This is a genomic window from Rhodococcoides fascians A44A (assembly GCF_000760735.1).
Lineage (GTDB): Bacteria > Actinomycetota > Actinomycetes > Mycobacteriales > Mycobacteriaceae > Rhodococcoides > Rhodococcoides fascians_E.
Genome location: NZ_JMEX01000008.1, coordinates 2,993,828 through 3,051,498, shown reverse-complemented (window position 1 = coordinate 3,051,498; position 57,671 = coordinate 2,993,828). Strand labels below are relative to the sequence as shown.

Sequence of the window (57,671 nt, the reverse complement as noted above, 5' to 3'; positions counted from 1 at the left end):
GGCGGGTTGTACTGACCCGTCGGTGCAGACTGCTGCGACGGCGGCTGACCGTACGACGGTGGCTGCGTTCCGTAGGACGGCTGAGTGCCGTACGACTGGCTGGGCGTCGGGTAACCGCCGTAATTACCCGGAGTCGGCTCGGCCGACCGAGCACCCTCCGGTGATTGACTGCCATAACCGCCGGGACCGGGCCCCTGCGGACGCTGGCCTTCTGCTGGATACGTCATGGCACTCTCCTCGATAGAAAAAATGAGTACGGGTCCGTAGACCAAGCTAGTCTACGGACCCGACTCGACTGCCCCGCTCGCCGCGAGGCTCCCTTCTCACCCTGCGTCGACGAGCGCCTGGGACGACTCCAGTTCACGCACGAGCGGTAGGACCTTCGCCCCGAAGTACTCGATCTCTTCCTGGAAGTGCAGGAAGCCGCCGAGGATCAAGTCGACCCCTCGCTTGCGGTATTCGACGATGCGATGTGCCACCTGTTCGGGAGTTCCGATCAGCTGGCTCTTGAAACCGTCGTTGTACTGCACGAGATCCTCGAACGTCGAGTCCGCCCACATGCCCTTGCCGTCCTTCGTCGACGAACCGGCCTGCTGCACAGCACCCTTGAAACCTTCGACGGCGGGCTTGTTGGCCTTCTCGATGATCTCGCGGAGCGTGTCCTTGGCTTCCTTCTCCGTGTCGCGCGCGATGATGAACCCGTTGAGACCGAACTTGACCTCACGATCGTTCGCCTGAGCGACGCGACGAATGTTGTCGAGTTGCTCGGTGACTCCGTCGTAATCCTTGCCGTTGCTGAAGTACCAATCCGAGTATCGACCGGCGTTCTCCTGCGCAGCCGACGAGTTACCGCCCTGGAACAGTTCCGGGTTGGGTCGTTCCGGAGTGTTCAACGGCTTCGGTTTCAACGTGAAATCGTGGATTCGGTAGAAATCACCACGGAAGTCGACGTCGTCCTCGGTCCAGATCTTGCGGAGAACCTGAAGAAATTCGGCACTGCGACGGTATCTTTCGTCGTGTTCGAGCCACGGCTCACCCAGGTGCGTGAACTCGTCCTTGAACCAGCCGCTGACGACGTTGACCGCGAAACGGCCGTTCGACAGATGGTCCGCCGTAGCGCCGAGCTTCGCCAGAACCGCCGGCTGCCACAAGCCGGGGTGAACGGCCGCAATGACTTTCAGTCGTTCCGTGGCAAGCAGCAGCGCGAGGGAGAAGCTCGTCGACTCGTGTTGGAACTCGGCGCCGTAACTGGCCTCGTAGCGAACCTGACTGAGCGCGTATTCGAAGCCGTTGTTCTCCGCGGTCTGCGCCAGCTTCTTGTTGTACTCGTAGTCCCAGCTGGTGCGCTGTTCGATGTCGCTGGTCACCAATCCGCCACTGACATTGGGCACCCAGTAGGCGAATTTGATGGCGTCGGAAATTCTTTCGGTACTCATCGTTCTCCTTCGGTGATGCTCACGAGTACCAGGTCGGCTGCGGCAACTCGCCGGTCAGAACCCATCGACCGACCTCGCGGCGCTTGTATGCGACCGGATCGTGCAGCGTGTGGGTGCGAACGTTGCGCCAGAAGCGATCGAAACCGTATTTGCTCGCCGTCGCTCGGGCACCGAGAGCCTCGAACACCGTCGACGTGATCTCGAGCGACACCTCGGTGGCACGCGCCTTCACCGCAGCGACGCGAACCTCGTGATCACCGCGCTCTTCCGCCGTCACGTCCCACGCGTTGTCGTGGATCTTCTGCGCTTCCAACGCAACTGCGTCGGCCAGCGCTTCCACGGCCCACAGCTTGGACGTCAGGTCACCGTAGATGTCGATGATGTACGGCTCGTCGATCGCCTTGTCGACGGTGCTGTGCAGCCACGCACGCGTCTTGTCCTTGGTGTACGACGCCGCTTCCTCCAAGGCGCCGCGAGCGATGCCGAGGTAGAAGTTGACGAACACCAGCTGAATCGTCGGCACGTTCAACGTGTTGTAGACCCGTGGCTGGAACTGCTTGTCCACGAATCCCGCCGCACTCGCCCAGTCGACCCGCACCTTGTCGATGGTGACGCTGCCGCTCTCGGTCTGGCGTTGGCCGATGTTGTCCCAGTCGTCGTGAAACGTCAAACCCTCGATGTTCGACGGCACAATAGCGAAAACGTGTGCATCGCTGCCGGTCAAAGCGCCTTCGAGCACGGTCACGTCGGAGACGCGACTGCCCGTCGAGAAGGACTTCGCGCCCTCGAAGACGATGGTGTCGCCCTCGTCGGTGACGGCGACGTCGTTGTCACGCGGATTGACGGCGCCACCGAAGAACCACTTGTTCTTCGTCGCATCGGCCTCGACTGCCTCGATCTGCTCCTTCGTGCCGACCAGCCGCGCAGCCCAGAACCACAGCAGGTGGTAGCCGAGAAGCTGGCCGATCGACCCGTCGGCCGCCGCGACACGACGAATCACCTGATACGCCGTCGGCCAATCCTGACCGCCGCCCCCGTGCTCGACCGGCCCCAGCAACGTGACGAGCCCAGCATCCTTCAGAAGCTGCACCTCGTCGCGCGGAGCCTGATGGCCCTTGTCACGAGCAACGGCATCGACGGCAAGCAGCTGCGCCACCTCCCCCGCCCGAGCAATCCAGCCCTCGGCGGACGTCGGCGCATCAGGCCAGTCCTTGGTCAGTGCACTGCGATTTTCCGTGGTTGTCATGTGGGCAAGTGAAACTGTTACGCGGAGTAATGAACACATTTCGCATCACGATGATTCTGAGAACTTCACATCCGAAACAGAACGAAAAAGCCCGCCGGCACTGGCTCCCGGCGGGCTTCGTTCGAGCTGGAACTTACTTCACGGAGAGCGATTCCAGGATTTCGCGTGCGAGAGCAGCGGTTTCGGACGGCGTCTTGCCGACCTTGACGCCTGCGGCCTCGAGTGCGTCCTTCTTCGCCTGTGCCGTGCCCGAGGAGCCGGAGACGATGGCGCCTGCGTGGCCCATGGTCTTGCCTTCGGGAGCGGTGAAGCCGGCGACGTAGCCGACGACCGGCTTGGTGACGTTGGCCTTGATGTAATCGGCTGCGCGCTCTTCGGCGTCGCCACCGATTTCACCGATCATGACGATGAGCTTGGTCTCGGGGTCCGCTTCGAATGCCTCGATGGCGTCGATGTGCGTGGTGCCGATGACCGGGTCTCCGCCGATGCCGATGGCCGTCGAGAAGCCGAAGTCGCGGAGCTCGAACATCATCTGGTAGGTCAGTGTGCCGGACTTCGAGACCAGGCCGATCGGGCCGGTGCCGGAGATGTTGGCAGGCGTGATGCCGACGAGAGCTTCACCGGGGGTGATGATTCCGGGGCAGTTCGGGCCGATGATGCGGGTCTTCTTGCCCTTCTCCACGTTGTAGGCCCACGCGTATGCGGAGTCCTGCACGGGGATGCCTTCGGTGATGACGACGAGCAGCGGGATCTCCGCGTCGATCGCTTCGACGATGGCGTCCTTGGAGAATGCGGGCGGAACGAACGCGATGGACACGTCGGCGCCGGTCTTCTCGATTGCCTCGGCAACCGAACCGAAGACGGGGAGCTCGATGTCGTTGCCCTGGGCGTCGACGTGCTTGACCGTGGTGCCGGCCTTGCGTGCGTTGACACCGCCGACGACGTTGGTGCCTGCCTTGAGCATCAGGGCGGTGTGCTTGGTGCCTTCGCCGCCGGTGATGCCCTGGACGATGACCTTGTTGTCCTTGTTCAGAAAGATAGACATGGTTTCCTCTACTTCGCTGCCAGCTCGGCGGCCTTGTCGGCGCCTTCATCCATGGTTCCGGCGAGCGTCACCAGCGGGTGCGCGGCGTCGGCGAGAATCTTGCGTCCCTCTTCGACCTTGTTGCCGTCGAGACGAACCACGAGCGGCTTGTTGGCGTCGTCGCCCAGCTTCTTCAGTGCGCCGACGATGCCGTTGGCCACTGCGTCGCAGGCGGTGATTCCGCCGAAGACGTTGACGAACACGCTCTTGACCTGCTCGTCGCCGAGGATGACGTCGAGGCCTGCGGCCATGACCTCTGCCGAGGCGCCGCCACCGATGTCGAGGAAGTTGGCGGGCTTGACGCCACCGTGTGCCTCGCCTGCGTATGCGACGACGTCGAGGGTCGACATGACGAGTCCGGCACCGTTACCGATGATGCCGACCTGTCCGTCGAGCTTGACGTAGTTGAGGTCGTTCTCCTTGGCCTTGGCCTCGAGAGGATCGGCAGCGTCCTTGTCCTCGAAGTCGGCGTGGCCGGCCTGACGGAAGTCTGCGTTGGCGTCGAGCGTCACCTTGCCGTCGAGGGCGAGGATCTGGTCGTCCGGGGTGCGAACCAGCGGGTTGACCTCGACCAGGAGAGCGTCTTCCTTGATGAAGACCTCCCACAGCTTCTGGATGGTCACCGCAGCGGCGTCGAGCACCTCGGCGGGCAGCTTGCCCTTCTCGGCGATGTCACGAGCAAAAGCAAGGTCGACGCCCTTGACGGCATCGACCGGGATACGTGCGAGTGCGTCGGGGTTCTCCTCCGCCGTCACCTCGATTTCGACTCCACCTTCGACCGAACACATCGCGAGGTAGGTGCGGTTGGTGCGGTCGAGCAGGAAGGAGATGTAGTACTCCTCGGCGATGTCGGAGGCTTCTGCAACGAGAAGCTTCTTGACGACGTGGCCCTTGATGTCGAGGCCGAGAATCGACTCTGCGTTCTCGGTAGCTGCTGCAACGTCCTTGGAGTACTTGACGCCGCCGGCCTTGCCTCGGCCGCCGACCTTGACCTGCGCCTTGACCATTACTGGCTTGCCGATTTCTTCGGCAATTTCTGTTGCTCCTGCGACCGTGTCCGTGACACGACCGGCGGAGGTGGGTACGCCATGCTTGGCGAACAATTCCTTCGCCTGGTATTCGAAGAGATCCATCAGCTCACCGTCTCGTCTACGTTGACTGCCCGCTCCAGGGGTGTGAGCGGGTCCGATCACCGACTTTATCCACGTGCTCCGACGCCGTTACGCCCGGCCAGATGGTATGTGGTCTATCTCACCGACGAGGTAGGTGTGTCCTACGCCTCACTTGCGAGCGCTGTTAGCCGAAAGTAGTGCTGCCACAGCAAGTATGACCGCGCCGAGGACTCCTACCAGCAGGCCGGCCCCCACCGAGGCGTCCACCGATCGCCCGATCGTCAGCGGCCAACCGAGCAGATGCACGATTGTCGCGATCACGCAGCCCACGAGCAGTGCGGCCCCGCGGGCCGGGCGCGACCTGGACGCCACGAGGGCGGCAAGAAGAATCGTCGACGCCGACGCGGCCTGCCCCCACGCGTCCCATCCCCACCCTTCGGCACCCCAGGGAACGCCGAGGAGCGACGGCGCGGAGACATCGGTTCCGGTGTAGAGCGGGAGTGCGAAGGAGAGGGCTGTGACGACGCCGCCGACGAGGGCCACCGCGCCGACGGTTCTGTTGGAGCGCACGTCGGAGGTGTCGACGTCGTCGCGCTCGGCGCTGCCCGCCAACAGCACGGCACCGGCGCACGCCATGGCGAGAACGGCTCCGACGGCCGCGGCGGCGCCGCCCACACCGAGTCCGACGCCGTCGATGTCCGTGGCGAGAACCACCGCCTGCAGCACTCCTGCCGACGCGGAGACTGCGGCAACGGCCAGCACGCCGACAGCTGGCCTGACGACCGCCGCGAACAGCGAGAAGAACAGTGGGATGGACACGACGACCAGGACGAACCCAGCGACGAGGGCAACGCGAGTGGCAAGTACGTCGGGTTCCGACAACCCGGCGGGTACGTCCAGGACCGGCAGGAACGCGCTTGCGCCGACGAGAACCCCCGCCAGGACACCCGTTGTCCCTGCCAGGGCGTGCCACCGCATGAAGTGCGCCGAGCCGTCCAGCTCGCCCCTCGTGACGGGACCGCCTGCCGAGGCCCGATCCCGTATCGCCGACGCCGGCAGCGCCACGAGTGCGACCACGATCAGCGCGACACCGGCCACGGCGCCGATCCAGCTCCCCGCGGAGACCCCGATGTTCGGGCCCGAGCTCTCGCCGGCGATCACGCGAGCACCGAACACTCCGGCGATGCCGAGGCCTGCACCGAGCAGGCTGCCTGCAGCAACCGTCGGCGAGATCGACGCGAGTGCCGCCGACACGACGATCACCGCCGCGCACGCGAGAACACCCGACCCGACAGCGGTCGTCCACGGAGATTCGACGACCGCGCGGATCAGCACGATGGAGTCGGTCGAGACGTAGGGAACCGCGAACATGGCGGCCGCGGCAGCGATCGCGGCGAGCACAGCCACCACGGACAGTGCGCCCCCGATGCGGACCGCCGACGCACGACCCGTGAAATCGGTCCGCGACGAGATGCCGTAGCCGTCGTCGTACGACGCCCTGCTGATCGCGACGAGGCCGAACACTCCCGCGAGAGCGGCGAGGGCGTGCGCAGCGAGAACGACATACGCGCCGAGACCAGGCGTGAGGGCCTCCGCAGTGGTCGGTCGCAGCAGCTCGAGTCTGTTCGCGTCGATCGGCGACGCCAGCAGTCCCGCGTCGAGAACCGCGAGGCCTGCCGAGATCGCCCCGAACCCGGCCGTGAGCGCGCCCGCCGACGCGGGCCGTGCGAGCACTGTGAGGATCGCGAGGACGGCCACGACGAACACCGGGGCAACGGCCAGCACTTCCGCCGCGAACACGCCGGCGCCAGGCCCGTCCGAGGTCGACGAGGCGGCCTCCATCGCCATCGAGGCCAGCCCGAGCAGGGCCGCGATCGAGACGAGCCCGGTTGCAGCGAGAGCCGCACCGCGGGCCGACGGTCCGGCCTGCGAGCGTGCGGAGATCACTTGCGGTGACGCGTGCGGAGAAGTAGCCACGCCTGACGACGCTATCGGTCGGTGGACGATGGACGGCAGAGCACGCGCCGTAGGATTTCGGTGGATGCGTTTCGGTAACGGCGTCGTGGGTATTGCAGCGCTGTCCGGGATCACAGGCGATCTCGGCAAAACCCCTGCTCGGCTTGTGAGCCATCTCACATATGCCCGCCGAGAAGCCGATTAACTTGCGCGCCCTGCAATCGTTTCGTTACCGTCTGCCGAGTCTTAAGTCACGAGCAGATCACGGAACGGAGGTCGCAGGGTCTTGTCGCAACACCGCGCGTCCTTCACCACCAGTCGGTTCGTCAAACCGGCCGCGGCTGTTGAAACCGCACCCACGGTGTACTCGACCCAGACCAGCTGGGAAGCCGACAGATACCAATCGTCGGACCTCCAGACCGCGTCGGACCTCCAGGCCGCGTCGGATCTCCAGGCCGCGTCGGATCTCCAGGCCAACGGATACGACTACTTCGCCAGCAATTACGGCTCTGCCGAGAGCTACCACGACAACGAGTTGCACAGCACTCCCGATGTCGAGGTCCCGGCGGAGCCTTCCGTCGTTTCCGGGCCCTCCTCGGATGTCATCGCAGCGAACGAGATCGCCGTGTCTCGTCGGCGCGGAGCTCACCGCATCCCGACGCCTCCCACCGCGCTGAAGGGACGTGCAGCGGTTCTCGCTGTCGCCGCCGGCGCCGTGGTCGCAGCAGGTCAAGCAGTCATCGATCACGGTCCTGCGACACCGACCACTTCCGAGGAAGTAGCACTTGCTGCCGGCGCCGCACCCGCGGCCCCCGGAATCGCCGCAACTGCCGTCCCCCAGGCCGCCGGTTTCGCCGCTGACACCACGACGGATGTCGCTCCCTCCTCGGCCCCGCAGATCCTGAACGTGGCCAACCCGGTGGATCTGAGCCAGTTCAACGATCTGCTCGCCAAGGGTCAGCGCTTCAGCGAAGAGCGCGCCGCACGCGAGGCCGCTGCGCGCCGGCCCCTGTTCGTGCTCCCGGCAGTCGGCACGTACACCTCGAACTTCGGGCAGCGCTGGGGCGTCCTGCACGCAGGCGTCGACATCGCGAACGCCATCGGTACCCCGATTCTCGCTGTCGCCGACGGCAAGGTCATCGACGCAGGACCCGCGTCCGGCTTCGGCATGTGGGTTCGCCTGCAGCACGCAGACGGCACCATCACCGTCTACGGACACATCGACAGCGCCACCGTCAGCGTCGGCCAGGAAGTCATGGCAGGCGACCAGATCGCCCGCATGGGCAACCGCGGCTTCTCCACCGGCCCTCACCTGCACTTCGAGGTTCACCTCCCCGGCGAGAACAAGATCGATCCTCTCCCCTGGCTCGCGTCCCGAGGCATCGGCCTCGGACCCGAGATGGACTGAGAACTCCCACTCTCTCTTCCCGGCCTACCGGACCGGCGAAACGTACAGCCGCACACCGATTCCTCGGTGCGCGGCTGTTCTGCTTCTCAGAGCTTGGTCATCGGAACGCCGCCGATGAGCATCATCTTCACTCGCCCCGACGTACCGAAATCCACCAGAACCATGGCCGAGGTGCCCGAGCCCGTGGATTCGAGAACCGTTCCGAGACCGTACTTGTCGTGATTGACCCGGTCTCCCACCGCGAGCACGAGAGTGTTGTTGCGTGCGCGTGCGGCACCGAAACTCGGCGACGACTGCTGCCCGCGTCGGTCTCCGAATCCCCCGCCGCCGCCGAAGCCACCACCACCGAAACCGCCGCCCCCGAAGCCACCCGGCCGGGCGCGGCCGCCGCCGATCGACCGTCCGCCGACGCCGGGGTCTTCCCGCTTCCAGTCGATGAGGGACTGCGGAATCTCCTGGAGGAATCGTGATTCCGGGTTGTTGATCGGCTGCCCCCAGGCGGACCGCATGATGGCGCGAGTGACGTACAGACGGTGACGCGCACGCGTGATGCCCACGTAGGCGAGGCGTCGTTCCTCGGACAACTCCGCTGGGTCGCCGAGGGCACGCATGTGCGGGAACTGGCCGTCCTCCCAGCCGGTCACGAAGACCACCGGGAATTCGAGGCCCTTGGCCGTGTGCAGCGTCATCAAGGTGACGACGCCGGTGCCGGAATCGGGGATCTGATCGGTGTCCGCGACGAGCGAGACCCGCTCGAGAAACGCCGCGAGGGAACCAGGCTCGGGGGTGCCTTCCTCGACTTCGACCTCGTCGTCGGAGACTGCTTCGGTTTCTGCTTCGGCTTCTGCTTCGAGAGCGGCGAGGTTACGTGCCTCGGACGTGAATTCCCTTGCCACGCTGACGAGCTCGTTGAGGTTGTCCAGGCGGGCACCGTCCTGAGGATCACTGCTGGCCTCCAACTCGGCGCGGTATCCCGTGCGGTCCAGGACGGCCTCGACGACGTCACCGATATCGGCGATGTCGTTGCCGTCGTCGTCGGTGGTGTTGAGAACCTCCCGGAGTTCGTCCAGCAGATCCAGGAACTGGCCGATGAGCTTCTGCGAGCGAGAGTTGAGCAACGCAACCTTGCCGTCGGCGGCGTCGTGCAGAGCTTTGGAGAAACTGATGTCTCGCTGCTCGGCGTGAACGGCTACGCAGGCCTCGGCGCGGTCCCCGATCCCCCGGCGCGGGGTGTTGAGGATGCGTCGCATGCTGACCGTGTCGTCCTCGTTGGACAGCACGCGCAGGTACGCGACCATGTCGCGGACTTCCTTGCGCTCGTAGAAGCGGACACCGCCCACCACCTTGTACGGCAGGCCGAGCCTGATGAAGATCTCCTCCAACGCACGTGACGAGTTGTTGGTGCGATAGAAAACCGCCACCTCGTCGTAACGGACATCGTGGTTGTCCACCAGACGGTCGATCTCCGACGCCACGAACGACGCCTCGTCGTGCTCGTTGTCCGCGACGTACCCGACGATGAGCTCACCTTCGCCGGAGTCGGTCCACAGCTTCTTGTCCCGCCTGCCGGTATTGCGCGAGATGACCGAGTTGGCGGCCGACAGAATGTTCTGCGTCGACCGGTAGTTCTGCTCGAGCAGGATGGTGGTGGCGTCGGGGTAGTCGCGCTCGAACTCCTCGATGTTGCGGATGGTCGCGCCACGGAACGCGTAGATCGACTGATCCGCGTCACCGACCACACAGAGCTCACCGGGAGCGACCGTGCCCTCCAGGGCGCCGTCGGAGTCCTCCCGGCCGACCAGTTCCCGTACGAGCATGTACTGCGCGTGGTTGGTGTCCTGGTACTCGTCGACCAGGACGTGCCGGAACCGTCGACGGTAGTACTCCGCGACCTGAGGGAAAGCCTGCAGCAAACCGACGGTTTCACCGATGAGGTCGTCGAAGTCCATGGCGTTGGCCGCGCGGAGTCGCTGTTGATAGATGCCGTAGACCTGCGCGACGAGCTTCGGAAGCTCCACCATCTGCTTGTCCGCGTCCGCAGCAGCGTCCTCGGGCCCGATGAGTTCGTTCTTGAGATTGGAGATCGCCGTCGAGAGCAATCTCGCCGAGAACTTCTTGGTGTCGATCTGCAGATCCTTCGAGATCATCGTCAGCAGGCGACGAGAGTCGTCGGCGTCGTAGATCGAGAAGTTCGAGTTGAGACCGGGCAGCAGCGACGCCTGGTTGCGCAGGATCCGCACACAGCTCGAGTGGAACGTCGAAACCCACATGCTGTTGGCGCGCGGACCGACGAGGCCAGCGACACGCTCACGCATCTCGGCGGCGGCCTTGTTGGTGAAGGTGATGGCCAGAACCTGGCCGGGACCCACGCCTCGCTCGGCAAGCAGATACGCGATACGACGAGTGAGCACCGCGGTCTTCCCCGACCCGGCGCCTGCGACGATCAACAGCGGAGACCCCGAATGCACGACGGCCTGACGCTGCTGCGGATTGAGACCCTCCAACAGCGTTTCGGACCTGGATTTTCCGGGGGCTGGTACCGCAGTGAGGTTCGTGTTCATCGCCTGCCCAGGTTACCGGCGGGCTCCGACAGTCCTTTACCCGAACCTGCCAGGTGCCGCCAGCCCAGTTCTGCCGACCGCCCGCAATGCGGACATTCGGCCCGTCGACCGACTTTTCAGGACTGCACAGAGGTGGCACACTGGATCGGTGATCGAAATAGCCGTTCGTCGCCACCCCCTCTGTGCAGCCTGTTCTTCGGCTCTCGGTAGCGGAGGCTGTCCATAAGAAGGTGCGCCCGGAAGTCCAGACATGTGGCTTCCCCGGGCCATTCGATGTGACTCATACCACATCAGCCCGTCTCTGGAGCGTCCACGAATCACCTCAGGACGTAACGGTGACGAGCAGGGCAACGATCCACACTTGTGACACGAGGAGAAAAAATGGCATCCACGACCAAGATCGAGACCGAGAGCGCAGTGCCGACGTCCGAGGCTGAGATCGATTCCTTGCGTCAGGAGATCGACCGCCTCGATTCCGAAATTCTTGCGGCAATCCAGCGTCGCAGCGAAGTTTCCCAGCTCATCGGCCGCACCCGTATGGCGTCGGGTGGACCGCGCATGGTGCACAGCCGCGAAATGAAGGTGCTCGACCGCTTCAGCAGCCTCGGCCAGGAAGGCCACACCCTCGCCATGCTGCTGCTCCGTCTCGGCCGCGGGCGTCTCGGCCGCTGACCTGTCGCCAGCTGACTTTTCGGGAGCGAATGTACCGTTCGGTCACTTGGAGTGACCGAACGGTACATTCGGTTCCACCGGGGCTCCGGCCCGACTGTCTAGGTCAGGGCGATGTACTTGGTTTCCAGGTACTCCTCGATGCCTTCGCTTCCGCCTTCGCGGCCGAAGCCTGAATCCTTCACTCCACCGAACGGTGCGGCCGCGTCCGAGATGACTCCGCGGTTGACGCCCACCATTCCGCTGTCGATGGCGTCGGCGACTCGTAGTGCGCGATCGAGGCCGCGGGTGTAGATGTACGACGCCAATCCGAATTCGGTGTCGTTGGCCGCGTCGATTCCTTCTTTCTCGGTGTCGAATCCGACGATGGGGGCGACCGGACCGAAGACTTCTTCCTTCAGGATCCTGGCGTTCGCCGGGACGTCGGTCAGCACCGTTGCCGGGTAGAAGTAGCCGTCGCCTCCTGGTGCTTTGCCGCCGAGGGCAACTGTCGCACCTGCTTCGACTGCGTCGTCGACGAGTTCCTGCACCTTGCTCAGCTGGTCTGCGTTGATCAGGGGTCCGAGCTTGGTGTCCGGGTCGAGGCCCGCACCGAGCGTCATTTCCTTCATCTTGGCGACGAATTTGGTGGTGAATTCCTCGCGCACGCTGTTGGCCACGTGGAGCCGGTTGGCGGCGGTGCATGCCTCGCCGCCGTTGCGCATCTTGGCCAGCATGGCGCCGTCGACGGCCGCGTCGATGTCGGCGTCGTCGAAGACGACGAACGGTGCGTTACCACCCAGCTCCATCGACGTGCGCAGCAGTCCGCCTGCGGACTGTTCGACGAGCTTTCGGCCCACTTCGGTCGATCCGGTGAAGGTGAGTTTGCGCAGTCTCGGGTCTTCGAGGATGGGAGCGCTGACCGCACTGGATTTCGACGAGGTGATGACCGAGAGAACCCCGTCGGGCAGTCCCACCTCGGCGAGGAGCTGAGCGAGGAACAGCATCGTCAACGGCGTCTCGCCTGCGGGCTTGACGATGATGGTGCACCCGGCTGCGAGCGCCGGCCCGATCTTGCGCGTGCCCATGGCCAGCGGAAAATTCCACGGCGTGATGGCCAGGACCGGCCCGACGGGCACCTTGGTGACCAGGATGCGGCCGTTGCCTGCCGGTGCGGGTGTGAATCGGCCTTCGATGCGCACCGCTTCCTCGGCGAACCACCGGAAGAACTCGGCACCGTACTTGACCTCGGCCTTGGACTCGGCGAGCGCCTTGCCCATTTCCTTGGTCATGATCGCCGCGACGTCGTCCGCTCGTTCGGTGATCTTCTCGAAGGCTGCGCGTAGGAGCTCGGCGCGTTCACGCGCGGGGGTCTTCGCCCAGGACTTCTGCGCCGATGCAGCGGCGTCGATTGCCTTCTTCGCGTCGGCCGGACTTGCGTCGGCGACCTTCGCGAAGGGTGTGCCGGTGGCGGGGTCGACGACGTCGAACGTTGCGCCGTTCTCCGCGTCGACCGGCCTGCCGCCGATCCACAGTTTCGGTGAAATGGATTCGATGAGTGCGTTGATCTCCATGCTCCGAGTGTGCCCGAGCCGGGGCCGCGACAAACGAGGAAGGCGCGCACAGCGAGGCGCTCGGCACTATTGTAGGACGATATGAGCGTCGACATCACGGGCACGGAAGCCTGGAAGAACCTGAAGGCACACCACGACGCACTCGGAGCCACGACGCTCCGCGAGCTGTTCGCTGCGGACGACGATCGAGGACGAACGTTCACTCTCGCCGCGGGTGATCTTCACATCGATTACAGCAAGCACATCGTGAATTCCGAGACCGTCTCGCTTCTGGTCGAACTCGCGCGAGCGGCCGACGTCGAAGGCCGTCGCGACGCGATGTTCTCGGGTGCCCACATCAACACCTCCGAGGACCGCGCGGTACTGCACACCGCCCTTCGCCTGCCCGCGGACGCGACCCTCGAGGTCGACGGCCAGAACGTCGTCGCCGATGTGCACGAAGTCCTCACGCGTATGGGTGATTTCACCGATCGAGTCCGGTCGGGCGAGTGGGTCGGCGCAACCGGATCCAAGATCTCCACCGTCGTCAACATCGGCATCGGCGGCAGCGATCTCGGCCCCGTCATGGTGTACGACGCGCTGCGCCACTACGCCGACGCCGGCATCTCCGCCAAGTTCGTCTCCAACGTCGACCCTGCCGATCTGGTTGCTGCTCTCGACGGGCTCGATCCGGCCACGACCCTGTTCATCGTGGCGTCCAAGACGTTCTCCACTCTGGAGACGCTGACCAATGCCACGGCGGCCAGGCGGTGGCTCGTCGACGCACTGGGCGACGACGCCGTGTCCAAGCACTTCGTCGCGGTCTCGACCAACGCGGAGCGGGTGTCGGAGTTCGGCATCGACACGGCCAACATGTTCGGGTTCTGGGACTGGGTCGGCGGCCGGTACTCGGTGGATTCCGCGATCGGCCTGTCGGTCATGGCCGTCATCGGCAAGGAGGCGTTCGGCGAATTCCTCGACGGCTTCCACCAGATCGACGAGCACTTCCGCACGACGCCTCTCGAGCGCAACGCGCCTGCACTGCTCGGCCTGATCGGGCTCTGGTACAGCAACTTCTTCGGCTCGGAGACCCGAGCTGTGTTGCCGTACTCCAACGACCTGTCTCGTTTCCCGGCCTACCTCCAGCAGCTGACGATGGAATCCAACGGCAAGTCCGTCAAGGCCGACGGCACCCCCGTCACCACGTCGACCGGTGAGATCTTCTGGGGTGAGCCGGGCACCAACGGGCAGCACGCGTTCTACCAGCTGCTGCACCAGGGCACACGGTTGATTCCCGCTGACTTCATCGGATTCGCCGAGCCCACCGACGACCTCCCCACGCGTGACGGCACCGGGTCCATGCACGACCTGCTGATGAGCAACTTCTTCGCGCAGACCAAGGTTCTGGCATTCGGCAAGACCGCCGACGAAATCGCCGCCGAAGGTACGGCCGCCGACGTCGTTCCGCACAAGGTCATGCCCGGCAACCGTCCGTCCACCTCGATCCTCGCCCCGAAGCTGACGCCGTCGGTGGTCGGGCAGCTGATCGCACTGTACGAGCATCAGGTGTTCGTCGAAGGCGTCGTGTGGGGTGTCGACTCGTTCGATCAGTGGGGTGTGGAGCTGGGCAAGACCCAGGCGCTGGAACTGACGCCCGTCCTGACCGACGCCGATGCCCCTGCACCGCAGAGCGATTCGTCGACCGACGCACTCGTGCGCTGGTACCGCGATCAGCGGGGTCGCACCAAGTAGCACTGTTTCCGAATCCACCCACCTGTTGTGCGTTGCGAGGGCCCCGGAGCTCACAACAGGTGGGTGAATTTGCCGACCTGACTGAACCGAGCCTGCCTCCGTCGCGTCCAAGTAGGTATGGACTTCGAGGGCCTGCTCTTTCGCTCCGACGCGCTGGCATCGGGCGTCACCGACGGTCAACTGCGGCACGCGCGGTTGCGCGGTGAACTGATCGCGGTCCGGCCGGGCGCGTTCGTGTCGGCAGCGTTCTTCGCCACCTTGAATTCCGAGCAGCAGCATCTACTGCTCGCGCGCGCGATTGCTCACGAAGCCCCGGTGGTTCTGAGCCACCAGTCGGCGGCAATCGCGTGGGGAATGGATGTCTGGGCGCTGCCCCTCGCGCACGTCCACTCGACGACCGGACGCACCATCACTGCGAGGAAGGGCCGGCGCCGAATCGTGCACGGTTCGACGCTGTCGGAATCGGAAAGCACAGTCTTTCAGGGAATTTCGCTCACCACCCCAGCCCGGACGGTGGTGGACATTGCGCGATCCACGACGTTCGAACAGTCGGTGTGCGTGGGCGACTCGGCGTTGCGTCGAGGCCTCGTCACCAGGACCGAACTGGACGAGGCTCTCTACAGCGCACGGCACCGCACCGGTATCCAGAACGCCGTCCGGGCCGTAGCCGCGATGACCGATCGCAGCGACAGCGTCGGCGAATCCCGCACCCGGTTGATTCTCGTCGACGCCGGGTTCGCTCCCCTTCTCAATCAATCGGTGTACGACGCCGGCGGCACGTTCCTGGGCCGAACGGACTTCTTGTTCACCGGGCCGTGGGGATGCTTCGAGTTCGACGGGGCCGACAAGTACGGCGTGAACGCGGCCGACACGCGGGCAAGCGTGCTTGCCGAGAAGGACCGTGAGAACCGCATCCGCGACGCTGGATGGCCGTTCGCTCGGGCGAGCTGGCGTGATCTTGCGCAACCGGACGCGCTGGCCGAACGGGTCCGACGGATGCTTGCTCGTGGAGCGCGAATGCCGGAACCCGAGGGGACATTTCGAGCCGAACCGCTTCCCCCGTACCGACCCTGAAATTCACCCACCTGTTGTGCGTTGTGCGGGTCTGAAAACTCACAACGGGTGGGTGGATTTGCCCGGAGTGAACCGAACGGACCTCCGGTGCGTCCAATTCAGTATGGACTTCGATCAGCAGGGGATGTTCTCACGCACCGAGGCGCTTGCACGGGGGTACACCGACGACGATCTGCGACGCGGCCGTGCCAGCGGACAGATCGTCACCATCCGCCGCGGTTATTTCGTGCGCGCGGACGTCTATCGACGGCTCGACGCGCATCGACGCCATGCTGTGCTCGCCGAGGCGATCTATGCGGAGTCGAGCACCGATGCGGTGTTCAGTCATGTGTCGGCGGCGGTTCTGCATCGCATGGAAACGTGGGACATTCCGCTGGACAAGGTCACGTTCACCATTGCGCGGTCCTACGCGGGCAAGAAGGGGCGCCAGCGAGTGCTGCACGGGTCGCCGCTTCCACCCACGGATCTGACCGAGCGAGACGGGTTTCCGGTCACCGCGCCGACTCGAACGATCGTGGACCTGGCTCGGTCGCTTCCACTGCATCCGGCTGTCTGTATCGGCGACTACGCGATGCGCGCCGGGCTCACCACCCACCGGGAACTTCAGGGTGCGCTCACCGACGCCCGGAACCGAACCGGAATCGCCAAGGCACGCCAGGCGGTGCAGTCGATGTCGAGCCGCAGTCAGAGCACCGGTGAAACGCGCAGCAGGATGTTGTTGGACACGCTGCCGCTACCACCTCCGTTGCTGAGGCAGTCCGTGTACGACGAGGTGGGCGGGTACGTCGGAAGTGCTCCGTTCCTGTACCCGGATCAAGGAGTCGTCGGACGCTACGAGGGTGAAGGGGTGTACGGCGCAGATCCGGTGCTGACGGACATCGATGGTCGACGCGAGCGACATCGAATGGAACAGCTCGGATGGACGGTGGTGCGGTGGGACTGGGAGGACCTGTCCACGCCGCGAGAGTTCACCGACCGGATCGCCCGAGCGTTCGTGCAGGCCGCATCGAATCGAATACCGTTGGGCCACTACAGCTCCACCTCGAAGTAACCCTCAGATTCGGGCCACTATCGCCGCGGTGTCCAGTCCCGTAGGCAGGGTCCCGAATGCTCCTCCCCAGTCTTCTCCCAGCCGGCTCGCGCAGAATGCGTCGGCCACCGCGGGATCACCGTGCCGCACCAGCAGCGACCCCTGGAACACCAGTGCCATGAGTTCGACCACTCGGCGTGCCCTGTACTCCATGTCGGTGCTGTCCGCGAGCTCCTTGCCCACGCGCGCGATGGCGTCGTCCAGACGAGAATCCGCCCCCGCTGCCGACGTGACCTCGGTGAAGTACGCCTCCACCACGTCGGGTTGCTTGGCCAGTGCGCGAAGGGAATCCAGTGCTGCGACGTTGCCCGACCCTTCCCAGATCGACATCAGCGGGGATTCACGGAACAGTCTCGGCATACCGGATTCCTCGACGTACCCGTTGCCGCCCAGACATTCCAACGCCTCGGCCGCGTGGGACGGTGCACGCTTGCACACCCAGTACTTGGTGATGGCCAACGTGATTCGGCGCAATTCGGTCTCCTGCGTGTCTCCACGCGCGGACCGGTCGGTCGCTCCGGCCAGGCGGATCATTGCCGCTGTCGCGGCCTCCGATTCCACGATCAGGTCCGACAACACATTCCGCATCAACGGTTGCTCGATCAGGGCGGCACCGAAGGCGGAGCGGTGCCGAGCGTGATGCACCGCTCGAACGGCGGCATTGCGCATTCCTGCTGCGGAACCGATGACGCAGTCGAGGCGGGTCATGTTGACCATCTCGATGATCGTCTTCACGCCCCGGCCTTCGTCGCCGACGAGCCATCCTGTGGCACCGAGGTATTCGAGCTCACCGGACGCATTGGACTTGTTGCCCAGCTTGTCCTTGAGCCGTTGCACCTGGATGCGGTTGAGGGAGCCGTCGGGCAGCACGCGCGGCAGCAGGAAACAGGACAGCCCGCCTGGTGCCTGCGCCAAGGTCAGGAACATGTCCGACATCGGCGCGGACGTGAACCATTTGTGTCCGACGATCGTGTACGTGCCGTCCGCGGACGGTGTCGCGTTGGTCGTTCCCGACCGGACGTCCGAGCCGCCTTGTTTCTCGGTCATCGACATCCCCGCGGTCAGACCGCGCTTGTCGGTGGGGATGCGGAGCCCGAAATCGTAGTGGGTCGACGCCAACAGCGGTTCGTACGTCTCGGCCAGGTCCGGGTTGTGCCGCAACGCGGGTACGGCCGCGTAGGTCATCGAGATGGGGCACATGTGGCCGGCGTCGGCCTGGCCCCACGCGTAGAACTTCGCCGCCCGCGCGACGTGCGCCCCGGGCCGGGCGTCCTGCCACGGCGTCGCGTGCAGTCCGTTCTCGATCGCGACGTTCATCAGATCGTGCCAGTGCGGATGGAACTCGACCTCGTCGACGCGATTGCCGTACCTGTCGTGCGTGTGCAGGACAGGCGGGTCCTCGTTCGCGAGGCGTCCCCACTCCTGGGCCTCGACGCTTCCCGCGCGAGCTCCGAGCTGCCGAACCTCGTCCTCGGCCCACCCGCCCCCTTCGCGGCGCAGACCCTCGAGCAGCGATGTGTCGTCGGACGTGTCGTACGGAAGCAGATCGGGGACCTGGTTGAAGACTGTGTGGGTGGCTGGGAAGGTCATGACACTCCTAACGATCGCAGGGCGAATGCAACTAGATCCGGAATCACGTCGGCGGTGTCGGTGCGGTCCGGACTCAACGGGCCGACGAGCACTTCCCCCACCGCTCCGACGAGGGCCGCGGCAGCGATCTCGACGTTCTGCTCGGGGATGTCCCCCGCCGCGATGCCGTCGGCCACGGCATCGCCGATCGCCGCGGCGAAGCTGCGGCGGAACACCAGACGCTCGGCGTCGACGGCTGGGTCGACGGGCTCGGCCAGCAGCGCGTAGGCCATGGTGCGGTTCTTCATCGCGCGCCCGGCGAAGGTCTCGACGATCGCCGTGACCCGTTCCACGACGCTCCCTGACCCCGTTCGGCTCATTCCGCGGGCTCCACTCGCGCCTGAATTGCTCATTCCGCGGGCTCCACTCGCGCCTGAATTGCTCATTCCGCGGGCTCCACTCGCGCCGGCTGCGTCGACGACGGCCTGAACTTCCCGTCCACAGACGGTGCGGAAGATCGCGACGACGAGGTCGGACTTGCTGTCGAAGTGCGTGTAGACGCTTCCCGCCGACACTCCCGCAGCTGCGGCCACGGACGCGATGGACAGCCCTCGGTAGCCCTGTGAGGACAGCACCTCGACGGCGGCGTCGAACAGTTTCTCTCGTCCGGCGTCGATTCGTGCTTGTACGGCGGAGGTCCGTCGGTAGGGCATGCCAAGAAGTGAAGCACTGATTCATTGCTTCAGGCAAGCCCTCTCGAGTACGGTCGAGTCATGCCAGTGAGGATCGAACGCTCGGGGCCCGTCACCACCGTCGTCCTGTCGAGGCCGGAGGCGAGAAACGCCGTCGACGGTCCCACTGCGGAGCAGTTGGTCAGCGCATTCGAGGAGTTCGACGCCGACGACTCGGCCGCAGTTGCGGTCCTGTGGGGCGAGGGCGGAACTTTTTGTTCCGGTGCAGACCTCAAAGCGCTCGGCACCGAACGCTCCAACCACGCCACCGAACACGGCGACGGACCGATGGGCCCGACGCGTATGCGCCTGTCCAAGCCCGTCATCGCCGCTGTCTCCGGGTACGCGGTTGCCGGCGGTCTCGAACTCGCTCTGTGGTGCGACCTCCGAATCATCGAGGACGACAGCACTTTCGGAGTCTTCTGCCGGCGGTGGGGTGTTCCGCTGATCGACGGCGGTACCGTGCGTCTTCCTCGGTTGATCGGCACGTCGCGCGCCATGGATCTGATCCTCACCGGTCGCGCCGTCGACGCCGAGGAAGCCCTCGCCATCGGTCTCGCCAACCGTGTCGTTCCTGTCGGGCGTGCCCGCTCCGAGGCCGAAGCACTCGCAGCGGAACTGGCCTTGCTGCCACAGACCTGCATGCGGGAGGATCGGTTGTCCCTGCTCGAGCAGGACGGACTCGACGAGGAGGCGGCCATCGTGAACGAATTCCGGCACGGCGCCATCTCGATGGCCGCAGATGCACTCAGCGGTGCACAGCACTTCGCGTCGGGCGCGGGAAGACACGGGCGTTGACTCCGGGCCGACTGTCCGTCGTCGACGAGATCTTCCTCAGAACACACAGGGGTTACGGCTTACCCATTGCACTGCAGGGTATTTGGCGTAGCGACGACGCGGTCGATCGAGTCGACTTCGCTGCCGTCCACGCCAACCTGAGTCTCGGACGTCTGGGCCGACGAATAGTCAGCCCCAGAGTTCCCGGCGCACGTCGACGCTGGGTCGAGGAGGCGCACTCCTATCCGCTGGCCTTCGAACCCTCGCCGATCAAGACCTCCGAGATCCTCGACTGGGCCGACCGACAGGCCGACGTGGACCTCGACCCGGAGTTCGGACCCGGTTGGCGGATGGCGGTGGCGACCACCGACGCCGGCGGCACCGTCATGTCGTTGGCGTGTTCACACACCCTGGCCGACGCTGCCGGACTGGTGGCAGCAGCCGGAGTGGCGTTCGAAGGCACTGCACCCGAGCCTGCCCCGCGCCGAACGTCGGATGTGATGGACGCGGTGTCTCTGGTGAGACGGGTGGCGCCGGCATCCGTGCGTGCCGCGGCACGATTGGCGTTCGAGAAGGCGTCCCGACGCGAGCTGACCCACTACCGTCGAGTGTCGCGAGCCGTGACGGCACACGAGATCGTCTGCAGCAGCGCAACCTTCGACGTCGAGGCGGTCCTGACAAACTCGGAGTTCATTTCCGTCGTCACGGAGATCGCCGCCGAACTGGGTGAGCCGCAACCGATCCGCATCAACGTTCCCTTTCGGACCACCGGAGGCGGCACGAACCGCATCGGAATGGCAACCCTGAACCTGTCGGTGACCGATACCGTCGACGGGATCAAGCAGGCCACCAAGAGCGCGTTCTCCCGTCCCGCCGGTGCTCCCGGTGGGTTTCCTGCCGAGGTGGTGCAACTGCTGTCCGATCGTCGTGCCGCTGCACTGACGGCGGCGCCCGGAACTGCTCGGGTGCTGTGCTCGAACATCGGCGACATCCCGGCGGCAGTGGCATCGATCGGCGGGCACCGCGCATCGAGCGTCGCGACGCGCGCTGTTCACCCACGAGCCGGACGTGCACGCACCACGACTGCGGTCTCGGCCTACGTGTCCTTCCTCGACAACCGTTCGACGCTGTCACTCGTCGGTACCGAGCCTCGATACGCGACTGTTCTCGGCGAGGTCGCGGCCCAGGTGTTGGCCCGGCGAGGTCTGAACGCCACGCCGTGGTGAACCACCGAGAATTTGGTGGTAGCAGGGGGTCGTCACGGCTCGTACCGGTCTACCGTGGTCGCTATGAGCGAGCACGACATCTACACGACGATCCAGCAGCTGGTGGCCACCGAGCACAAACTTCGGTCCGACACCCAGGCAGGCGACATCGATCCGGCAGACGAAAAGGCCGAGCTGACGAAGATCGAGCACGCACTCGACCAGTGCTGGGATCTGCTTCGGCAGCGCCGAGCGCGTCTGGACGCGGGACTCGACCCGGACGACGCACAGGCAGGCAGCGTCGAGCAGGTGGAGCACTACCTCCAGTAGACCGCGTCAGACGAGCCTGTCGGTGATCCGATTGGGCAGGAACCGCAGCGCGACATCGATGCCCCGCCACTTCAGGCCAGGCAGCGCTGCGCGCCTCGGTTCCTTCTCGATTGCGCTGATCATCGCCGTCACGCCCTGGTCGAGGCTCGCCGTCAGCACGCTCTTGTCGCCGGCCTTCGCGGACATGTCCGTCTCGATGAAGCCCGGCAACAGCGTCGTGACGACGATGTCGGTGCCGGAGAGTTCGGTGGCCAAGGCGTCACCCAGCGCCGCAACGCCCGCCTTGCTCGCGGAGTAGACCGCCTTGGGACCGGGAAGTCCGCGGTCGGCACTGACCGAGGACACGAGCACCAGGTGCCCGAACTTCTGCTTGCGGAAAATCTCCAGCGCTGCCTCGATCTGTGACAGCGCGCCGACGAAATTGGTTCGGGCGGTGGCGAGATTGGCGTCGGCGCGGCCGGTACCGATCTTTGCGCCCTTGCCGAGCCCCGCGTTGACGACAACCCGATCCAGTCCACCGAGTTCGTCGTGCAACTCGCCGAACACCCGGCCCACGGCATCGTGGTCGGTCACGTCCAGCGCTCTGACGGCGACGGTGACGCCGGGGTTGGCCACGATCAGCTCGTCGCGAAGCGCCTCCAGCCGGTCCAGGCGTCGGGCACACAGGGCCAGATCCTTACCCTGCGCGGCGAATCGCTTGGCCATCTCCTCACCGAGCCCCGAGCTTGCACCGGTGATCAGAATCTTGTTCCGCATCGTCCCCATGCCCGAAGACCCTATGCCACTCTTGAAAGATGACCGTGAACACTATTGACGAATTCGACGTCATCGTCGTCGGCGGGGGCCCCGTCGGCGAGAACGCCGCGAGCTACGCCATCGCAGGCAGCGACCGCACCGCGGTGATCGTCGAGCACGAACTCGTCGGCGGCGAGTGTTCCTACTGGGCGTGCATGCCCAGCAAGGCGTTGCTGCGGCCCAGCGAAGTGCTCACCACCGCACGCAACATGCCGGGGGTGAAGGAACTCGTCGGCGACCGCGGCCTCGATGTCGACGCCGTGCTGGCGCGTCGGGAATCCTTCACCCATTCCCTCGACGATTCCTCGCAGGTGTCGTGGGCCGAGTCCGCCGGGATCTCCGTGGTCCGCGGCCACGGCCGCATCACCGGAGACCGAACGGTCGACGTCGGCGGGCGCACCTTGACGGCCCGGCACGCCGTCGTCCTCGCGACCGGGACCACCGCGTCGGTTCCGGGCACCCCTGGCCTGCGTGACGCACTCCCCTGGACTTCCCGCGACGCCACCAACATTCACGAGATCCCCCACCGAGTCGCCGTCATCGGAGGCGGTGTGGTGGCGTCGGAAGCGGCGACGTGGCTGTTGTCGTTCGGCGCCGAGGTGACGATGATCGTGCGCGGCTCGGCCCTGCTGGCGAGCGCCGAACCCTTCGCGAGCGACCTCGTCGCCGACGCGCTTCGATCCCGCGGCGCGACGATACTGTTCGACGCCGACCTCACAGCCGTGTCGCGGCCGGACGCGTCGGACACGGGAATCGGCAGAATCCATGGTGGCGCAGCAGAATTGACGGTGAACGGCGAGACGATCGTCGTCGACGAGATCCTGGTCGCCGCAGGCCGCACGCCGGCGAGCGCCGACCTCGGTCTGTCGTCCATCGGGGTCGACGATCGAGGTTACGTCGACACCGACGACCACCTCCAGGTACCCGGTGTCCCCTGGCTCTATGCGGCAGGCGACATCAACGGTCGCGCGCCGCTGACCCACATGGGCAAATACCAAGCGCGCGTGGTCGGCGACGTCATCGCCGCCCGCGCCGACGGAAAGCCGTTGAACGGCAAGCGCTTCACCGCCTCGGCCGATCACGGACAGGTGCCGCAGGTGGTGTTCACCCCGCTGCAGGTCGCGTCCGTCGGTCTCACCGAGAAGCAGGCGCGTTCGGCGGACATCGACGTCGAAATCCTCGGGGTCGACATCGAGGTCGCGGGATCGTCGCTTCAGCAGGACGACTACTCCGGGCACGCTCAGTTGGTCGTCGACAGAGCGAAGGACATCGTGGTCGGCGCCACCTTCGTCGGACCCGGCGTCGACGAACTGGTCCACGCCGCCACCGTCGCCGTCGTCGGCAAGGTGACGCTCGACGACTTGTGGCACGCCGTACCGTCGTACCCCACGGTCAGCGAAGTCTGGCTGCGCCTCCTCGAATCCCGGCGCGGTTAGGGTTCATCGCCCGTCGCGGAGTGGCTGAGCCCGTTTGACCTGCCGTGCCGCGTCGACGGCACGCAGTTCGACGGGCGATCCGACGACCACGGTTCCCACGCGGAGAATCCCGTCGGCGAGCGGCTCGGCGCGGAGCCCTCCGCGGCCGATCAGAGCCTTGCGCGCACCCTCGGCCGCCATGGTGTCCATCCACACGCAGGGATGCGCCGGCCTGCCGCCTCGAAATCTCACCGGACCGTCACCGGAATCGAGCTCGAATTCCTCACCGCGCAACGGATCGAGTTCCAGACCGCGTACGACGATGTTTCGCCTGGCCACCGCGGTGTCGGGCATCGAGATTCCGAGTGCGTCGCCGACGGCGTCCCACGCCTCGGCGGCCAGGAACGTCACCGCGGCTTCGGTGTGCGCTTTGACGCCGAAGAAGCGGTCACCGCGAATTCCCTTGTGCGCAACGATGTCCACCTGTTCGGGGAACTGCGTCGGCACCTCCTTCGCAGGTCCGTCCTTGGCGCGGCCGAAATACGCGTGGGCGGGCGAGACGAGCAGCTGCACCACATCGGCGCGGTACTGGAACTCCATGACCCCGATTGTCCATACTCCCCGATACTTACCCGTCGGTAAGATCTCCGCGTAGACTGCGTGTCATGCTCGCGAACACCAGAGTCACCACCGTGGACGGCGTCCTGCAGGGAAAGACCGTGGCTGACCTTGTCACGTGGCGGGGAATCCCTTATGCAGCTCCTCCGGTGGGCCCGCTCCGCCTGCGCGCACCACAGCCGGTAGCGCCGTGGACCGGAGTGCGGGACGCCACCGAATGGGGCAACGCCTCGGTCCAGCACAAGCGCGGAACCATGCTGTCGGTGAACAAGTACCAACCGTCGAGCGAGGACTGCCTCACCCTCAACGTTCTGGCTCCCGGACGCCGGAGCGTGGGGTCTCTGCCGGTCATGGTCTTCATCCACGGCGGCGCCTACACGCTGGGAACGTCGGCCACCCCGCTCTACGGCGGGGGCTCGTTGGTGCGTCGGGCGCTGAAGGACGGGGACGGAATCGTCTACGTGTCCATCAACTACCGCCTGGGCACGCTCGGTTACCTCGATTTCTCCCAGTTCTCGACACCGACCAGGCAATTCGACTCCAATCTCGGCTTGCGAGATCAGGTGGCCGCGCTCGAATGGGTGCAGCGCAACATCAGCGCGTTCGGTGGCGATCCGGACAACGTCACCGTCTTCGGCGAATCCGCCGGCGGCAACGCGGTGACGACTTTGTTGGCGACACCGTCGGCGAAGGGTTTGTTCGCGCGGGCCATCGCAGAAAGTTCGGCTCCCGGACTCGTCGCCACCCAGGACCGAGCGACGGACTGGGCACGTCAGTTCGTCGAACTCCTCGGCGACGGAGGCAACGTAGCGAGCACCCTGGACAGCGCCGACGTGAAGACTCTCGGCAGCACGGGCTCGAAGCTGGCTCTGTCGGTCGTCAAGAGCACTCCCGGCCTCCATCCGTTCGGCCCGGTCGTCGACGGTGACTTTCTGCCGAAGAACCCGGTCGACGCCTGCGCCGACGGCACTGCCCACGCGGTTCCGCTGATCATCGGCACCAACGGACGCGAGGGCACGCTGTTCCCCAAGGTGCTCGACGCCCTCCCGACCAATCCGTCACGCATCGACACACTCTTCGCACTGACCGACCCTGCCGCGAAAGACGTTGTCCTCGAGGCGTACCCCGACTATCCGCAGGAATCGGCAGCGATCGACGTCGGAGGCGATTTCACGTTCTGGAAACCGTCCATCGAGGTCGCGGAAACACACTCGCGCAGGGCTCCGACCTACAGCTATCGATTCGATTTCGCGCCGCGGGTGATGAAGTGGCTCGGACTCGACGCCACACATGGATTCGAACTGTTCGCAGTGTTCGGAATCAACGAGACGTCGTTCGGCAAGTTGATGACCGTTCCCGGTGGACGACGCGCCTTCCAGGAGGTCACCGAACACGTCCAGTCGCAGTGGTTGGAGTTCGCGCGCACGGGCTCGCCGCTCCCGAGTTGGCCGAAGTACGACGAAAGTACGCGCGAGACACTCATTTTCGACACCAGAACCCGGGTCCAACGTGACCCGCGCAGCGATCGGCGACGGGCCTGGGAGGGCTACCGCGGTTACGCGAGCCAGAAGACCGAAGCGTCCGCTACTTGAGCAGGCGGGACATCCGGCGATCCGCCAGGATCTTGCCGGATGTCTGGCACGTCGCGCAGTACTGGAAGGAACGTTCGGCGTAGGAGACCTCGCGGACGGTGTCCCCGCAGACCGGACACGGCAGACCCGCCCGGGCATGCACCCGCATTCCCGACCTCTTCTCGCCCTTGAGCCGGGCCGCATCCTGACCGGTCGACCTGGCGACGGCGTCCAGCAGCACCTCGCGCATCGCGGCGTACAGCACTCCGACCGACTCGGCATCGAGCTTGCCCGACGACGCGAACGGTGAAAGCTTGGCCACGTGGAGGATCTCGTCGGAGTAGGCGTTGCCGATCCCGGCCAGCATCGACTGGTCGACGAGAACCGTCTTCAGCCGAGCCGTCGTCCCCTTCAGGATGTCCGCGAATTCCGTTTCCGTGACGGCCAAGGCGTCGGGACCGAGGCGAGCGATGCCCGGCACTTCCTGCGGATCACGCACCACCCAGACTGCCAGCCGTTTCTTCGTGCCCGCTTCGGTGAGGTCGATGGCGGGGGTCAGCCCCTCCGGCGTGAAGAAGTGGACACGGAGCGCCAGCGGACCCTTCCCCGGTTTCGGTGGAGCCGCCGACGGGTTGTCCGTCCACCGAAGCCATCCGCCGCGGGACAGATGCGTGATCAGCCAGAGATCCCCTGCCTGGACAGCCAGGTGCTTGCCGAACCGCGCTGCGTCGGTCACGTCTCGTCCCTGCAACTCCGTGATGGGCGGATCGAACGTCTTGAGCACGCTCAGTGCGGCGATGTCGACACGACCGATCACAGCGCCGACGGCGTGCTCACGGAGGAAACCGGCGAGAGCTTCGACTTCGGGCAACTCGGGCATGGCGCAATTATGCGCTCGGCGCCGACACTTGCGCACCATCGACACAGCGCCGGTCGGGTGCTCGGCGCGGATCGACAGCACGGAGCGCATAATGTTCCACATGGTTTCCACCCCGTACGAAGATCTGCTGCGGCACGTACTCGCGACCGGCACCGCCAAGTCCGACCGCACCGGGACGGGCACGACCAGCGTCTTCGGCCACCAGATGCGGTTCGACCTCGCCGAGGGATTCCCGCTGATCACCACCAAACGGGTGCATCTGAAGTCGATCGTCTACGAATTGCTGTGGTTTCTCCGCGGCGACTCCAACGTGTCCTGGCTGCAGGAGCACGGCGTCACCATCTGGGACGAATGGGCAGCACCCGACGGTGAACTCGGTCCCGTCTACGGGGTCCAGTGGAGGTCGTGGCCGACACCGTCGGGCGAGCACATCGACCAGATCTCGGCTGCTCTCGACCTTCTGCGCTCGGATCCCGATTCGCGACGCAACATCGTTTCGTCGTGGAACGTCGGCGAGATTCCGCAGATGGCACTGCCGCCCTGCCATGCCTTCTTCCAGTTCTACGTCGCCGACGGCAAACTGTCCTGCCAGCTCTATCAGCGCAGCGCCGATCTGTTCCTCGGAGTTCCGTTCAACATCGCCAGCTACGCACTGCTGACGCACATGGTCGCTGCGCAGGTGGGCCTCGAAGTCGGCGACTTCGTGTGGACCGGCGGCGACTGCCACATCTACGACAACCACCGCGAGCAAGTTGCCGAGCAACTGAGCCGGGAACCGTTCCCGTACCCGAAACTGAAGCTTGCACAGCGTGATTCGATCTTCGACTACCAGTTCGAGGACATCGAGGTCGTCGGGTACCAGCACCACCCGTCCATCAAGGCGCCGGTCGCTGTATGAGCCCGACGACGGTGGGCGCCATCTGGGCACAGGCCCACGACGGAGTCATCGGCGACGGCACGACCATCCCGTGGCACATCCCCGAGGACATGGCTCACTTCCGCGAGATCACCCGCGGCCATCCCGTCGTCATGGGTCGTAGGACCTGGGATTCGCTGCCGGAACGATTTCGACCGCTGCCCGGTCGGCGCAACATCGTCGTCACCCGAGACCGCAGTTGGCACGCCGACGGAGCAGACACCGCCGGCAGCGTCGAGGACGCGCTAGCCCTCGTCGACGGTGAGGTCTGGGTCATCGGCGGCGGCGAAATCTACCGCGCTGCACTGCCGTTCACGACACGGTTGGAAGTCACCGAGATCGACCTTTCGGTCGAGGGACAAACTCGTGCACCGCACATTCCCGACGGCTGGGCGGCAACGCTCGGCGAGTGGCGTGTCAGCGAGAAGAGCGGCCACCGCTTCCGCTGGAACCAGTACGGCAAGGCTTACCGAACTACCTGATTCACAGTGGATTTCGCTCCGATGCCCCTCACCGCGGCTGCGGTTGGGCCATACTGGGGCGCATGGACAAGAAGTCACTCACCGCCCTTGCCCGCCAGCAATTGAAGCTCGCCGTGGGCACGTCGAGTGGCCGCAGTTCGCAGACCGTCTACGGCGGGCACCAGCGTCACCTGCGCCAGACGGTCGTCGCGTTGGCCGCCGGGAACAAACTGGCCGAGCACGACCTGTCCGGTGAGTCGACCGTCCTCGTCATCAGCGGTCAGCTCACTCTGGTGAGCGGCGAGAAATCCTGGAAGGGCTCGGCAGGCGACCTCCTCGTAGTGCCGGATGCCCGCCACAGCGTCGAAGCAATCGAGGACGTCGCGTTCTTACTGACCGTCGCCGTCTAGTTCGGCATACTCTGCCGCGTCAGGACTCGCCTCGGGCAACCAGTACGGGGCAGTCCGCCGTGTGGATGAGGGCGTAGCTGGTCGAGCCCAGCAGCATCCCGCGGAAACCACCGCGGCCGCGATTCCCGACGACGATCAGCGACGCTTGCTCGGACAACTGTGCGAGCACCCGCACCGGCCTGTCCTGCGCGACGACTCGCCTGACCTCGACATCGGGATACTTCTCCTGCCATCCGGCAAGGCTTTCCGCCAGAACCGCTTCCTCCGACGACGCGATGTCGTCCCACTGCAGTGGCACGGCCGACATCGGAGCGAGGGCCACGTCGGCCCATACATGCACCGCAACCAGGGGCGCACCGCGGTGCGACGCCTCGTCGAAGGCCGCTGCCACCGCTGCCTGGCCGACGGCGGACCCGTCGACTCCGACGACGACGGGCCCCGTTGTGGGCGGGCGTCCGTCGATACTGCGGCCCCGAACCACGACGACAGGGGACGACGCGTGGGCGGTGAGTGCAATGGCAGCAGATCCGAGCAGTCCGGAATCCGATTCGCCCAGCCCGCGTGCACCCAGGACGACGAGGGCGCTGTTCTCGGACTCGGACAGCAGAACGTCGACGACCGTTCCGTCCCGGGCCTCGGTCACAACGGACAACGCGGAGCCCTCGATGCTTTCACGCGCAAGGGTTTCCGCGGCGACGAGCCGAGAGCCGAACACGGCTCGAACGTCGTTGTCCTCGGGTAGATAGGAAGGAAGGTCGACAGCGGCGACGATCCGCAGGGTGCAATCCCGATTGGACGCTGTCTGCGCGGCCCACACGACCGCCAGATCCGACGCTTCCGACCCGTCGATTCCGACGACGATGGTGCTGCTGCTCACGTGGCTGCCTCCGCTCGCTGTGCCGCCCCACACGATAGTCCACACCACGGGCGCATGCGGGTTCTCGAACGGCAAGTACCCTCTCTCCGGTTCTCCGAGAGCAATCATCGGAGAACCGGAGAGAGGGCGCCTTCCCACAGACCCCCCGGGGGTCTCGTGCGAGCGTTCTAGGACGCGCGCAGTCTTGCTGCGTCCCGCGCACGAGCGCGAATCCGCAGTTGCTCGAAGGTGGTCGCCTGGACCTCCATGTCATCGAGGAAGTCGGACAGGATCCTGCGATTGCGGTCGGACGAATCCACGGCCGACCGATCGAAGATGCGCCACATCCGTACAGCGGGAAGGAGTACGTCGTCGAGATGCAGACGGAGATCGTAGATTCCGTCGCGGGCGAGCAGCATTGCGCTGCGCTCGAAACCGACGAGCCCACTCCCGGGCAGCTGAAAATTCATCAGAACCTCGGTGATCGCCTTGAGCGTCTGCGCCGGCGCAGACTCCAAAGCACCCGCGACGACGTCGGAGAAGAACGCCACGTGCCGCTCCTGATCGGCCACGATGCGCTCGAGCAGCTCCTCCGCCACCGGGTCCGCGCACTCGACGGCCGTGTTGCGGTGGCTCACCATCGTCGCCATGACATCGATCGTGGAGTGGACGATCGAGCGAAGGAAGTTGTCGCCCTCCATCGACGACTCGATCCCGATGGTGGTGCACTGCACCCTCGCTCTGTCCAGCGCGACGGCGTCGACGCTCCTGGTGGCGACCAGGTATCGCTGGATCGCATCCGCATGTGAACGCTTCTCGTCGGACCAGACCGCGCTCCACTCGGCCCACGCAGGTGAACTCGTGGAGAGCTCTCGGGCCGGGTCGGCGAGCGCAGTGTTGTTGTGTGTGAGCAGCGTGGTGACGAGCGCGGCCTTCGCCGTCTCGGTCAGCGACGAGCGGCGCTGCCCCCAATACAGTTCCGGACGAACGTAGGCGCTCGGGTCCCACCTCTGCGCGGTACGTAGATGACGCTCGAGTCTCTGCTCGATCACTGGCTCGAGATCTCGAAGCAAGGTCGTTCGACCTGGTGCTCCGTTCACTGTCCCCACCCCCTCGTGATCGGATCCGATTCTCTGTGCCGACCACAGACTCCGATCGGCACACGACGACGCTAAGCCCACGATCGGCACCGTGAGTAGGTTCCCCGGATTGTTTAGGCAATGTCGCAACCCGAATCCGAGACGAGTTGAGAGCCTTCACAAATTTCTCCGTTGAAAGACTGGATAACGCGTTGATAACATCCTATGATCAAGTTTGTTAGACGCCTGAAAACAAACTTCGGGTTCAGAATCGCCGGGGTTTCGGTCAAGTTTCCAACCATTTTTGCGTGGATGCGCAACAATACGCATCAGTAACTTTTTTTCGGACAGAGCTGAAGTTCCTACACGAAAGGCTGATCTGTGACCGCTCACAACACGACAAGCCTCGGAATCATGGTTGCCGGCCAGCCGGCGTCGGCGCCGCTCCGCGACTTCCGCGCTGTCGCGCGATTGCTGGTCGGCCACTTCGCGGCCAATACACCCTGCGGCTCGCTGCCCGGCGAACAGCTGCACGGCGACGTCACCGAGTTCACCGTCAAATGCATCAGCATCGCTGTGCAGATGCTCGACGAACGACGCCCGCCCAACGAAAGCGACCTGGCAGAGCTCCGCGCCAAGGCCAGCCAGTGGGCACGCGAGGGCGTGCCGCTGGAATCGGTACTGACCGTGTACCACGAAGGAATTCAGATCGGCTGGAACCTGGTGTCCAAACGCGCAGGCGAAGGCGACACGAGCGATCTGATCGAAGCAGCACGGATGTTCGTCCTGCTGTCGGAGAAAGTCTCGATCGCCGCGTCGAAGAGCTACGTCGAGGAACTGCAGTCCGTCGCGAGCGAGCACCACACCGCCGCGCACACCCTCGTGTCCTCCTTGCTCAGCGGACACAACGCCGTCTCGATCGCTCGGCAGTCCGGCATCGAGCTCGCGGACAGCTACCTCGTCCTCGCTCTGTCCGTGCCGCCTCATCCCGACGAGAACGATCCGGCAATCCAACGCACCGTCGCTGCTCGCCGCAAACTCCGGCGGGTCCAAGCCGAACTGGCCACCGTCTGCGGACGTAGCCCCCTGTCGATGCTCAGCACCGAAGGCGGCACCGTCCTCATTCCCGGCGTGCAGGACGAGGAATGGGTGGAAGCACTCGTGCACCGCCTCAGCACGGCCGCCGAAGTACAACTCACCGTCACCGCCGAACAAGCAGCCACCGCGGACATCCCGACGGCCGCGGACCAGGTGCACGAACTGCTTGCGCTCGCGCACCAACTCCACCGCCCGGCAGGGTTGTACCGGATGGACGATCTGGTTCTCGAGTACCAGCTGACGCGCCCAGGCCCAGGACGACGCCACCTCCGGCAGATCCTCGAACCGCTCGACGCGTCACCGGAACTGTTGGAAACGCTGGAGATCCACATCTCGCACGACCTCAACCGTCAGCGGTCCGCGCGGCAACTGCACTTGCACACCAATACGGTCGACTACCGCCTCAAAAGAATCGCGCAGCTCACCGGATTCGACCCGACACGGCCGTCGGGCATCCGCCATCTGCAGGCAGCTCTGGTCGCTCGCAGACTGGAAGCAGCACAGGGCGCTGCCTAGAACGTCCGTCGGCGACGCGGGGAATCATTTTCCACCGGCATGAGTTGAACCGATCGACAGTGTTCGATCCATGCCCCGGGTACCAACACATTGCCGCTTCGAGCGGCCTCTTGCCGAGAGGCGCACTGGCGGACACTGTCAGCGGAGCCGCCCACATTCGTGTGGGCGGCTTCTCGCGTTCACCAGCCCTCGATGGGCGTAGCGGGCACGAGTTCATCTCGCCCAAGGGAGCCGGTACACTCGCACGTGCACAACTCGCCTTCGTAGCTCAGGGGATAGAGCAACCCTCTCCTAAAGGGTAGGTCGCAGGTTCGAATCCTGCCGAGGGCACTTCGGTCACTCCGCGTTCCAGTGCCGTGGGCGTTCGATCCCGGCTGGAAGGCGTGTTCGATCGTCACCCTGCGCGGAGTTCACCTGCGACTGGGTCAGAAACAGAGCACCCGAGAGATCTGTTCCCTCGACGCGTACGTCTCGCAGGTCTGCTCCGAGCAGGTCGACGCCCGTGACATCGCAGTGTCGAAGGTCCGCCGCGATGAGGCACGCGCCACGAAGATCGGCTCCGCACAGGGGCAGTCCGCGCAGGTCGATTTCAGCCAGGTCCGCGCCCGGTGTCAGCCGTCGATCCCGGCGATCCCCTTCGGCGAAGTAGCGAGACCGTATTTCAGCGCTGACGTCCATCAGAAGCACTCTCACGGTGAGATGAAGGTTCTCGACGTCGGCCGAGAGCACCTCCTCGGGACCTGATGCCGTCAGCGTGGTGATCGTGTTCGTGACGCTGCGTGCTTCGTCCGCATGATCCGGGTCGTACGTGCGCTCCCCCACTTCGGCCAGGTACCAGAGCATTTCGTGCAGTAGCTTGACGGTCGTGAACGCCGCGAACATCGACTGACGCGTGTCCGGTCGATCACGCCAGCCGACACCGCCGAAAAGACGTTGCGACACAGCCTGCCCTGCGCCGAAGCAGTCGAATACCGTGCACCCACGAAAACCGCGGCTGCGAAGACTGTCGTGAACAGTGCAGGAGTGATCCGACCCGAGGTGTCGGCACGGCGCACCGACTGCCTTGTCCTCGGCGAAATCCGCCGATCGAGAAAATCCTAAAGCTGTGCAGCACAGGGCAAAACAGTTGCTGCAGTCTGCCCGCAGTTCAGCGCGGGCGCCGATGGCAGACGTGAAGGGAAGAGGTGTCGACGACATGGTGAAAGAACTCCGATGAATGGTGTTTCGGTACGGGACGGGAGCTGGGAACCCTCGATCGGGTTCCTCCCGTGGCGCACGGAATCACCACCGCGCGTGGGCGGCGTACACAGCCGTCGTGAGAGGCCTGGTTCACAGAGAATATGTGTCGATGCGCGAACGATACCAAGCCGTTCGCCACTGAGGGAAGCGCGTGGTTGCGGCGTGGGCCCGTGGCGGTTACTGTAGAACATACGTTCGAATGCATTCCTTGGGGGGACTTGTGAACGCTTCAGAAGTACTCGGTTTCGTGGCCCGTCTGCGCACCAGCGAGTTCGACGACGACGCGGCGGCGGGAATCGACCTCGTCTCCGCGCTCGAGGACTTGAAGAGTGCGGGCTCCGCGCACCAAGCCACCGTCACGGACGCCGTGGCGAACAGCATTGCCGCAGAACGTAAGGCGAAGGGTCGACCGAAGGCAGAGTGGCGCAAGGGAGTCGCGTCGCAGATCGGCCTCGCCCGTCGTGAATCACCGAACAAGGGAGGCCGGCTGTTGGGCCTCGCCCGGGCACTCGTCCACGAGATGCCCCATACCCACGCACGCCTGCGTTCGGGTGAGCTGAACGAGTGGCGAGCAACTCTGATCGCCAGAGAAACTGCGTGCTTGACCGCAGAGGACAGGCGGTCGATCGACGAGCAACTGTGCTCCGACTCGGCAACCTTGAAGAACTTGGGAGACAACGCGATCGAGCGTCGAGCCCGGGCATTGGCAGCTGAACTGGACCCCGCCTCCGTGGCCAGGAGGAAAGCAAGAGCGTTCGAACAACGCCGCGCGATTACTCGGCCGCATCCCGACTTCATGTGCGAGTTCAAGGTGATGACATCGATGGACAGAGGTGTCTCGATGTGGGCAACTCTACGAAGACACGCCGACTCCTTGGTCGGTGTGGGGGACGAACGTCGCACCCGGGATCAGATCATGGCCGACCTCGCGTTCGAGCGCATCACCGGTACAGCCCGCGCAGCCTCGGGCGCCGCGGTGTCGGTCACTCTCGTCATCTCCGACGAGACGCTGTTCGGACACGACTCGAAGCCGGCTCATCTGAGCGGCTACGGCGAGATCCCCGCGTCGATCGCACGCAAGCTCGTCGCCGACGCCGCCGCATCACCCGTGCGCACCGAGCTGCGCAAGCTGTACGCGGAACCACTTTCCGGTGCTCTGACCGCGATGGAATCCAAGGCGCGGAGCTTCCCCACAGCGTTGGCCACGCTGATCGACGTGCGTGACGGAACGTGCCGCACACCGTGGTGCGACGCCCCGATACGTCACCGCGACCACATTCGCTCCCACGCACACGGCGGTGCAACCAGTGCGCACAACGGAGCGGGATTATGCGCCGCGTGCAACTACGCCAAAGAAGCCGACGGGTGGACGTCCACACCGAAGCGACAGGAGCCGCGGGCGATCCACGTCTACGACTTCGAGACTCCTACCGGGCACAGGTACAGCTCTCAGGCGCCCCCGATGCCGGTCGCCCGACGGTATTGCTCGTTCGTCGAACACGAGTTCGCCGAGGAATACGCGGCAAAACTGCTGGCGACGTCCCACAGAGCTGCCTGATACGTCACTCCGGGAAGGCGATGGAGCGTTCAGCGGTTACACTGGGCAACGGTGTGTGTAGCTGCACGCCAGACGTCGTGGAATGCTTCAACTTCCGCCCGGCTTCGGCCGTGTTGTCCATGTGCACCCTGCACAGGCTTTTCTTACGGCGATCGAAATTGCCCACCGGCAGTCTCGCCAACCTTGCACTCACAGGTCACAGCAGTGAACCTTGCGGTGCAGCACCATGCCCGAAAGGCGCAACCCATCACTATGACTACCTTTGCTTCACTCGGCGTGCCGAATGCACTCGCCGAGGCACTTGCAGCACAAGGCAAGACCGAGCCCTTCCCCATCCAGGCCGACACCCTTCCCGACACACTCGCCGGACGCGACGTGCTCGGACGTGGAAAGACCGGAAGCGGCAAGACCCTCGCGTTCTCCATTCCCATGGTCGCTCGCCTCGCCGGCCAGCTCGCGGGCAACCGCAAGCCCGGTCGTCCGCGTGGGCTGATCCTCGCCCCCACTCGTGAACTGGCGACCCAGATCGCCGTCGCCATCGAACCGCTGGCGGCCGCCTACAAGCTGAAGGTCACCACGATCTTCGGCGGTGTGTCCCAGGGCCGCCAGGTGTCCGCCTTGAACGCAGGCGTCGACATCGTCGTCGCCTGCCCGGGACGCCTCGAAGACCTGATGAAGCAGCGCCACGTCAGCCTCGACGGCGTGCAGATCACCGTCCTCGACGAGGCCGACCACATGGCCGATCTCGGCTTTCTTCCCGTCGTGACCCGGATCCTCGCTGCCACACCGCAGAAGGGACAGCGGTTGCTGTTCTCTGCGACGCTGGACAACGGAGTCGACAAGCTCGTCAAGCGATTCCTCACCGACCAGGTCACACACTCCGTCGACGAAGCAACGTCGCACGTCGAAGCCATGACCCACAGCGTGTTCGAGGTCGACGGTGTCGAGGCGAAGAAGAAGCTCGTTCAGCAGTTGGCGTCGGGCACCGGCCGCCGAATCCTGTTCATGCGCACCAAGCACCAGGCGCGCAAGCTTGCCAAGCAGCTCACCGAGGCGGGTATCCCGTCGGTGGACCTCCACGGCAACCTGTCGCAGGCTGCCCGTGACCGGAACCTGCTCGCGTTCTCGTCCGGCACCGCTCGAGTTCTCGTCGCTACCGACGTCGCGGCTCGCGGAGTCCACGTCGACGACGTTCAGCTCGTCGTGCACGTCGACCCGCCTGCCGAGCACAAGGCCTACCTGCACCGTTCAGGCCGTACCGCCCGAGCTGGAAGCGCAGGAGACGTCGTCACCGTCGTCCTTCCCGAGCAGCGCAAGGACACTGCCGTGCTGCTTCGCAAGGCCGCGATCACGGTGACTCCCGTCCGCGTCACGGCAGATTCACCGCAGGTTGCAGAACTCGTGGGCGAGCAGGCTCGCTACGTCGAGCCCGCACCGAAGGCAGCACCGCAACCGCAGCGTCAGGGAACCCCTCGGCCCCGCAACGGCGCACCCCGCGGCGGCAGTGCCCGTGGTGGCAGTGCTCGTGGTGGCAGTGCTCGTGGTGGTAGTGCTCGTGGCGCCGGCCAGGGTGACCGCGCGCAGTCCGGGCAGCAGACCCGTTCGGGCCAGGCGCGTTCCGGGCAGGGCCAGCCGAGCCAGGGACGCTCCAGCCAGGGACAGCCGGATCAGCGGCAGCACGCCGCAGGCGGTGGCCGTCGTCGCCGTCCCGCGGGCCCGGCGACAAGCCAGCGAACCAGGTAGTCGGACTCGACCTACCCGAAGACATGGCAAGAGCACCCGACCTGGTCGGGTGCTCTTGTTGTGTGTCTTGGATCCTGGCTTACAGCGTCCGTTCGAAACAGATGGATGTCGGAGAGTCTGTGTAAGGCCCGAATCCGTCGATGCGGGAGTACCCCTCGCGCTCGTAGAAGCGAACGGCGTCGGGTTGTCCGGATCCGGTCTCCAGTTTGAGGACACGGATCCCCCGATTTCGGGCACTGGTTTCCAGCCGTCGCAGTATCGCCACCGAAGCGCCTCGTCCCCGTTCGGGAGGGATGACGTACATCCGTTTGATTTCCGCTTCGCCCTCGTCGAGCAGTCGTAGCGCCCCGCACCCGATTCCGACGTGGGTGTCGTCCCGTGCGACGACGAACACCAGGATGTCCTCGGAGGTGGGCGCCGCGCCGGGCTCGTGGTTGCTGTTGCCGTAACGCGCGTCCAGTTCAGCGCGTTGTGCTGCGCGCAGTTGCGCGCCGACGGGGGTTTCCCAGTCCTCTTCGTCGACTGTGATCACTGTGCTGTGCCTCTTTCGTTCGCAGAGCGTGAAACGCCCATCTCGGTTGCTGGCACACTGGACAAGTGACAGTCAGCCCCGCCGAGCCTCGCACGTCCGGGGCTCTATCGCCTACCGAGCTGGCTACGGCAGCGGTGATGAGCAGTTTCGCGGTCGCCCTGTCGGTCGTCGCGATTCTCGTTCCCATGGCCACAGCGCTTCAGATCGTGGCGGCCGTGCCGATGGCCGTCGTGGTGCAGCGTCACCGCACCCGAGCACTCGTGGCAGCGGCGGTTGCGGGCGTGCTCGTGGCGTTCGTCGCAGCCGGCACCACCACCGCGTTCACCGTCGCCATGTCCGCGATCCTGGGTGGCCTCGTCGGCCGGGCCAAACGGAAGAAGCAGGGGCTGCTGTCCGTTCTGGCCACGTCGATGGTGGTGGGTCCGGCAATCGGGGCAATCATGGTCGGCCTGCTGCTGATTCTGTCGCCACTGCGAGAGCTGTTTCTGCGGACCATCGAGAACACCGTGGAAGGCTTGGCCCGCTTGATGTCTCGGGCCGAATTCCTCGTCACCCCCGCGAATGTTCTGCGGGACAGCGTCGGAACCATCCTCGATCACTGGTGGTGGTGGATTCTCGGCACGACCACACTGTCGATCGTCTTCGGCGCCCTGTTCGCCTGGCTGATCCTCGGCGCCGTCCTGGATCGGCTCGCCACCATCCCGGTGATCGACCGGTTGCCCGTCGCAACGGACGGTGACGTCGGACCACTTCCGGTACAACTGCGCGGCGTCGGATTCCGTTATCCGGACAGCACATTCGCCGCACTGGACAACATCGACCTGCGGATCGAGCTCGGTGAGTTCGTTGCCGTCGTCGGACACAACGGGTCGGGCAAATCCACACTCGCACGCATCCTCGCGGGCCGTGAGCCGACGTCGGGGACGGTGGAACGCCCGGGCACAGCCGGACTCGGACTGACCGGAGGAACGGCCGTCGTGCTGCAACGCCCGGAAAGTCAGGTGCTGGGCAGCCGCGTCGCCGACGACGTCGTGTGGGGGCTTCCGCCCGGCTACGACATCGACGTCGAATCGGTACTGTCGGAAGTCGGGCTGGCAGGTCTGGGCGAGCGGGACACGTCGTCGTTGTCCGGCGGCCAGCTGCAACGACTTGCCGTGGCGTCGGCCCTGGCTCGGCGTCCCGCTCTTCTGATCGCCGACGAGGCCACCGCGATGATCGACGCGGAGGGTCGCGCGAGTCTGGTGGCATTGCTTGCGGCACTTCCGAAACGACACCCGATGTCCGTCGTGCTCGTCACGCATCAGGAGTTGGAGACGGTGGCTGCCGATCGCGTCGTACACCTGCACAGCGGGTTCCAGGTCGCACATACACCCGATTGGATGCGCGGGCACTTCGCCTACTCCGCGGACGCTTTCCACACCGGCGCGCCCCTGATGACGTTGACCGGCGTCACCCACACCTACAACAGCCGGACACCGTGGTCTCAGGACGCTCTGCACGGCATCGATCTGTCCATCTCGAAGGGCGACGGCATTCTTGTCCTCGGCGGCAACGGATCCGGCAAGTCGACGCTGGCCTGGATTCTCGCCGGGTTGACGTCACCGTCGGCAGGCACCGCTCGCTTGGACGGACGCGACATCGCGGGCAACGTCGGTGCCGTGGGCCTGGCCTTCCAACATTCACGTCTGCAACTGCAGCGTCGAACCGTCGCCGAGGACATCGAGTCCGCAGGAGGTCCGGAGGTGGGATCCGCCAAGGTCGCGGTGGCCATGGACGCCGTCGGGCTGGATCGCACCCTTGCGGGCCGCGAGATCGACTCGCTCAGCGGCGGGCAGATGCGTCGCGTCGTGATTGCAGGCCTGATTGTCAACAAACCTCGAATTCTCGTGCTCGACGAGCCCCTTGCCGGCTTGGATCCGCCCGGCCGAACGGAGATCATCGACGTGCTCGGATCGCTGCGACGACAAGGGATTGCCATCGTGGTGATCTCGCACGACGTCGACGGAATGGATCGAATCTGCGATCGGACCGTAGTACTCGACGCCGGCAGGGTCGCGTCGTGACCACAGTCGTTCTCCGTCAGGTCCCCGGTTCCTCGCCCATCCATCGACTCTGGGCGGGAACCAAACTGCTCGCGGTGCTGCTGATCAGCATCACGATCGTCGTCGCACCGTCCTGGGCATCCATCGGACTCGTCGTCGGAGTGCTCGTCGTCGCGGCGGTGATCGGCCGAGTTCCACCGACCGCCGTTCCGCGGCCTCCGTGGTGGATCTGGGTGCTGTTTCTCGTCGGCGCACTCATCAACGTTCCGCTCGGTCTCGATGCGGTTCTGTTGTTCCTACGCTCGACCGTCTTCGCCTTCGTTCTTCTGGGGGCCTCGTTGATGATCGGGTGGACGACGTCGATGAGCGACATCGCACCCGCAGTGGCCGTACTGGTCTCGCCGCTGAAGAAGCTGAAATTGCCGGTCGACGAATGGGCCGCGACCCTGGCACTGTGTTTGCGATCGCTACCCCTGCTCATCGAAGAGATGCGCACGATGATCGCAGCCCGCAAACTCCGGCCGAAATCGGTGCTCAACAGCGCTTCGGACAACTCGATCGTCGACCTGATCACCGCGACGATGTCCATCGCCATTCGTCGGGCAACCGAGATGGGCGAAGCGATCACCGCCCGCGGCGGTACCGGCCAGATCACCGCGCACCCGAGCCGACCGGGGCTGTCCGACGCGCTGGCCCTCGCCGTCGTCGCACTGTGCTGCACCGCCGGGATCGTGCTGACGTTCGTCTAGAGCTACTCGCCGCCGATGCGTTGGGTTCGGCTGTTCAGTGCCTGCACGAACACGTCCGGGATGTCACGCGGATCCTCGGCGACGTAGCTGGTACCACCCGTCGCAGCGGCAATTCTCTGCAGCGCAACAGGATCGGCGTCGGTGGTGATACCGACGGTGACGATGACGACGGGGCGCACCGGATCCTGTTCGCGCTGCAAGGTTTCGATCAGCTGATCCAAGCTGGGGCTGCCTTCGTCCTCGTTCGTACCGTCCGTCAGCAGGATGACACTGTTGACGAAATTGGGGTCGTACCCTTCCTTGACCCGACGGAACGCAGCGAGAGTGGTGTCGTACAAACCGGTTCCGCCACCCACGATGCCTGGAAGCCCGCGGATTGCGGACAGAATCGCTTCGCGCTGTGGCAGACCGTTGAACACCGTGTCCACCGCTCCCAGGGGAACCAACTCACGATAATCCTGTTGTCCTCCGCCGAGACCGATGGAGAACGCCCACAGCCCCATCTCGGTCTGGTCGCTGAAGAGGGCGTTCGCCCCGAGGCTTGCATCGACGGTCAGAGCTATCCGTGTCGAGTCACCGGACCGCGCCGCCATGGACCCGGATACGTCCTCGACGACGAGGGTGCGAAGCGGAAGGGCAAGCACCGACCAGTCACGCAGCGTCGATTCGATGGCCAGCGGATTCTTCAACTCCAGCGACGCGACCGAACCGATACCCCGACCGTCGGCCACTGGAACACCGCTGGCCTGCCGAAAACCGGCGGCCGTCAGGGCTTCGGTGGCCGAGGTGGTCGACAGCGCCGACGCCAAGGCGGTACCGGCATCCTTGACGCGGTCGTAGTCCGGGCCTGCTGCCGCGGTGACCGCGAGCGGGTAGTTCAGGAAATAGCTGCCCGTCGGTGGAACCGACGCTTCGAGCGGGGCATCGGGATGCGCGGCGTTGTACGCGAGCACGCTCTGCTCGGTTGCAACCGACGTTCCACCCTCGGCCGCGACCTGGTCGACGAGATCCGCCGTTCCGTGCGGCAGATTCGCGATCCGGCCGTAGTCCTGAGCTTTCGGGACCAGTGCGGCAGAGACTGCCTTGGCGTCGGAGATCGCGACCTCCGATTCCGACAGAGCTCCGAGAATCGAGGCCAGGGATCCGCTGCTGTCCAGCGGATCGCCGATCCGAAGGCCCGGATTCTGCAGCACCTCCAGCCAGGTGTTCACCGGAACCGACTCACCCGGACGCGTGACGACGACGGGCATGGTGTTGACCACCGAGGACTTGGCCACCTCGGGAAGAGCCCCGGTCGACCGGAGAGTCTTCAGCAGCCACAGCGTCGAATCAGGGATCCACAGGTCCGGACGGTTCTCGTTGTTGCCGGCAAGTTCGGTGGCCGTGTCCGTCGGCGCCTCGGCCCTGATGTCGAAATCGGTGCACCCTCGGTCGACGGGTTCCACGGTGGACAGCACGTCCGTGACGACCGGGGCGACGGTGGGATCGACTGCAACGGACACCTGCGCGACGGTGTCGCACTCGGCGCCACCTGCACGGACGGCCTGCACTCCGAAGTATCCGCCGACGACGACCACTACTGCCGTGACGACGATCGCGCCCCCCACGTACAGCGGATTTCTGCGCGTTCCCGTTCCGTGACGCCCCGACATCCCCGTGTTCCCCCAAACAGTCAGCTTCCGTTGCACGCTGCATCATGCACGACGAAGCGCGCCGAGCAAACGGCAAACCCAAAAATAGCGGGAAAATCAGCGTCCTGCGCGGCTCTTGAGAGCATTCACAAAAACGTTGGGGATTTCCGCCGGATTTCTGGCCAGAAAGCTGGTTCCGCCGGTCGCTGCGGAGATCTGCTGGAGAACCCCGGCGTCGGCGTCGTCGGTGATACCGATCGTGACGATGACGACAGGCTTGGTGGGATCCTGCTCGGCACGCAACGTCGAGAGGAGTTCGTCGAGCGAGATGCTGCCCGGATCCTCGTTGGAACCGTCGGTGAGAATGATGACGCTGTTGATGTAATCGGGGTCGTATCCCTCTTTGACCTGTCGGAACGCCGCGAGCGCCGTGTCGTACAGGCCTGTTCCGCCGCCCACGAGGCCCGGGAGCGTGCGCGTCGCCTGCAGCAGAAGGTCACGCTGCGACGTGCCGTTCACGTCCTCGTCGAGCCGACGAATCGGAACCAACTCGCGGTAGTCCTGGTCTCCCCCACCGAGGCCGACCGAGAAGGCCCACAACCCCAGCGCGGCGTTGTTCGGGAACAACCGATTGCCGGTATCGCTGGCCTGCACGGTGAGCCCGATACGGGTGTCCGCACCCGCGCTGTACCCCATCGACCCCGACACGTCCTCCATCACGAGGGTGCGCGACGGCAGGGCCAGAACCTGGTAGCGACGCAGGGTCTCCTCGGCAGTCTGCTGGTCGGCGATGGTCAACGCCTCGATGTCCCCGACGCCACGGCTGTCGCTGAGCGGAGTGCCGTCGGGTGCTCGGAATCCGGCGTCGGACAGAGCTTGCAACCCCGTCTCCGACGCCAGGGCCTCCGCCACGGCGAGCCCGACGGCCTTCGCGCCCTCGACGCGATCGTCGGCCGGTTCGGTTACGGCCAGCGGAAAGTTGAGAAAGAAACTGCCGGTGGGAGGCGTCGTCGTGCCGAGTTCGGCGCCGGTGGATTTCTGGAAGTCGAGGTACGACTGCTCGGACACCACCGACACTCCGCCGTCGGCGACCATCTCCTCCAGACGCACCGTCGGATCTGCTTCACCGCGGGTAGCGGCCTGCGCCTGCGCGATCGGCACCAGCGCGGCCGACACCGAATCCACGGCGTCCGCGTCGGAGCCCGCCTCCGAGAGCGCCCCGAGAATGGCAGCGTCGGAGATGGTGTTGGTCAACGGATTTCCGATGCGCAGACTCTTCAGCTGCAGAGCAGTCAACCAGGAGTCGAAGAACGGAACCTCGTCCTTGCGTGCGGCGATCACCGCCGGGGAACTCGCCACCGACTGGCTTGCCACATCCACCAGCGAACCCGTCGCGCGCACGGCCTTTCCCACCCACAGTGCGGAATCCGGGATCCACAACGACGGCGCATCCGCACCCATCGACACCGCAGCCGACGCCGTGCCGGAATCGGTCGCGGTGACCTCCACCGTCGCGCACCCGAGATCCTCGGCCGAGGTGTCGTCGACGACCTGCTGGACCACTCCGGCGATAGCAGGGTCCGCGGCCAGGGAGTACGTGGCCGGATCCGTGCAATCGGAACCGAAGGCCTTCTGCGCCGCGAACACTCCACCGCCGACGACGAGCAGGAGAACGACGGCGATGATCCCGTACTTCACCGCCGGAACGGCGCTTGCACCCGACGCGGGGGCACTGTGTCTACCAGGGGCACTGTGTCTGCCGGGCATGGAAAGGCCTCTCCGTTGTCAGGCGTACAGCGATTCGAAGGTCTTCATCGAGTTCTCGATGTCGCCCTTCAGCGCCCGAGCGACGCCGGAGCCGATCGGGCCGAACAAGGGGGCACCACCGAGCTCGACGTCCAGCGTCAGGTCGGAGCCGCCGCTCTTGCCCTCCGCGACCGACAACACCAGCCCGATCTTCACTCCGCCCTTGCCGTTGCCCTTCAACTTCAGCTTCTTCGGCGGGTCGTAGCTCTCGATGGTCCACCGGACGCGGTTACGCATCCCTTTCACCGACGCGACGGACTCCAGAGTGGTGCCGACGGACAGTTGTTCCGGCAGGTCGGAGCGCCATCCCTCGTGGATGGACAACCACTTGTCGTAGTCGGCGAGATCGGACGCATGAGTCCACGCGGTCTCGGGGTCGAGCGGGACGTTGACGGTTACCTTCAGCTTGGCCACGGAAGGGATCGTAACCAAACGCGTCAACCCCGATGTGTGAGGCAGACCTCACCGGGGCCCGCGGAGTTGTGATAGCTACCAGCTCCCACCCCCGCACACACTGCAGTCCCCCGCACAGGCTGCAACCTGTGCGAGGGACTGGAAGGTGTGCGGGAGCAGAACGAAATCGCGCATCGTACAACACAATCGAGTTATCCCCAGGATCGTTCATCCACAGCTACCGCGAACGCGCCCGATCGACCACGATCGTCGCCATGCGATTCGACGAGGACCCGTTGCTGATGCGTAGCCAGCTCGTGCGCACCGGAACGTCGGACAGCGAGATACGGACCGCGACCAGGAACGGGACGATGAAGCGAATCCGACGCGGCGCATTCGCCGATTCGTCGGCGCTCCAGGCTCTGGGGCCCGAGGATCGCCACGTTCTCCGGACGCGGGCGCACGCGAACGCCGCCGGTGGCCGACTCGTCGTGAGTCACCAGTCCGCTGCCCTGGTCCACGGGATCGCACTGTGGGCCCCGGATCTGCAGCGTGTTCATTTCACCGTCGGTCGTAGCGGTGGTGGCCGTAAGACCGGTGGGCGGCACGTTCATCCCGCACCTCTCGTCGACGACGACATCGTGAACATCCGGGGGTTGTCCGTGACGTCACCGAGCCGGACGGTCGCCGATCTGTGCCGCGCGCTCCCCTTCGAAGCAGCAGTGTGCGCTGCGGACAGTGCATTGGCGAAGAAGCTCGTCTCGATCGAATCCGTCACCGAGGCCTTGAACCGACGCGGGCGAAGAAACATCGCAAAGGCACTTCGCGCGCTGCACTTCAGCTCCGAGCACAGCGAGAGTGTGGGCGAATCACGGTGTCGCGTGCAGTTGCACCATGCGGGATTCGACCACCCCGAATTGCAGGTCGATCTGTACACGAAGGGCGGTGCGTTCCTCGCTCGCGTCGATTTCCTGTTGGCGCAGTACGGAGTGATCATCGAATTCGACGGAATGGTCAAGTATTCGAAGTATCTGAAACCTGGGCAGACACCGGCTGCTGCTGTGGTCGCCGAGAAGAAGCGCGAGGACGCGCTGCGAGCGCACGGTTGGATCGTTCTCCGGTTGACGTGGTCCGACCTCGAGAACCCCGACAGGCTGGTGTCCAAGCTGCGAGCGTCGATCGAGCTCGCAGCCGCACTCCCCACCCCACGCACCGTGGTCCGGCCGTCGGCAAGGTGACCCCCTTCCCGCACACACTGCAGTCCCCCGCACAGGCTGCAACCTGTGCGAGGGACTGGAAGGTGTGCGAGAGAGATGGAACCCTCAGTGGGCGGTGGCTTTCTCCGCACCGATGCCGGTGAGTGAGCGAACCTCCATCTCGGCTTGCTTGGCGCGGCTCTCGCTGTCCTTCGACAGAAGCGTTCCGACGATTCCCAGCACGAATGCGAGTGGGATGGAGACGATTCCGGGGTTGGACAACGGGAACCAGGCGAAGTCCGAGCCGGGGATCATCGCGGTCTTCGATCCGGACACGGCCGGGGAGAAGACGATGAGCACGAGCGTCGAGATCAGGCCGCCGTACATGCTGCACAGTGCGCCGGTGGTGTTGAAGCGACGCCAGAACAGCGAGTACACGATGGTCGGCAGGTTCGCCGCGGCAGCGACCGCGAAGGCGAGTGCGACGAGGAACGCGATGTTCTGACCGTTCGCCAGGATGCCGAGGCCGATGGCGAGTGAACCGATCACGACGGCGGTGATGCGCGAGACCTTGACCTGCTTCTTCTCGTCGACATCGCCCTTCTTGATGACGCTGGCGTAGATGTCGTGAGCGAAGGACGCCGACGCGGTGATGGTCAGGCCGGCGACCACGGCGAGGATCGTCGCGAAGGCGACCGCCGAGATGACACCGAGCAGGATGACGCCACCGAGCTCGAAGGCCAACAGCGGTGCCGCGGAGTTCTGTCCGCCTGCCGACGCCAGGATGCGGTCCGGTCCGACGATTGCTGCGGCTCCGTAGCCGAGCACCAGGGTGAAGAGGTAGAACGCGCCGATGAGTGCGATGGCCCAGACGACGCTGCGACGGGCTTCCTTCGCGGTGGGGACGGTGTAGAAGCGCATGAGAACGTGTGGGAGACCAGCAGTTCCGAGCACGAGTGCGATACCGAGTGACAGGAAGTTGAGCTTGGACATGTTGCTGCCGCCGTACTGAGCGCCCGGCTCGAGAACCTGGCGGGCTGCGACTGCATCATCGGCGGAGCCGGTGATCGTTTCCTGTGCACTACCGAGCAGCTCGGAGATGTTGAAGCCGAACTTCGCGAGAACGAGCACCGTCATGAACAGTGCACCGGCGATGAGCAGAACCGCCTTGATGATCTGGACCCAGGTGGTGCCCTTCATGCCGCCGACGAGGACGTAGACGATCATCAACACACCGACGACGGCGATGACGATGGACTGCCCGGTGCGGTCGGAGATGTCGAGCAGGAGTGCGACGAGTCCGCCTGCGCCCGCCATCTGCGCGAGGAGGTAGAACAGCGACACCGTCAGCGTCGACAGCGCGGCCGCGGTGCGCACCGGACGTTGCTTGAGGCGGAAGCTCAACACGTCGGCCATCGTGAATTTGCCGGTGTTGCGGAGCAACTCGGCCACGAGCAGCAGCGCGACGAGCCAGGCGACGAGGAAGCCGATGGAGTAGAGGAAGCCGTCGTACCCGTAGACGGCGATGGCGCCCGCGATGCCGAGGAAGCTTGCCGCGGAGAGGTAGTCGCCTGCGATGGCGACGCCGTTCTGTGGTCCGGAGAATCCGCCACCGGCGGTGAAGAACTCGGAGGCGGTCGCGTTCTTCTTCGAGGCGCGGATGACGACGAACATCGTGACGGCGACGAACGCTCCGAAGATCGCGATGTTGACGAGTGGTTCGCCGACGGTGGTGTCTGCGGCTTGCGCCAGGAAGTGAGTGCCCGCGGAAGGAATCGGAAACTGGCTCGAGGTCATCGCTTGGCCTCCTGGGACGCGATCATGTCGTTGCGCAGTGTCTCGGCGCGCGGGTCGAGTTCACGGTTCGCGAAACGAACGTAGATGCCCGTGATCGCGAAGGTGGTGACGAACTGCCCCAGTCCGAGGAGCAGGCCGACGTTGACGTTGCCCCACACAGGGGTGGACATGAAGTCGTGCGCGTAGTTGCTCAGCAGCACGTAGACGATGTACCAGATCAGGAAGAACGCGGTCATCGGGAAGACGAAGCTGCGCAGGCGTCGACGCAGTTCCTGAAATTCCGGGCTTGCTTGCATGTCGATGAACGCTTGCTCGTCCGGTGGTGGAGATGTGTCCGGTGTTGTCACGAAAGTGCTCCCTCGTCGTGGCGTCACGGAGTGTGACGGAAGATCTGGACTGAGAGTAGTGAGATCGGGATCACAAAAGGACGTGGTGGCGTCGGTCACACGTTCAGCTGCGTAGGTCTGCGCCGAACGGTTGTCTCACCGCGACAAACGGCCGAGGTGTCAGAGTTCGCGCTCGCGGTCCTTGCCGACACCCAGGCGTTCGGGAGCGTGCAGTCGGGTGAAGATGCCGCCGATGTCGACGGGAACCGTCCGCGATGTCGCCTTGCTGACCAGGTACATCAACCCGAAAGCGAGGGGCACGCTGACGGCGGCCGGGTACCCGAGGACGGTCGCCGCCCATCCCCCGAACCATGCCTCCGGAATTCCGAACACCGACAGCGACGCTGCCACGAGCGAGACGGTTCCGCCGCCGATCAGCCCGGCTGCTGCACCGGCCGCGGTCAGTCCGCGCCACCAGATGCCCAGCACGAGGAGGGGGCACAGCGTCGACGCGGCAACCGCGAACACCAGCCCCACCGTGCGAGACAGATCGAGCGACGCGAGCCCGAGGGACATCGCGAGCGGCACGGCTCCTGCGAGCACCGCTGCGATGCGGAAGTCTCGGACGCGTCCACGAAGAACATCGGTGCTCAGCACCCCGGCGATGCTCACCAACAGACCCGACGACGTCGACAGGAACGCCGCGATGGCCCCGGCGGCGACGAGAGCGGCCAGGAGTTGGCCTCCCACACCGGACAACACCGACCCGGGGAGCAGCAGTACCGCCGCGTCGGAGTTCCCGGTGATCAACAACTGCGGAACGTACAGACGCGCGAAGACTCCCAGCAGAGTCGGAAAGAGATAGAACAAGCCGAGCAGACCGAGGACCGTCAGCGACGTCACTCGCGCGGCACGACCGTCGGGATTGGTGTAGAACCGCACGAGCACGTGAGGCAAACCGAGGGTGCCGAGGAACGTCGCCAGAATGAGCGAATACACCTGGTACAGCGGATGCATGCCGCCGAGCCCGCCACCGGGCATCGCCCACTGACGGTCCGTCGTCGGTGCGCCCGCCACGACGGGAACGGCCGAACCCGCGTCGAGCACCAGGGACGTTCCCTCGGACAACTCGTGCGTGCCTGCACCCAGCACCACCGCGCCGTCGACGCTGTCACCGTCGAGAGTGCCGCTGATGAGCGCGCCGATCGGTGAATCCACCTGAACGAGAACATCGGTGTTGATCTCGACCGTCGTCACCCGGTCCACCGTCGGTGGCGCCGGACTACCGACCGCACGATCGTCGGCGAAGAAGTGCACGGCAAGCACGAGGGCCGGAACAGCGACGGCCGTCAGCTTCAACCAGTACTGGAAGGCCTGCACGAACGTGATGGAGCGCATGCCTCCACCGACGACGTTGGCGATGACGATGAACCCGACGACCGCCGCGCCCACCCACCCGGGAACTCCCAGCAAGATATTGAGAGTGAGGCCCGCACCCTGAAACTGCGGCACGAGGTACAGAGCGCAGATGACCACGACGACGAACATCGCGAGGGTGCGCAATCGCCCGGAGCCCAGCCGGAACTCGGCGAAATCGGGAACGGTGTAGGCGCCGCTGCGCCGGAGCGGCGCGGCAACGAACAGCAGCAGACCCAGATACCCGGCAGTGAAACCGATCGGATACCACAGGGCGTCGGCACCGTACTTGGCGATGAGGCCGGCGACCCCGAGAAACGATGCAGCCGACAGGTATTCGCCGGAGATGGCGGCCGCATTCCATTTCGGCCCCACGGTGCGTGACGCGACGAGGAAGTCCGACGTGGTGCGGGCCAGGCGCACGCCGTACACACCGATGGCGACGGTCGCGGCGGCAGCGATCAGCAACGCTCCCACCGTGAGCCACGGCACCCCCGTCATGATCAGTCGTCCACCAGGTCGAGGAATTGCTGCTCGATGCGCTCGGAGCGGCGGACGTGGATCCAGCCGACACCCAGCAGCAACGGGTAGACCGCGACCCCGAGCACGACCCACGGCAACCGAACTCCGAACACCACGGCGTCGGAGAACGCGGGAACGAGCAGGCCCAGCAACGGAATCGAGAACAGTACGGCGAGCGTCACCACGGCGAGGCGGATCGACAGCAGCAGTTGAGCGCGAACGAGGCCGCGCACCATGGCGTCGCCGACCTCGGTGTGTTCCTGCACTTCCACCCGCGTTCTGACGATCCGGGCGCCGCGCCTGCGGGCAAGGACCACGCGTTCACGCGGGTTCCGACCGGGCTCCGTCACCGATTCGACCAGGATTGCAGCGGGCCGCGGACGAGACGATCCTTGAGTGCCCGGGTGTGACGCCTGCTCACCGGGAGTTCGACGGCCGCGAGGTCTCCGTGGCGTCGGAGGCACACCACGAGCCCCGATCCGACGCTCTTGATGCCCGTCACCAACGACAGGGACACCAGGTAGGACCGGTGCACTCGGAGGAAACCGACTTCTGCCCAACGACTTTCGAGGGTGGAGATAGGGATCCGCACGAGGTGAGAGCCCGTGGAGGTGTGCAGCCGGGCGTAATCGCCGTCCGCTTCCACCCACCCCACGCTCGCACGTTGCACGAGCGTCGTCGTGCCGCCGAGCTCGACCGGGATGATCTCGTCCCCTGTAGCCGGTTCCTGACCCTCCGGTCGTCGGCCCGCGGCGGTGATTCGGCGCAGAGATTCCGCCAGACGGTCCTCGCGCAAGGGTTTGAGCAGGTAGTCGACGGCGCCGAGGTCGAATGCGGCCAGTGCTCGGTCGTCGTGGGCGGTGACGAACACGACCGCCGGTGGACGCACGAAGTTCGAGAGGATCCCGGCGAGCTCCAACCCGTCGAGACCGGGCATGTTGATGTCGAGGAACACTGCGTCGATCGCCGGGTAGGACGCGTCGACCGGATGTTGCAGTCGTCGCAGTGCCGTCGTGGCGTCCGACGCGACGAAGACCTCGGCCACCGAATCCTGCGCGTTCAGCAGAAAAGCCAACTCGTCGAGCGCCGGCTTCTCGTCGTCGACTGCGAGCACAACAAGACCGGTCATCACCGCATCATCCCAGACATCCAGCGCTGCCGACCACGGCGGTCATGCCCGAATCCCCGCTTTGAACTTAGGAACCCGCATGCTGACCTTCGTTCCGGCACCCATGCCCGTGTCCACGACGAGACCGTAGTCGTTGCCGAACGCCGCGCGCAGTCGATCGTCCACATTGGACAGACCCACGTGCGCGGCCTCGTCGGAGTCCAGCGTTCCCGATCGCAGCAGTTCCGGATCCATTCCGACGCCGTCGTCCTCGACGCTGATAAGGCAGTCGGTTCCCTCGTCGGCCGCGACGATGGTGATGGTGCCGCCACCGGCGCGACCCGCGATCCCGTGCCGCACCGCGTTCTCGACCAGGGGCTGCAGCGCGAGAAACGGCAGTGCGACGTTCAGTACCTCGGGCGCGACCTGCAACGTGACCTGCAGAGTGTCGCCGAAGCGTGCCCGCTCGAGCGTCAGGTACCGATCGATGTTGCGTAGTTCGTCGGACAGGACGGTGAACTCGCCGGAGTTACGGAACGAGTAGCGGGTGAAATCCGCGAACTCCAGCACCAGCTCTCGTGCTCTGTCGGGATCGGTACGGACGAACGAGGCGACCGTGCCGAGAGCGTTGTAGATGAAGTGCGGGCTGATCTGAGCGCGCAGTGCTCGGACTTCGGCGCGGTCGAGGCGTGCACGCGAGGCGTCGAGTTCGGCCAACTCGATCTGCCCGCAGGCGTAGCGGGCGACCTCGCCGACGGCTCCGAGCATGCCCGGTCCGGGCGTCGACGTGGTGACGACACCGAGGACCCCGACGACACCGACGTCCTCGACGAGCAACGGTTGGACCACCACGGTGCGCCACGTGGCACCCGCAGGCGCGGTGATCAGAATTCGGCGCTGGCCGCCGACTGCCCGCGCGGCCGCCTCAAGGAACTGCCCGACCACCTCCTCGAAGGGACCGTTCCACGCCAGCAGGTGCGCGTCGGCGTCGGCGACGCCGAGTGCGTCACCACCGGTGAGCGCGCGCAGATGAGGCGCGGCCTCAGCCGCGGACTGGGTGTCCAGGCCGCGGCGCAGCGGGCGGGCTGCCAAAGATGCGGTGTGCAGCGTCGCGTGGACCGCGCGCTCCTCGGGCGTCGTCAGATCCCGCCGTCCCCGCAGACTGATCACGGCGACGGCAACGATCGCGCAGGCCACGATGACCGCGAACCACATCAGAGCCGAGGTCATTCGGGTTGGCGCTCGGCATCGAGTTGGGTCAGCAGCGTCTTGGGCGCCACCGTCCGGTACGCATCCTCCACGATGTCCGCGATGTCCTCCCAGTCCTGCGGCACGTCGAGGTAGACGCCGATCCACCCTCGCCCGCCGAAGTACGGGGGTACGTAGAAGCGGGTGCTGTCCTTCGCAACCCAGGCTTGCTGCGCCCCGGCCGGGGCGGCGGCGACGAATCCGACGCGGTCGTCGTGGTGATGATCGGAGAACATCGCGAACTGTGGAGACTTGCGGACGAACCACGACGGTTCGCCGTGGCTGATGCGCTCGGTGGCCTCGGGAAGCGCCAGGCACAGCGCCCGCACCATCGTCAGTGGGTTCGGATCCATGTCATCCTCCTGCACAGGTGTCGGGCGGTGGTACGCCGGCAAATCTGTCGGCCAACCACGCCACCCCGTCGGCGACGGCCGCCTGGTCCGAATGCCCCTGGCCGGGCTCTTCCCGGAGGGACACGACGTCTCCCATCGAGCATGCCCGCGCTACGGCGTCGCGTGTCCATTTCGGGTCGATCAATTGATCCTGTTGCCCGACGACAGCCAGCAACGGCACATCCGTCCGCGTCCGCGGCAGTGCGACGGACGTCAACCACTCCACCATTTTCAGACGTGACGCCTCGGTGGCCGGCATCGCGTCCGACGGCGTCAGACGCACAGCGGCTTCCGCCTTCTGCACACCGAGGAGGTCAGTGCACGCGGTCAGCGCGCGCCTGTCGGCCTCGAGTGCGCCCCGGACGAACTCCGTTCCGGTCACCTCCGGATGCCGGTACTGCAGGCCGTCGACGAGAAACGGTGTCAGCAGAATCTGCGGGAGGGTGTTCACGTGCCCCGCGTCGAACATGGGCGCGAGATCGAGGACGGGAGACAGCGCGGCGCTGCCGACGAGCTCCAACCCGTCGGCGTAGTCCGCATGCTCCGCTGCCGCCCACACGGCCTGTCCACCTTGGGAATTACCGATCGCTCCCCACCGGGCACCGGTGCCGGGTACGACGTTCGCGGCCGCGCGGACTGCGTCGATGACGTTGTACGCCGCGGCATTCGGGTCGAGGTAGGGATGAATACCGGGAGTGCCGATGCCCTCGTAGTCCGTGACCGCGACGACCATGCCTCGTTCGAGGAACGGGGCGACCGTGCCGATGGTGCCCAACAGGTTCGGGTACAGCGACGGAGCGCACTCGTCGGTGACTCCGGTCGTGCCGTGACCCACGGACACGATGGGCCAACCACCCTGCGGCGGTGCACCTTTCGGGGCGAAGATCACCCCGGACACTTCGGTCCGCGACGTGCCGTCACCCGACGTGGACGCGTACACCACGCGGGTGGCGGACGCACCGAGGAACCGCACAGCGAGGTCGAGATGACCCATGTCCGTCTGCGAGACGATCGCACCACGTTCGTCGCCGACGGGCGCCGGTGCGACAGCGGGTGCGGACGAATCGAGCGCAGGGGGCGCCTCGGGACCGCCGCACCCGGCGAGAAGAGTCAGAGCCAGGGCACCGACCAGCCACCGCCGCACTATCGGTTTCTCCGTTCCAGTCGCGCTTCGGCCGCAGCTTCTTCCACGTCGAGGCCGTCGAGCACGGTCCGCAGGACCTCGTCGTCCAGTTCACCCGCGTCACGGGCGTGCACCAGTGCTGCGCGCTGCGCGACGAGGACGTTACGGCGCAACGTGTCGAACAGTGCGCCCGCTGCGGCGATCCGCTCTTCGTGGTCTTCGGTTTCGTCGGCGTCGAGTCGCGCGCGAACCGATCGCCGCACCCGCTCCAGGACGTGCTCGACGGATTCTCGGCTGGCTCCGTCGATCCCGTTCACCGCGGCCTCGGAGAGGTACTGCTCGGCCGCCGACCTCGAGATGGACCGTGCGAGAGCCGCCTGTTCGTCGGTTCGACGCTGCTCGTCGGCGTCGGCGACGTCGAGTCTCCGGATCAGCATCGGCAACGTCAGCCCCTGGATCACCAACGTCCCCACCGCAACGACGAATGCGACCGCTTGAATGACGGCGCGGCCCGGGAACGGATCTCCCGCCACGGTGGCGAGCGGCACACCCGACGCCGCGGCCAGCGTCACCACGCCGCGCATCCCCGCCCAGGACAGGACGAGGTTCTGTCGCCACGTCAGTCCGAGTACGTCGGACGTCTCCGACGCCTTTCTGCGCAGAAGTTTGCGCACCACGGATCGCCTGGAGGTGTTGACGAAGATCCAGGCCGGCCGGACGAGAATGACGACGAGCAGAACGAGCAGGGCGTAGGCGAAGATGTGGTGCACCGGGAGTCCGTCCCGCTGCACTTCCTCGATGACCGATTTGAGTTGCAACCCCATGTAGGCGAACACGAATGCTTCGAGCAGCAGGTCCATCAACGGCCAGACCTGGCGTTCCTGGATCCGCGTCGGGACCGCGACGTCGGCGGTGACCCTGCCGAGCACGAATCCCGCGGTCACGACGGCCAGCACTCCCGACGCGTGGATCTCCTCGGCAGCCAGGTACGCGGTGAACGGAAGCACGAGTCCCAGAACGGTTTCCAGCGAGGAATCGCGGATGCGCGAACGAACGAAGCGGACGATGCGGGCCAGTACGTAGCCGACGATCACTCCGCCCGCAATCTCGTACGCGAAGAACAGTACGGGCGAGTCGATCTCGATCTTCTTGCCCGTCACCGACGCGACGGCGAGGGTGAACAGAGTCAAGGCGGCCGCGTCGTTGACCAGGCTTTCCCCGGTCAGGATCGCCATCATGCGGGAGGGCAGTCCGAGTTTGCGGCCGACGGCGATCGCGGCCACGGCGTCGGGCGGCGCCACCACAGCGCCCAGGACCAGTGCGGCGCCGAGAGTGAGTTCGGGGACCAGCCAGTTGGCGAAGTACCCCACGGCCACCGCGGTCACGATGACCATGACGATGCCGAGCCGGAGAATGTGTCCCAGGTTCTTGCGGAAGCTGACGAACGAGAAGTCGAGGGCGGCCGAGTACAACAGCGGAGGCAGCACCACGCCGAGGATCAGCTCGGGTGACAGGGTCAGCTGAGGAACTCCTGGAACGAACGACGCCGCCGATCCGACCGCGACGAGCACCAGCGGCACCTGAAGGTCGAAGCGTTTGGCGAAACCCGCCACCGCGACGGCCGCGATCACGACGAGTAGTAGTACTGGTCCGTCCACAGCTAGATCATGCCGTCAGCTGCGCGGCCTCGCGCAGCCGACTCGCACACGATCATCCGTTCACGGCTTGTCCGGAATGGCCTTCTTCGCCGCTTCCTGCACTTTGTCGACCTTGTCGGCGTACTTGCCACCGGTCTTGTCGTCGATGAAATCGCCTGCCTTGTCGACGACGTCCTCGATCTTGTCGGAGTTCTCGGCGGCGAGCTCTTTGCCCTTGTCGACGATGCCCTTGAGGTTGTCTGCGAAACCCATGAGATCACTCCATTCGCTGTGATTGTGCTGGCGGGATGAAGCTTACTTCGCGGAACCGTTTCGTTGCAGGGCCGCGCTGATGCGCCAGGACACCTCCACGAGCACGATTCCGACGGCGCCGATCACGAACGCCGAAGTCGTCAGCGCGATGTTCGACGGGTCGAGCTTGAAGAACGTGCGGCAGAACGGGATGGTGAACAGCGCCAGGTAGCCCAGCACCGAACCGGCGAGCAGCACGATCTTCCACCACACGTACGGCCGAGCGACGACGGCGAGCACCCATACGGCGATCATGATCAACGTGATCAGTGCCGTCGTGCTGGCCTGGGTCACCTGTTCCTCGGTCGCCTGCGGTCCTTGGTAGGCGAGCAGGTAGGACACGAACGTCGCGACGCCGACGATCAGGCCCGACGGCACCGCGAGGCGCATCACGCGCGGGACGAACCCGGACCGCGCACGCTCGTTGTTGGGGGCGAGCGACAGGATGAATGCAGGGATGCCGATCGTGAACCACGCGGCGATGGTGACGTGACGCGGCAGGAACGGATACGGAATCGGCTCGAAGTGGAAGATCTGCGACAGCACCCCGGACAGGCCGATGAGGAACGCCAGCAACACCGAGTACACGGTCTTGGTGAGGAACAGGTTCGAGACGCGTTCGATGTTGCCGATGACGCGTCGGCCTTCACCCACGACGTACGGCAGCGTCGCGAACTTGTTGTCCAGCAACACGATCTGCGCGACTGCGCGTGTCGCGGCACTGCCCGAGCCCATGGCGACACCGATGTCGGCGTCCTTGAGTGCGAGCACGTCGTTGACGCCGTCGCCGGTCATCGCCACGGTGTGTCCCCGGGACTGCAGGGCGCCGACCATCCGACGCTTCTGATCGGGGCGCACTCGTCCGAACGTGGTGGAATTCTCGACGGTGTCGGCGAGGTCCTCGGTGCGCTCGGGTAGGTTGCGTGCGTCGATGGGGCTGCCGGCGAGGCCGAGAGATCCCGCGACGGCCCCCACCGACACGGCGTTGTCCCCGGAGATGACCTTCACGGCAACGGATTGGCTCGCGAAGTACTCGAGTGTCTCGCGGGCGTCGGACCGCACCTTCTGTTCCAGGATCACCAGCGCCCGCGGAGTGACCACACCGGGGGCCGCGTCGTCGTCGACCGGGAGATCACTGCTGGCGAGCAGCAGAACACGCAGTCCCGACGAGCCGACTTCCTCTGCCTGGCGGGCGATGTCGCTGGTCGGGTCCAGCAGCACGTCGGGCGCTCCGAGAAGCCAGTTGCCGTCGTCTCCGTAGGACAGGCCGCTCCACTTCTTCGCCGACGAGAACGGCGCGACCGCGGTTTCGGTCCACCCCGGATCCTCCGGGAACGCTTCGGCGATCGCCAGAACACTGGCGTTCGGGCGTGGATCGTCGTGTGCGAGCGCGGCGAGGACGCGGGGCAGCACGGCCGTGTCCCCTTCCTCCACGACGCGAAGCTCCGCGAGCCGCATACCGTTCTCGGTCAACGTGCCCGTCTTGTCCGCACAGACCACGTCGACGCGCGCGAGCCCCTCGATTGCAGGAAGCTCCTGGACGAGGCATTTGCGTTGCCCGAGCCGAACGACACCGACGGCGAACGCGATCGACGTCATCAGCACCAGACCCTCGGGCACCATCGGAACGAGGGCCGCGACCATGCCGTTCAGCGCAGGGCCCAGCGACTGCCCCGACGAGAACAGCTGGTTGTAGATGATGAGCGCGCCTGCCGGGATCATCAGGTAGGTGATGAACTTCAGAATCTTGTCGATGCCGCTCCGCAGCTCGGAGTGCACCAGGGTGAACTTGCTCGCCTCCTCGGCGAGCTTGGCGGCGTACGCATCGCGGCCGACCTTCGTCGCGCGGTAGGCACCACTACCGGCCACGACGAAACTGCCGGACAGGATGGGCGCGTCGATCTCCTTGTGCACCGCGTCCGCTTCACCGGTCAGCAGCGACTCGTCGACCTCCAGCGACGACGCTTCGACCACGCTGCCGTCGACGACGATCTGATCACCCGGGCCCAACTCGATGACGTCACCGAGAACCACCTCGTCGGGGGCGACCTCGCGCGCGACGCCGTCCCGTCGAACGACCGGTTTGCTCTGGCCGACGATCGCCAGTTCGTCCAGAGTCTTCTTGGCCCGGATCTCCTGGATGATGCCGATACCGCTGTTGGCGATGATCAGCAACCCGAACATGCCGTCGACGATCGATCCCGTCGAGAGCACGATAATCAGCAGGACACCCAGAATGGCATTGATCCGCGTGAACACGTTGCCGCGGACGATGTCCTTGACCGAACGACTCGCCCGGGCCGGAACGTCGTTGGATTTTCCGTCGGCTCGAAGTTGCGCTACTTCCGCTTCGGTGAGTCCACGTTCCCACTGCGCGTCCGTCTCGATCGACATGGACACAGAGTAGTGGTCGTCAGCCGAGCCTCGCCCACCACCGATCGTCCTGTGTTCCCCTGGATGCATCGATCCGCTGACCCGGCATCGGCACGACCGTGGGAACGCCGACGCTGTCCGCTGCGGCCTTCAGCCGAACGATGGGTTCGGACCACGGGTGGAACGCCAGATTGAACGTCGCCCAGTGCACGGGGACGAGCACGTTGCCGCCCAGATCTCCGTGTGCCCGCACGGCTTCTTCCGGGTTCATGTGTATGTCCGCCCAACGTGGGTCGTAGGCACCGACCGGCAGCAACGTCAGATCGAACGGGCCGTACTTGGCGCCGATCTCCGCGAACTTGACCGTGTAACCGGTGTCAC

General features: G+C 65.4%; 51 protein-coding genes and 1 tRNA gene (2 of these 52 running past the window's edge). 20 read left to right on the top strand and 32 right to left on the bottom strand.

Annotated features, from left to right (window positions below):
* From BH95_RS26655 to BH95_RS26630, 6 genes are all read right to left on the bottom strand, one after another.
* Positions 1–227: the start of a DUF5336 domain-containing protein gene (locus tag BH95_RS26655; RefSeq protein WP_037185095.1), read on the bottom strand. Its footprint begins 1,012 nt before the window's first position; only the first 227 of its 1,239 coding nucleotides appear in the window; it begins with the start codon at positions 225–227; its stop codon lies off the left edge, out of view.
* A 96-nt stretch (positions 228–323) separates the two neighbouring features.
* Positions 324–1,436: a dimethylsulfone monooxygenase SfnG gene (gene sfnG, locus BH95_RS26650; RefSeq protein WP_019664473.1), complete on the bottom strand. Its 1,113-nt coding sequence runs from the start codon at positions 1,434–1,436 to the stop codon at positions 324–326.
* Positions 1,437–1,455: 19 nt separating this feature from the next.
* Positions 1,456–2,682 carry an acyl-CoA dehydrogenase family protein gene (locus tag BH95_RS26645; protein WP_051127747.1) on the bottom strand — a complete coding sequence of 409 codons (1,227 nt, stop codon included), beginning with the start codon at positions 2,680–2,682 and terminating at the stop codon, positions 1,456–1,458.
* 133 nt (positions 2,683–2,815) lie between these two features.
* Positions 2,816–3,727, bottom strand: coding sequence for a succinate--CoA ligase subunit alpha (sucD, locus tag BH95_RS26640; RefSeq protein WP_019664468.1), 912 nt, complete (start codon positions 3,725–3,727; stop codon positions 2,816–2,818).
* Between the two features lie 8 nt (positions 3,728–3,735).
* Positions 3,736–4,899, bottom strand: coding sequence for an ADP-forming succinate--CoA ligase subunit beta (sucC, locus tag BH95_RS26635; RefSeq protein ID WP_019664467.1), 1,164 nt, complete (start codon positions 4,897–4,899; stop codon positions 3,736–3,738).
* A 147-nt stretch (positions 4,900–5,046) separates the two neighbouring features.
* On the bottom strand, positions 5,047–6,855 hold the full coding sequence (locus BH95_RS26630; RefSeq protein ID WP_244165145.1) for a hypothetical protein: 1,809 nt from the start codon (positions 6,853–6,855) through the stop codon (positions 5,047–5,049).
* Between the two features lie 265 nt (positions 6,856–7,120).
* On the opposite strand from BH95_RS26630, the gene BH95_RS26625 reads away from it, so the two are divergent.
* Complete coding sequence (locus BH95_RS26625; protein WP_037185090.1) at positions 7,121–8,242, top strand: M23 family metallopeptidase; 1,122 nt, start codon at positions 7,121–7,123, stop codon at positions 8,240–8,242.
* 86 nt (positions 8,243–8,328) lie between these two features.
* Here the strand turns inward: BH95_RS26625 and pcrA are convergent, their stop codons facing one another.
* Positions 8,329–10,803 carry a DNA helicase PcrA gene (gene pcrA, locus BH95_RS26620; RefSeq protein ID WP_037161535.1) on the bottom strand — a complete coding sequence of 825 codons (2,475 nt, stop codon included), beginning with the start codon at positions 10,801–10,803 and terminating at the stop codon, positions 8,329–8,331.
* 381 nt (positions 10,804–11,184) lie between these two features.
* On the opposite strand from pcrA, the gene BH95_RS26615 reads away from it, so the two are divergent.
* Positions 11,185–11,475, top strand: coding sequence for a chorismate mutase (locus BH95_RS26615; RefSeq protein ID WP_019664463.1), 291 nt, complete (start codon positions 11,185–11,187; stop codon positions 11,473–11,475).
* Between the two features lie 98 nt (positions 11,476–11,573).
* Here BH95_RS26615 and BH95_RS26610 read toward each other — a convergent pair whose 3' ends face one another.
* Positions 11,574–13,025 carry an NAD-dependent succinate-semialdehyde dehydrogenase gene (locus BH95_RS26610; protein ID WP_037185087.1) on the bottom strand — a complete coding sequence of 484 codons (1,452 nt, stop codon included), beginning with the start codon at positions 13,023–13,025 and terminating at the stop codon, positions 11,574–11,576.
* Between the two features lie 81 nt (positions 13,026–13,106).
* Between BH95_RS26610 and pgi the strand changes: the two genes are divergently transcribed.
* The 3 genes from pgi (at position 13,107) to BH95_RS26595 (ending at position 16,881) form a co-directional block, all read left to right on the top strand.
* A complete protein-coding gene (pgi, locus tag BH95_RS26605; RefSeq protein WP_020111444.1) occupies positions 13,107–14,756 on the top strand; it encodes a glucose-6-phosphate isomerase in 1,650 nt (549 codons plus the stop codon).
* Between the two features lie 117 nt (positions 14,757–14,873).
* Positions 14,874–15,830: a hypothetical protein gene (locus BH95_RS26600; RefSeq protein ID WP_037185084.1), complete on the top strand. Its 957-nt coding sequence runs from the start codon at positions 14,874–14,876 to the stop codon at positions 15,828–15,830.
* 103 nt (positions 15,831–15,933) lie between these two features.
* Positions 15,934–16,881: a type IV toxin-antitoxin system AbiEi family antitoxin domain-containing protein gene (locus BH95_RS26595; protein ID WP_037185081.1), complete on the top strand. Its 948-nt coding sequence runs from the start codon at positions 15,934–15,936 to the stop codon at positions 16,879–16,881.
* 3 nt (positions 16,882–16,884) lie between these two features.
* Here BH95_RS26595 and BH95_RS26590 read toward each other — a convergent pair whose 3' ends face one another.
* Positions 16,885–18,510, bottom strand: a complete 1,626-nt coding sequence (locus BH95_RS26590) for an acyl-CoA dehydrogenase family protein (protein ID WP_037185078.1) — start codon at positions 18,508–18,510, stop codon at positions 16,885–16,887.
* Positions 18,507–19,202 (bottom strand): TetR/AcrR family transcriptional regulator, encoded by a 696-nt coding sequence (locus tag BH95_RS26585; protein ID WP_037185075.1) that lies wholly within the window; start codon positions 19,200–19,202, stop codon positions 18,507–18,509. The genes BH95_RS26590 and BH95_RS26585 overlap by 4 nt, the downstream gene beginning before the upstream one ends.
* A 60-nt stretch (positions 19,203–19,262) precedes the next feature.
* On the opposite strand from BH95_RS26585, the gene BH95_RS26580 reads away from it, so the two are divergent.
* From BH95_RS26580 to BH95_RS26570, 3 genes are all read left to right on the top strand, one after another.
* Entirely contained in the window at positions 19,263–20,018 is a 756-nt protein-coding gene (locus tag BH95_RS26580) for a crotonase/enoyl-CoA hydratase family protein (protein ID WP_027498754.1), read from the top strand.
* The gene (locus BH95_RS26575) at positions 20,015–21,223 is read left to right on the top strand and encodes a hypothetical protein (protein WP_037185072.1); all 1,209 of its coding nucleotides are present in this window, start codon (positions 20,015–20,017) and stop codon (positions 21,221–21,223) included. The genes BH95_RS26580 and BH95_RS26575 overlap by 4 nt, the downstream gene beginning before the upstream one ends.
* 63 nt (positions 21,224–21,286) lie before the next feature.
* Positions 21,287–21,532 carry a DUF2630 family protein gene (locus tag BH95_RS26570; RefSeq protein WP_019664454.1) on the top strand — a complete coding sequence of 82 codons (246 nt, stop codon included), beginning with the start codon at positions 21,287–21,289 and terminating at the stop codon, positions 21,530–21,532.
* Positions 21,533–21,538: 6 nt separating this feature from the next.
* On the opposite strand, the gene BH95_RS26565 is transcribed toward BH95_RS26570, so the two are convergent.
* Complete coding sequence (locus BH95_RS26565) at positions 21,539–22,297, bottom strand: SDR family oxidoreductase (RefSeq protein ID WP_019664453.1); 759 nt, start codon at positions 22,295–22,297, stop codon at positions 21,539–21,541.
* Between the two features lie 29 nt (positions 22,298–22,326).
* Here BH95_RS26565 and BH95_RS26560 point away from each other — a divergent pair, with 29 nt between their 5' ends.
* Entirely contained in the window at positions 22,327–23,763 is a 1,437-nt protein-coding gene (locus BH95_RS26560) for a dihydrolipoyl dehydrogenase family protein (RefSeq protein ID WP_037185069.1), read from the top strand.
* Positions 23,764–23,766: 3 nt separating this feature from the next.
* Here BH95_RS26560 and BH95_RS26555 read toward each other — a convergent pair whose 3' ends face one another.
* Entirely contained in the window at positions 23,767–24,342 is a 576-nt protein-coding gene (locus BH95_RS26555) for a molybdenum cofactor biosysynthesis protein (RefSeq protein WP_037185066.1), read from the bottom strand.
* A gap of 65 nt (positions 24,343–24,407) precedes the next feature.
* Between BH95_RS26555 and BH95_RS26550 the strand changes: the two genes are divergently transcribed.
* Complete coding sequence (locus tag BH95_RS26550; protein ID WP_020111451.1) at positions 24,408–25,952, top strand: carboxylesterase/lipase family protein; 1,545 nt, start codon at positions 24,408–24,410, stop codon at positions 25,950–25,952.
* On the opposite strand, the gene BH95_RS26545 is transcribed toward BH95_RS26550, so the two are convergent.
* Positions 25,945–26,811, bottom strand: a complete 867-nt coding sequence (locus BH95_RS26545; RefSeq protein WP_026347676.1) for an Fpg/Nei family DNA glycosylase — start codon at positions 26,809–26,811, stop codon at positions 25,945–25,947. The two genes, BH95_RS26550 and BH95_RS26545, sit on opposite strands and share 8 nt — an antisense overlap.
* Before the next feature lie 91 nt (positions 26,812–26,902).
* Between BH95_RS26545 and BH95_RS26540 the strand changes: the two genes are divergently transcribed.
* From BH95_RS26540 to BH95_RS26530, 3 genes are all read left to right on the top strand, one after another.
* A complete protein-coding gene (locus tag BH95_RS26540) occupies positions 26,903–27,709 on the top strand; it encodes a thymidylate synthase (protein WP_020111453.1) in 807 nt (268 codons plus the stop codon).
* Positions 27,706–28,209, top strand: coding sequence for a dihydrofolate reductase (locus BH95_RS26535; protein ID WP_037185063.1), 504 nt, complete (start codon positions 27,706–27,708; stop codon positions 28,207–28,209). The genes BH95_RS26540 and BH95_RS26535 overlap by 4 nt, the downstream gene beginning before the upstream one ends.
* Before the next feature lie 62 nt (positions 28,210–28,271).
* Positions 28,272–28,598, top strand: coding sequence for a cupin domain-containing protein (locus BH95_RS26530; RefSeq protein ID WP_019664446.1), 327 nt, complete (start codon positions 28,272–28,274; stop codon positions 28,596–28,598).
* 19 nt (positions 28,599–28,617) lie between these two features.
* Here BH95_RS26530 and BH95_RS26525 read toward each other — a convergent pair whose 3' ends face one another.
* Both BH95_RS26525 and BH95_RS26520 read right to left on the bottom strand, forming a co-directional pair.
* The gene (locus BH95_RS26525; RefSeq protein WP_033190824.1) at positions 28,618–29,475 is read right to left on the bottom strand and encodes a universal stress protein; all 858 of its coding nucleotides are present in this window, start codon (positions 29,473–29,475) and stop codon (positions 28,618–28,620) included.
* A 167-nt stretch (positions 29,476–29,642) separates the two neighbouring features.
* A complete protein-coding gene (locus tag BH95_RS26520; RefSeq protein WP_037161553.1) occupies positions 29,643–30,554 on the bottom strand; it encodes an acyl-ACP desaturase in 912 nt (303 codons plus the stop codon).
* A 360-nt stretch (positions 30,555–30,914) separates the two neighbouring features.
* On the opposite strand from BH95_RS26520, the gene BH95_RS26515 reads away from it, so the two are divergent.
* Together BH95_RS26515 and BH95_RS26510 are read left to right on the top strand one after the other, a co-directional pair.
* Positions 30,915–32,147, top strand: coding sequence for a PucR family transcriptional regulator (locus BH95_RS26515; RefSeq protein ID WP_019664443.1), 1,233 nt, complete (start codon positions 30,915–30,917; stop codon positions 32,145–32,147).
* A 257-nt stretch (positions 32,148–32,404) separates the two neighbouring features.
* Positions 32,405–32,477 (top strand) — tRNA-Arg (locus BH95_RS26510).
* A gap of 6 nt (positions 32,478–32,483) precedes the next feature.
* Here the strand turns inward: BH95_RS26510 and BH95_RS26505 are convergent.
* Positions 32,484–33,089: a pentapeptide repeat-containing protein gene (locus BH95_RS26505; RefSeq protein ID WP_037185061.1), complete on the bottom strand. Its 606-nt coding sequence runs from the start codon at positions 33,087–33,089 to the stop codon at positions 32,484–32,486.
* Positions 33,090–33,606: 517 nt separating this feature from the next.
* Here BH95_RS26505 and BH95_RS26500 point away from each other — a divergent pair.
* The gene (locus tag BH95_RS26500; RefSeq protein WP_037185057.1) at positions 33,607–34,944 is read left to right on the top strand and encodes an HNH endonuclease; all 1,338 of its coding nucleotides are present in this window, start codon (positions 33,607–33,609) and stop codon (positions 34,942–34,944) included.
* 252 nt (positions 34,945–35,196) lie between these two features.
* Positions 35,197–36,687, top strand: a complete 1,491-nt coding sequence (locus BH95_RS26495) for a DEAD/DEAH box helicase (RefSeq protein WP_052060188.1) — start codon at positions 35,197–35,199, stop codon at positions 36,685–36,687.
* A gap of 79 nt (positions 36,688–36,766) precedes the next feature.
* Here the strand turns inward: BH95_RS26495 and BH95_RS26490 are convergent, their stop codons facing one another.
* Positions 36,767–37,219 carry a GNAT family N-acetyltransferase gene (locus tag BH95_RS26490; RefSeq protein WP_019664439.1) on the bottom strand — a complete coding sequence of 151 codons (453 nt, stop codon included), beginning with the start codon at positions 37,217–37,219 and terminating at the stop codon, positions 36,767–36,769.
* A 65-nt stretch (positions 37,220–37,284) separates the two neighbouring features.
* On the opposite strand from BH95_RS26490, the gene BH95_RS26485 reads away from it, so the two are divergent.
* Positions 37,285–39,282 carry an ABC transporter ATP-binding protein gene (locus BH95_RS26485; protein ID WP_244165144.1) on the top strand — a complete coding sequence of 666 codons (1,998 nt, stop codon included), beginning with the start codon at positions 37,285–37,287 and terminating at the stop codon, positions 39,280–39,282.
* Positions 39,279–40,010 (top strand): energy-coupling factor transporter transmembrane component T family protein, encoded by a 732-nt coding sequence (locus BH95_RS26480; protein ID WP_019664437.1) that lies wholly within the window; start codon positions 39,279–39,281, stop codon positions 40,008–40,010. Before BH95_RS26485 ends, BH95_RS26480 begins: the two co-directional genes overlap by 4 nt.
* Before the next feature lie 2 nt (positions 40,011–40,012).
* Here BH95_RS26480 and BH95_RS26475 read toward each other — a convergent pair whose 3' ends face one another.
* From BH95_RS26475 to BH95_RS26465, 3 genes are all read right to left on the bottom strand, one after another.
* On the bottom strand, positions 40,013–41,662 hold the full coding sequence (locus BH95_RS26475) for a substrate-binding domain-containing protein (protein WP_037185053.1): 1,650 nt from the start codon (positions 41,660–41,662) through the stop codon (positions 40,013–40,015).
* 96 nt (positions 41,663–41,758) lie between these two features.
* Positions 41,759–43,408 (bottom strand): VWA domain-containing protein, encoded by a 1,650-nt coding sequence (locus tag BH95_RS26470; protein WP_371828332.1) that lies wholly within the window; start codon positions 43,406–43,408, stop codon positions 41,759–41,761.
* Positions 43,409–43,426: 18 nt separating this feature from the next.
* The gene (locus BH95_RS26465; protein ID WP_019664434.1) at positions 43,427–43,861 is read right to left on the bottom strand and encodes a type II toxin-antitoxin system Rv0910 family toxin; all 435 of its coding nucleotides are present in this window, start codon (positions 43,859–43,861) and stop codon (positions 43,427–43,429) included.
* A 254-nt stretch (positions 43,862–44,115) separates the two neighbouring features.
* Here BH95_RS26465 and BH95_RS29710 point away from each other — a divergent pair, with 254 nt between their 5' ends.
* Positions 44,116–45,078 (top strand): hypothetical protein, encoded by a 963-nt coding sequence (locus BH95_RS29710; protein ID WP_037161576.1) that lies wholly within the window; start codon positions 44,116–44,118, stop codon positions 45,076–45,078.
* 84 nt (positions 45,079–45,162) lie between these two features.
* On the opposite strand, the gene BH95_RS26455 is transcribed toward BH95_RS29710, so the two are convergent.
* From BH95_RS26455 to BH95_RS26400, 12 genes are all read right to left on the bottom strand, one after another.
* Entirely contained in the window at positions 45,163–46,833 is a 1,671-nt protein-coding gene (locus BH95_RS26455; protein WP_052060187.1) for a solute symporter family protein, read from the bottom strand.
* Complete coding sequence (locus BH95_RS26450; protein ID WP_037185049.1) at positions 46,830–47,129, bottom strand: DUF485 domain-containing protein; 300 nt, start codon at positions 47,127–47,129, stop codon at positions 46,830–46,832. Before BH95_RS26450 ends, BH95_RS26455 begins: the two co-directional genes overlap by 4 nt.
* A gap of 210 nt (positions 47,130–47,339) precedes the next feature.
* Positions 47,340–49,076, bottom strand: coding sequence for a sodium/solute symporter (locus BH95_RS26445; RefSeq protein ID WP_020111464.1), 1,737 nt, complete (start codon positions 49,074–49,076; stop codon positions 47,340–47,342).
* 2 nt (positions 49,077–49,078) lie between these two features.
* Positions 49,079–49,447: a hypothetical protein gene (locus tag BH95_RS26440; protein WP_019664429.1), complete on the bottom strand. Its 369-nt coding sequence runs from the start codon at positions 49,445–49,447 to the stop codon at positions 49,079–49,081.
* Positions 49,444–50,226 carry a LytR/AlgR family response regulator transcription factor gene (locus BH95_RS26435; RefSeq protein WP_019664428.1) on the bottom strand — a complete coding sequence of 261 codons (783 nt, stop codon included), beginning with the start codon at positions 50,224–50,226 and terminating at the stop codon, positions 49,444–49,446. The genes BH95_RS26440 and BH95_RS26435 overlap by 4 nt, the downstream gene beginning before the upstream one ends.
* A 42-nt stretch (positions 50,227–50,268) precedes the next feature.
* Complete coding sequence (locus tag BH95_RS26430) at positions 50,269–51,420, bottom strand: sensor histidine kinase (protein ID WP_371828072.1); 1,152 nt, start codon at positions 51,418–51,420, stop codon at positions 50,269–50,271.
* Positions 51,421–51,431: 11 nt separating this feature from the next.
* Complete coding sequence (locus tag BH95_RS26425; protein ID WP_026347670.1) at positions 51,432–51,806, bottom strand: MmcQ/YjbR family DNA-binding protein; 375 nt, start codon at positions 51,804–51,806, stop codon at positions 51,432–51,434.
* A gap of 1 nt (position 51,807) precedes the next feature.
* Entirely contained in the window at positions 51,808–52,989 is a 1,182-nt protein-coding gene (locus tag BH95_RS26420) for a lipase family protein (protein WP_037143824.1), read from the bottom strand.
* Positions 52,989–54,626 (bottom strand): Na+/H+ antiporter, encoded by a 1,638-nt coding sequence (locus tag BH95_RS26415; RefSeq protein ID WP_020111467.1) that lies wholly within the window; start codon positions 54,624–54,626, stop codon positions 52,989–52,991. Before BH95_RS26415 ends, BH95_RS26420 begins: the two co-directional genes overlap by 1 nt.
* A 60-nt stretch (positions 54,627–54,686) precedes the next feature.
* Positions 54,687–54,878 (bottom strand): antitoxin, encoded by a 192-nt coding sequence (locus BH95_RS26410; RefSeq protein WP_019664423.1) that lies wholly within the window; start codon positions 54,876–54,878, stop codon positions 54,687–54,689.
* A 42-nt stretch (positions 54,879–54,920) separates the two neighbouring features.
* Complete coding sequence (locus BH95_RS26405; RefSeq protein WP_026347669.1) at positions 54,921–57,311, bottom strand: HAD-IC family P-type ATPase; 2,391 nt, start codon at positions 57,309–57,311, stop codon at positions 54,921–54,923.
* Between the two features lie 19 nt (positions 57,312–57,330).
* On the bottom strand, positions 57,331–57,671 hold the final stretch of the coding sequence (locus BH95_RS26400; RefSeq protein ID WP_019664421.1) for an MBL fold metallo-hydrolase. It continues 760 nt past the right edge of the window; only the last 341 of its 1,101 coding nucleotides appear in the window; the start codon falls outside the window, past its right edge — the gene reads right to left on this strand; its stop codon occupies positions 57,331–57,333.

Coding starts and splice junctions, on each gene's coding strand:
- sfnG (WP_019664473.1), bottom strand. CDS start 1,436: ATGAGTACCGAAAGAATTTCCGACGCCATCAAATTCGCCTACTGGGTG.
- BH95_RS26645 (WP_051127747.1), bottom strand. CDS start 2,682: ATGACAACCACGGAAAATCGCAGTGCACTGACCAAGGACTGGCCTGAT.
- sucD (WP_019664468.1), bottom strand. CDS start 3,727: ATGTCTATCTTTCTGAACAAGGACAACAAGGTCATCGTCCAGGGCATC.
- sucC (WP_019664467.1), bottom strand. CDS start 4,899: ATGGATCTCTTCGAATACCAGGCGAAGGAATTGTTCGCCAAGCATGGC.
- pcrA (WP_037161535.1), bottom strand. CDS start 10,803: ATGAACACGAACCTCACTGCGGTACCAGCCCCCGGAAAATCCAGGTCC.
- BH95_RS26615 (WP_019664463.1), top strand. CDS start 11,185: ATGGCATCCACGACCAAGATCGAGACCGAGAGCGCAGTGCCGACGTCC.
- BH95_RS26610 (WP_037185087.1), bottom strand. CDS start 13,025: ATGGAGATCAACGCACTCATCGAATCCATTTCACCGAAACTGTGGATC.
- pgi (WP_020111444.1), top strand. CDS start 13,107: ATGAGCGTCGACATCACGGGCACGGAAGCCTGGAAGAACCTGAAGGCA.
- BH95_RS26600 (WP_037185084.1), top strand. CDS start 14,874: ATGGACTTCGAGGGCCTGCTCTTTCGCTCCGACGCGCTGGCATCGGGC.
- BH95_RS26595 (WP_037185081.1), top strand. CDS start 15,934: ATGGACTTCGATCAGCAGGGGATGTTCTCACGCACCGAGGCGCTTGCA.
- BH95_RS26590 (WP_037185078.1), bottom strand. CDS start 18,510: ATGACCTTCCCAGCCACCCACACAGTCTTCAACCAGGTCCCCGATCTG.
- BH95_RS26585 (WP_037185075.1), bottom strand. CDS start 19,202: ATGCCCTACCGACGGACCTCCGCCGTACAAGCACGAATCGACGCCGGA.
- BH95_RS26580 (WP_027498754.1), top strand. CDS start 19,263: ATGCCAGTGAGGATCGAACGCTCGGGGCCCGTCACCACCGTCGTCCTG.
- BH95_RS26570 (WP_019664454.1), top strand. CDS start 21,287: ATGAGCGAGCACGACATCTACACGACGATCCAGCAGCTGGTGGCCACC.
- BH95_RS26565 (WP_019664453.1), bottom strand. CDS start 22,297: ATGGGGACGATGCGGAACAAGATTCTGATCACCGGTGCAAGCTCGGGG.
- BH95_RS26560 (WP_037185069.1), top strand. CDS start 22,327: ATGACCGTGAACACTATTGACGAATTCGACGTCATCGTCGTCGGCGGG.
- BH95_RS26555 (WP_037185066.1), bottom strand. CDS start 24,342: ATGGAGTTCCAGTACCGCGCCGATGTGGTGCAGCTGCTCGTCTCGCCC.
- BH95_RS26550 (WP_020111451.1), top strand. CDS start 24,408: ATGCTCGCGAACACCAGAGTCACCACCGTGGACGGCGTCCTGCAGGGA.
- BH95_RS26545 (WP_026347676.1), bottom strand. CDS start 26,811: ATGCCCGAGTTGCCCGAAGTCGAAGCTCTCGCCGGTTTCCTCCGTGAG.
- BH95_RS26540 (WP_020111453.1), top strand. CDS start 26,903: ATGTTCCACATGGTTTCCACCCCGTACGAAGATCTGCTGCGGCACGTA.
- BH95_RS26535 (WP_037185063.1), top strand. CDS start 27,706: ATGAGCCCGACGACGGTGGGCGCCATCTGGGCACAGGCCCACGACGGA.
- BH95_RS26530 (WP_019664446.1), top strand. CDS start 28,272: ATGGACAAGAAGTCACTCACCGCCCTTGCCCGCCAGCAATTGAAGCTC.
- BH95_RS26495 (WP_052060188.1), top strand. CDS start 35,197: ATGACTACCTTTGCTTCACTCGGCGTGCCGAATGCACTCGCCGAGGCA.
- BH95_RS26475 (WP_037185053.1), bottom strand. CDS start 41,662: ATGTCGGGGCGTCACGGAACGGGAACGCGCAGAAATCCGCTGTACGTG.
- BH95_RS26470 (WP_371828332.1), bottom strand. CDS start 43,408: ATGCCCGGCAGACACAGTGCCCCTGGTAGACACAGTGCCCCCGCGTCG.
- BH95_RS29710 (WP_037161576.1), top strand. CDS start 44,116: ATGCGATTCGACGAGGACCCGTTGCTGATGCGTAGCCAGCTCGTGCGC.
- BH95_RS26455 (WP_052060187.1), bottom strand. CDS start 46,833: ATGACCTCGAGCCAGTTTCCGATTCCTTCCGCGGGCACTCACTTCCTG.
- BH95_RS26450 (WP_037185049.1), bottom strand. CDS start 47,129: ATGCAAGCAAGCCCGGAATTTCAGGAACTGCGTCGACGCCTGCGCAGC.
- BH95_RS26445 (WP_020111464.1), bottom strand. CDS start 49,076: ATGACGGGGGTGCCGTGGCTCACGGTGGGAGCGTTGCTGATCGCTGCC.
- BH95_RS26435 (WP_019664428.1), bottom strand. CDS start 50,226: ATGACCGGTCTTGTTGTGCTCGCAGTCGACGACGAGAAGCCGGCGCTC.
- BH95_RS26430 (WP_371828072.1), bottom strand. CDS start 51,420: ATGTGGTTCGCGGTCATCGTGGCCTGCGCGATCGTTGCCGTCGCCGTG.
- BH95_RS26425 (WP_026347670.1), bottom strand. CDS start 51,806: ATGGATCCGAACCCACTGACGATGGTGCGGGCGCTGTGCCTGGCGCTT.
- BH95_RS26410 (WP_019664423.1), bottom strand. CDS start 54,878: ATGGGTTTCGCAGACAACCTCAAGGGCATCGTCGACAAGGGCAAAGAG.
- BH95_RS26405 (WP_026347669.1), bottom strand. CDS start 57,311: ATGTCGATCGAGACGGACGCGCAGTGGGAACGTGGACTCACCGAAGCG.